This is a genomic window from Brucella sp. BE17, assembly GCF_039545455.1.
In the GTDB taxonomy this organism is placed as follows: domain Bacteria; phylum Pseudomonadota; class Alphaproteobacteria; order Rhizobiales; family Rhizobiaceae; genus Brucella.
In genome coordinates this window covers 1,792,501-1,848,639 of sequence record NZ_CP154467.1, presented here as the reverse complement: position 1 = coordinate 1,848,639, position 56,139 = coordinate 1,792,501, and the positions used below count along the sequence as shown (strand labels likewise).

Sequence of the window (56,139 nt, the reverse complement as noted above, 5' to 3'; positions counted from 1 at the left end):
CGACACCGATGCCGACGCAATGTGCGGGATGGGAAAAGATCGATCTCAAGCAAAGAACAACGCTTGCTCTCATGCGCGCTGATCCTCGGCTGGTCGTTGATATTGATGCCCATAATCTCAAGGGTCGCAATCTCGGCTGCTGGCAGTAGCCTCTTGGTTGCATAATGCATCAACGGTTTGTGGGACCGCCGTATTTCGGCGGAAATTGTATATTTTAAGGGTATAACTGGGCGAATTTAACGCGACGTTAACCATCGAGGGTAAAGGTCGATTTCATAATCGATATGACCCGCGAATGCTTTGCGCGGACACACCTTAAAGAGAAATACACCGGTGATACGCTTCGAGAATGTCGGCCTGAGATATGGAATGGGGCCTGAAATCCTGCGGGATGTCAGTTTTCATATACCGCCGCGTTCGTTCCAATTCCTGACCGGTCCATCCGGCGCAGGCAAGACCTCGCTCATGCGTCTTCTTTTTATGGCGTTGAAGCCGACGCGGGGACTGATCAACGTCTTCGGTCGCGATGTTGCACGGCTTGATCACAAGGATATTCCGTTAATGCGCCGTCGTATCGGCATCGTGTTTCAGGACTTTCGCCTGCTCGATCATATGACGACTTATGAGAATGTCGCGCTTCCGCTGCGAGTGCGCGGCAAGGAAGAGGCAACTTATCGCCATGAGGTGGAAGAGCTTTTGCACTGGGTTGGCCTCGGCGATCGTATGCGGGTTCTGCCGCCGGTTCTTTCAGGTGGTGAAAAACAGCGTGCTGCTATTGCTCGCGCGCTGATCGATCAGCCCGAGCTGCTCCTGGCTGACGAGCCGACCGGCAATGTCGATCCGCCGCTTGCCAAGCGTCTGTTGCGCCTGTTCACGGAGCTGAACCGCTCCGGCACAGCCGTCATTATCGCAACGCATGACCTTTCCCTCATGGATCAGGTCAATGCGCGGCGCATGATTCTGGAGCACGGGCGGCTCGATATCTATGACTGACCTTCGTAATCAATGGCGCAGAATTCAGGAGGATCTGAAAGTCCGTCTTGATGATTTTCAGGATATGGTTCTGGTTCGGGTTGGCAAACGCCGGCAACGCAACCGGCCAAGCTCAATCGTGCCGGATGGAAGTGTTACGGGAAGCGCGCTGGTTATCGTCATTGCGATCATGACCTTCCTTGCCTGCCTCACCATGGGTGGCGTAACGCTGGTCCGCGCCTCGGCAGATGCATGGCAAAGCCAGATTGCGCGTGAGGCAACCATCCAGATCCGCCCTGTCGATGGACAGGATATGGAGCAGGCCTTGCAGCAGGCGAGTGAGATTGCGCGCGGTTTTGCGGGCGTCAAGAGCACGAGCATTGTCGACAAGGGTGCCACGGCTCGCCTTCTGGAGCCATGGCTTGGAACTGGTCTTGATATCGACGAACTGCCGGTGCCGCGCCTGGTCCTGGTGACGATCGATGAGAATGCACCACCTGATTTCGAAACCATGCGAGCGGAACTGACACGTGCCATCGCAAGCGCGAGCTTTGATGATCACCGCACCTGGGTGGACCGTTTGGTATCGATGGCTCATACTACGGTTCTGGTGGGAACCGCTGTGCTGGCGCTGGTCATCGCGGCCACCGTGCTGACTGTCATCTTCGCCACGCGAGGAGCTATGTCGGGAAACAGCCACATAATCGAGGTTCTGCATTTTATCGGCGCAGAACCAAGGCTGGTGGCGCGCGAATTTGAATGGCATTTCTTTCGCACAGCACTTAAAGGCGCGCTCTTCGGCGGTGCCGCCGCGATGCTGGTCTTCCTTATCTTCTCGTGGTGGGCGTCCTATCATATGGCGACCCCGGAGGGCGATCAGGCGGCTGCGATGTTTGGTAATTTCTCCATCGGGGGTGATGGTTATCTGGGTGCTGCGGCAATCATCATTCTGGTCAGCGTTCTTACAATGTTGACCAGTCGGCTGACTGTTGTACGCCAGCTCGCAACCATAGATGGCCCGGGGATGGGGGATGGGATGGGACCCAAATGACTGTTTTTTTGCCCATCAAGCTTCGCGCGTTGCGTATTGTAACAGATTTTTCGAGTTCTCGCCCTAATCGTGTCTATCATGAGAACGGTAATAACGCGCGATTCGCGCGTATTATGAACCGCGGATACGGGACAGGCGATAATGGCGTGGCTGAAGAGCGGATTTTATATGGCCTGCAGGCAGGTGCCATTCGGCGCCCCCGACATGCTGTGGTCTCGCCTTCCTCAGTGTTGCTTGTACCGTGTCAATTCCTGTGGTCATTGATCATGCGTATTCTCAAACGTTTTCAACCTGTTTCAATCGTGCTCTTCGTCCTGCTGGTGACGTTTGTTGCGGGGTTCGTGGCCTTTGGAGAATGGGTTTCGCGCATGGCACCGCCAGTAAGCGATGCACCCGCAGACGCAATTGTCGTTTTGACTGGCGGTCAGGCGCGTATTCAGGCGGCAGTCGATCTGCTGAAGTTGCAGCGCGGCAAGCGTCTGCTGATCAGCGGCGTTCATCCTTCGACCAATGAAAAAATGCTGCAGCGTGCGACCCATGCCGAGCCCAGCTTGTTCGACTGTTGTGTCGATCTCGACCGTTCGGCCCTTAATACGGCCGGTAATGCCGAGGAGAGCGAGCGCTGGATACGCAGCAATGATTACAGTCGAGTGATCGTGGTGACGAACAACTATCATATTCCGCGCAGCATTCTTGAAATGTCCTATCGCATGAAGGATGTTGAATTCGTGCCCTATCCTGTGGTGAACGGCGAACGCAGGGATCAGGGCTGGGTGGCGGAAAGCGACACGCTGCGCGTTCTCTTCGTGGAGTATGTGAAATATCTGGGCGCAATCGTTCGGGTTGGCGGTGCTGAAATTTTCGGTCGCAACCTATCGCGCAACGGCGATATCTGAGCCGAGTGGGAATGCTTGCGGTGTTTTTTCAAAAAAGTATCGGGATTCATAGCATGTCTTCCCGAACCGTTTCCAACTTTTGCGAGACATGCTTTAGCTGAGAACATAGAATAGCGCTTTCGCTTCGACGGTTTTTGCCGTATTCCAACTAACAGCCATTGTGCGCTTTTGGCTTAAATGTACCAGCCGGGATTTCGCCTCACCGATGCTTCTTTATCTGCGTTCCATTCTCTTCAATGCGGCGTTTTACATCTGCACGCTTGTCCAGATGATCGTTTATACGCCATTTTATTTCCTCTTGCCGCGCAAGAAGGCGTGGATCGTGCCGAAGCTCTGGGCGAGGGTCAATCTCGGACTCCAGAAATACATCGCAGGGACAGACCATGTCATCGAGGGGCTCGAGAATATCCCCGAGGGCGCCTATATATGTGCGCCAAAACACCAGTCGGCGTGGGATACTTACGCATTCTTGCCGCATCTCGATGATCCAGTGTTGATCCTGAAACGCGAACTGATGCGCATTCCCCTGTTCGGCTGGTATATCGCAAAGATGCAGATGATACCCGTAGATCGTGGATCGCGTGCCAGTGCGCTCAATTCGATTACCAAAGGCGCGCATAAGGCGATCAGCGAAGGTCGCCAGATCCTTATATATCCTGAAGGAACGCGTCGCTCGCCCGGCGCTCCGCCGCAATATAAATACGGCATTGTCCATCTTTATGCGGCACTCGATCTTCCGGTTCTGCCGATTGCACATAATGCCGGGCTTTACTGGCCGCGCCGCAAGTTTCTGCGCTATCCGGGTACGATCCGCAGCCGTATCCTGCCGCCTATTCCGCCGGGACTGGAAAAGGAAGAATTCCTGCGCCGTCTGATTGAAACAACGGAGACAGCCTGCGACGAGCTGCTGATTGCCGCCAGCCGCGACGCCAATGCCCCCCCCCTGCCGGCGAGCGCCATTGCGCGCCTCAAAGAACTTGGTGTTGCTTACGATCCTTAAGCGCCTCGATCTCTCTTATCAGCTTTTACTCATCCATGACAATTCGCCGCGTTTTCTTCAACTTTCGTTTTTCTTGCACGCAAGCATGAAACCCGTTATCAGAGCGCGACACGAAAGGACCCATCATGAATATTGATGCCATTTCCATCGGATCCAATCCGCCTGAAGACGTCAACGTTATTATCGAAGTGCCAGTTGGCGGACAGCCGATCAAGTACGAGATGGACAAGGGTGCCGGCGCACTGATCGTCGATCGCTTCCTCTACACGCCGATGACCTATCCGGGCAATTACGGCTTTGTCCCGCATACGCTTTCGGAAGATGGCGATCCGATTGATGTGCTGGTTTGCAATACGCGTCCACTGATCCCGGGTTGCGTGATCAATGTTCGCCCGATTGGCGTTCTGGTCATGGAAGACAATTCCGGCAAGGACGAGAAGATCATTGCCGTTCCGTCACCGCATCTGACGCAGCGTTATGAAAAGGTCCATGATTATTCGGATCTTCCGGAAATCACCCTCAAGCAGATTGCGCATTTCTTCGAGCACTACAAGGATCTGGAGCCCGGCAAGTGGGTCAAGATCGGCGACTGGGGTGATGAAGATTACGCGCGCAAGTTCATCGTGGAAGCGATTGAACGCGCCAAGGGTAAGTAATCGTCTAATCGATATCGTATCAAACAAAAGCGCCCGGTGATCTGCCGGGCGCTTTTGTATTTAAAGTGCAAGTATGGATTTTTCAGAGAAAGAGCGGCAGCAGCGTCGTCCACATGAACTGGCGGATGAAGAAAATAAGCAGCAACAGAATGATCGGGGAAATATCGATGCCGCCGAGATCAGGCAACAGATTGCGGATCGGGCGCAAAACCGGCTCCGTGACCTTATAGAGAAATTCACCAACGGAGGCCACAAAACGGTTGCCAGAATTCACCACATTGAACGCATAGAGCCACGAAAAAATGGCGCTGGCAATAATGATCCACGTGTAGATATTAAGCGCCAGATCAATGGTGCGGAATAATGCGATCATAAGTAACTGTCTCCTTGCCGAATGGCCGAGATGTAAAGCTTCATTTGGACAAGAACAAGAGGCGGAAAGCCAGTTCTTGATCTCAGATTGAACCGGAAGCGGACTGGCCAGCTTTTTTGAGTATTAGTTCGCCAATATTCTCAAGCGCAAGATCGCGCACGCGCATCTGGCGCAGATGCGTCAAGGTATTGGTGACATAATCACAATTGGCACCGGCTTCGCCATGGGCCGCCGCGACGATGGATGCGGCATCCTCCGTTGTAAGCGATCCTGCGTATTGCACGTGGCGGCGGTCGGCCACATAGGTGACGGCCTTGACCTCGCGACCGTCGGCAAGGCGTAGACGCAGTTGCTTTTCATGATAGACATTCGTCGACATTTCGCGTTCCCGCAGATAGAGCATAACTTCATCCGTCATGTCGCCGGGAACCCGAAACGCCATGCCAAGGCAAGACCCACCCGCGTCGAGACCGAGCACAAGGCCAGGGCAGTCAGGCGTGCCGCGATGCACATGCGAATAAATACACAGGCTGCGTCGAAAGCCGTGCAGCCGGGCACGAACAGTCTCCACATGTGCGAAACCCGGTCGCCACATTAGGGAGCCATATCCGAAAACCCAGAAATCGTTCCTGCGCGTTTCATTTTGCTTTATGATCATAGTGTTCTTAATATTTGTCACATGCTTTTTGATTACCATTATTAATTCATAAATATCCCGCATTTTTTGACGGCACGACTTCACCAAGACACAATCTTGCCATATTGGAACTACCACTGAAGATGGGGCAGCGGGATGAAGACACTACGCTGACGTATGACTTCCCGCTATACGCATTCAATATTCTGAAATGACAAGGTTTTTTGGATGATGCAATCCGAGGCACATATTGGAGCGGGCAGCAGGAAAACCCGCCGCCGCGTCGTGTTTGCGCTTTTTCTCGTTATTTTTGCTGTAATCTACACGGTTGGCTGGTTCTACGTTGCCGGGCGGGTCGAAACCCGTGCGCGGGCCGATATGGCTAAACTGGCTGCACAGGGCATCGGTGTTCGTTGTGAGGATTTACGCACCGGAGGTTATCCGGTCCGCGTTAATGTTATTTGCGACAGCATTTCATGGCAAAGACCAAGTGCGGGCATGGCCTTTCGTGCGGGGAGGTTTACTTCCGGCGCTCCGGTTTATGCGCCCTATTCGTTGCGCAACGCCTTGACCGGACCAGCCTTTGTGGAGTTTCCGGGCCTGACGCCGCTTCAGGTTGACTGGAGCAGCTTCACTTCCAATACACGACTGGCACGACCATTTCCGAAAGAGATCGAGCTTGCCGCACATGATGTCTTGATCAGCCGCCGCACCGAACCGACGGCGAGCGAGTCTTTGGGCGGTCTTGAGCAGATGAATTTCAACATGAGTGCGGTGGGTGAAGCATTGGAATTGAGTGGCCGTTTCGCCGGATTCAAGCTTGCGCCGTCAGTAATAGGTAATGCAAAAAGCCCTGAGGTCGACGGGCTTGCCGATATTGAACTCGAAAACGCCGCAACACTTCTGGCACCGGGACCGGACAATTTTCGCGACCGGCTTCGCGGCCATCAGGGAACGATTCTTCAGGCCTTTCTGTCGTTGCCAACGGGGGCCATGGTTTCAGTTGCGGGTCCATTTTCCATCGATGAAGAGGGACAGATCGATGCTGACGTCAAGCTGACGTTGGTTAATCCGCAATCGCTTGCGCAGGCGGGTCAGATTATTTTCCCCGAGCAAGGTAGTAATATCGCTACGGTGCTTTTTGCGCTGAATGCTATGCCAAAAGACGAAAACGGCAATCCCGTGATGGAGATTGCCGTTCGAAAAGGCAAGGCCAGAGCAGGCTTTATTCCGCTAGGACGTCTGCCCGCATTGTAACTCAGATTTTTGGTTGAGTTGCTGCCTGACGCCCGAAATCCGGTGCATCCACTTCCTGGCCCGCATCTATAATGCCGCGACGGATAGCACGCGTGCGCGTGAAAAGGTCGAACAGCGCCTCACCATCACCCCAGCGGATCGAGCGTTGTAGCGACGCCAGATCTTCCGAAAAACGTCCGAGCATTTCAAGGATCGCATCCTTGTTGTGCAGACAGACATCGCGCCACATGGTTGGGTCCGATGCGGCAAGACGGGTGAAGTCACGAAAACCGGAAGCCGAATATTTGATCACTTCCGATTTCGTCACCTGTTCGAGATCGCTTGCCGTTCCGACAATATTATAGGCGATAAGGTGAGGCAGGTGCGAGACGATGGCCAGCACCAGATCGTGATGCTGCGGGTCCATCGTGTCGAGCTTTGAGCCGCAGGCCGCCCAGAAAGCGGACAGCTTTTCAAGTGCTGCTTCATCCGTATTGGGAAGTGGCGTGAGAATGCACCAGCGATTGGTGAAAAGCTCAGCAAAGCCTGAATCCGGACCCGAATATTCGGTTCCTGCCAATGGGTGGCCGGGAATGAAATGAACCGTGTCGGGCAATTCCGGCTGCATTTGTGCAATGACCGATGCCTTGGTCGAGCCGACATCGGTGACGATAGCGCCTGGTTTAAGGCTTGCTGCGATCTGTCTTGCAACAGTGCCAGATGAGCCGACCGGCACCGAGACGATGACGAGATCGGCATCCCTGACGGCTTCCGCACTGTCGGTGAAGTAGCTGTCACCGAGGTTGAGAGCTTCGGCACGTTTAAGCGTTTCAGTGCTGCGGGTGGCGATGGCGATGTGGTTTGCAAGAGCTTCGCGGCGGATGACGCGAGCCAGCGATGAGCCGATGAGGCCGATCCCGATCAGCGTGATTTTTTCAAAATGGGTCGTTGACATTGTGTTACTTCAAAAATTCGGTGAGTGCGGCGATCACGCCGCGATTGGCTTCTTCCGGTCCGACAGTCATGCGCAGCGCGTTGGGGAAACCGTATCCGCCAACGCGGCGCAAAATATAGCCGTGACTGCAAAGCCATGCATCGGCCTTGTCCGCCGAATGGACGCCATCGTCCGGGAAATGCACCAGAAGAAAATTAGTGACCGAAGGTGTGACCCTCAAACCGAGTTTGGTGAATTCTGCCGTGAGCCATGTCAGCCATTTCTCATTATAGGCGATCGATTTATCGACATGATTACGGTCGCGAATGGCAGCGGCACCAGCAGCAATTGCCGCCGAATTCATGTTGAACGGTCCGCGAATGCGATTGACCGCGTCGATCACGTGCAATGGCGCATACATCCAGCCGATTCGCAGACCCGGAAGCCCGTGAATTTTCGAGAATGTGCGCGTCATGACGACGTTTTCATTCGATGATACGAGTTCAAGACCGGCTTCGTAATCATTGCGCTTCACATATTCGGCATATGCCCCATCGAGCACCAGCAGCACATGTTTTGGCAGGCCTGCATGCAACCGCCGCACTTCCTCGAACGGCAGATAGGTGCCAGTCGGATTGGCGGGATTGGCGATGAAGACGATTTTTGTGCGCGGTGAGAGTGCTGCTAGAATGGCATCTACATCAATACGCTCGTTCGTCTCCCTGACGGTTACTGGCGTTGCACCTGCACCAAGCGTCTGGATCTTGTAAACCGCAAAGCCATGCTCGGTGATGATGGCTTCGTCAGACGGCGCAAGATAGGTCTGGCAGAGAAGACCAAGCAACTCGTCCGAACCATTGCCGCAGATGATATTGGCGTTATTCAGCCCTTGCGTTTGCGCAATGGCGTCACGCAGCGCTTCTGCCTGTCCGTCGGGATAGATAGAGAGATGGTCCGCCCAATATCGATAAGCCTCAATCGCATGGGGGCTGGGGCCGATGGGGGTTTCGTTGGAGGAGAGCTTATAGACCTTGGCAACGCCTTCCACATGTTCCTTGCCCGGCACATAGGCTGCAATCTCAAGCAGGCCTGTCTTGGGCTGGGGACGGGTAGGGGTTTGCTGATTGGTCATGATTTTGGCTCCGCCAAAAGAAAGTTGTTGCGTCATGGGTATGAAGACCCGCTTGCGACATAAACCGCTATGGCGTTGAAGTCGAGAAAAACGTTGTTTTTGCAGGGGGAGCAGCCCTGACCGTGCTTTACAATTTTTCGGACTTTGATGCTGCAACCAGGCCGTCGGATGTGCGTTTCTGTTTCGACTTGCTGAGGCTGCTCGCCGATGTGCCCTGAGGAGCCAGAACCGGGACGAAAACACGGCGTGACGCACGCCGCGCAACCGGCAGCCCTTGATAGAGACGCTTCTGCGCTTCGATCACCAGTACGCCGGAAAAAAGTGGCCACAGGCGTCGCCCCAGGCCTTCAAGCGCCAGACAGGGCCGCATCATCCAGCGGCGTGTGGCAGGCGGAAAATGCAGGGCATCGCTTACCGCATTGACCGTGAAATTGGCTTCCCGAAGCAAGGCAGTCAACTGTCCACGGCTATAGGGGCGGCCGCTGCCGAATGGTGTATGCTCGAAGCGCGCCCAGACGCCCCGGCGGTTGGGCACCACGATGACCAGCCGCCCGTTTGGGGCCAGCACACGCCATGCCTCCTTCAGCGTTTCCGGCGCATTCTCGGCATATTCCAGAGCATGTATCATCAAAATCCGGTCGATGGATGAATCGGGCAGTGGCAGTTCCTCATCGAAGACGAGCGCGGTTGCCGATTTTTCTGCCGATGGCCATGCCACGGCACCTTGTCCGGCGGGCATGAAAGCGAAAGTACGCTCGGTGTCGGCACTGAAACGGTCGAGATAGGGGAGGCAGTATCCCATGCCGACCAGCCGTTCACCGGCCACCCGCTCCCACACGGCTGAGACCGCCATGCGGATGGCGCGTTCGGTCACATGGCCGAGTGTCGTGTCGTAAAAGGAGCGCAATTCGATAATGTCTGGGTGCATGGTTGCAACGCTATATCAGATTGAGCAATCAGGGAACGGCAAGAATGGAGAACGACGCTCTGTAAGGGGGTGCAATTTCCTCAAAGCGTGGTATAGAGCGCGCTTTCACAGAATATGAGCCTCAGGAGAAGCGGCCCATGCCACAAGTCGGCGGCAAGACGATCGAAGTGCTTTTCAGCCCGCAACAGATTGCAGCGCGTAATCTCGAACTGGCTGAAGCCATCGCAGGACGTGAGTTCCACGATCTGCTGACGATTTCCATTCTCAAAGGTTCCTTTATCTTTGCGGCTGATCTTATCCGTGCCATGCACGACACCGGCATTGAGCCGGATGTCGAGTTCATCACCGTTTCAAGCTATGGAACCGGCACGACCAGCGGTGAAATCCGCCTCCTGCGCGATATCGACAGTAATGTCCGCGACCGTGACGTACTTCTGATCGACGATATTCTGGAATCAGGCAAGACGCTCAAATTCGTGCGGGAATTGATGCTGGAGCGCGGTGCCCGTTCGGTAAGCATTGCCGTATTGCTGGATAAGAGTGTTCGCCGTAAGGTCGATCTCGAAGCCGATTTCGTGGCTTTCGAGTGCCCGGATTATTTTGTGGTCGGCTACGGCATGGATGTGGCGCACGCATTCCGCCAATTGCCTTATGTCGGCCATGTAAAAGAATAAATTCTAATCAAATCGCAGGAGACGTTGCAGATATTCTTTTTCCATCTGCGGCGTCAGCGCGTTGCCAAGTTTGCGGCGGATTTCGTCGAGAATTTCGCGCGCCCGCTGAATGTCGATTTCGCCGGGGATTTTGGTGTCGTCGTCATTGCTGCCAAAGCCGGATTCGCGTCCGAGCGGATCGCGCCCGCGATTATTGCCCGGTTGACCCTGACCCTGCTGTCCCTGGCCTTGTTGGCCCATAGCTTGCTGCATTTGTTGCATCATATCACGACCAGCGCGACGTAGCGCGTCAAGCGCGTTGCCCTGATTGTCGCCGGCTTCCCCGCTTTCACTACGCTCAAGCGCATCAGCGGCGTTGCCCATGGATTTTCCGGCGTCCCCAAAATCCTTTCCGGGTTCGATGCCAGATTCTTTGAGTTCATCCATCAGCTTTTGCAAATCTGACTGAAGCTGCTGCTGCTCTTGTTGCAGCTTACGCATTTTTTCCGCCATTTCAGCTTCGCTTTGTGCGTCAGGCTGCTGTCGCTGCTGTGGCCTGCCTTCATCACCGGGGAATAGTTCCTCTTCATCTTCACCCAGGCCGTTATCGAACTGTCGCTGCATCTGCTGGTCGAGTTTGAACGTCTCGTTCATGGTTTGCTGCTGTCGACGCATCAGCTCACCGAGCTTGTTCATCTGCTGCTGCATCTGGCTTTGTTGGCCCTGTTGCCCTCTTTGTCCCTGCTGGCCGGGTTGGGCTTGGCCCATTTGCAGATTGTTCATCAGGTTCTGCAATTGCGACAAAAGCTGTTCGGCCTGTTCACGTGAACCCTGACGGGCCAGGTTTTCGATCTGGTCCATCATGCGCGATAAATCTTTTTCGCTGAGCATCCGGGCATTCGGATCGGGGGCCGTGCGGCGCGCATTGGGATTTTGTTGCTGGCGCTGGGCAAATTCACGCAGGAAATCCTGCATCGCTTTGCGCAATTCAGCCGAAAGCTTTTCGATTTCTTCCTGCGTGGCACCGTTCTGGAGAGCATTGCGCAAGGCTTCCTGTGCCTGACGCAGGCGCCTTTCGGCTGCCGAGAGATTGCCGTCCTCGATGCCGAGTGCGACCTGCCACATGTAGTCGGCGGTGTCGCGCAAAGCGTCGTCACTTCGTGCCATACGAAGCTGCGTGCGGATGGTGACGAGCCCGAGATAATGTCCGGCATTCTTGATGGTTTCCTCCGGGCGCAGCATCAAGGCAGAAAGCATGTCGAGCACATGATCGTGCTCAGTAGCATCCAGTGCGAGAATACGCCGTTGCTCGGCAACGGCCTTTGCCAGCGGGTTTGTAAAAGGTCGCTCCGGTAGCGAGAAGATCTTGGTTTCACTGCGACCAATCTGGCCTGCGGCGTCAGTGACGACAAGGGTCAGCGCCACTTTCTGGCCTGCCCATGGGTGTTCCGTCAGGTCCTTGGTTGTCGTGGCGTCTTTTGTGCCACGGCGTGGAAGCGCAAGCGGCAGTTCGGGTGCGTCATAGAGCGGTTGCGCTTCTTCATCATCATCGATTTCCAGCGGCACGATTTCAGCAAAAGCCTTGGCCGCTCCATAATCGTCGTGGATTTTATAGCTTAATTGCAAGGTGCCGTTGAGCGCGTGACCCGGCTCCTTGGTGAAGCTGATGGTCGGTGGCGTATCGGGCGTGACTGCGAATTTCCAGCGCGTATTCGGCCCTGAAAGCGCAAGCGTTTCATCCTGCTTGAGTTCATGGCGAAAGCTCTGGCTGCCTTCAACAACGCTTTCATCGGGCGCTTGCGGGTTGATATCGCGGCGCTCACCCTTTGCATCGGTCACGCTCAGACGTTGGCTACCACCACCGATAATCCGTACGCTAACAATACTGCCCTCCGGCACGGTGATCGCATTGGCGCCTTGCGCTTCGTCGCCGTCCGTCACTAGGAACACCGGCGCTCGACCGGTGTAGCGCGGCGGCGTCACCCAGGCATCAATACGGGCCACGGTTGAACCCGCACCGTCGCGGATATGAAAGGCATCAGCAATGCGCCCGCTATTGGGACTAAAGCTATAGGCGAATGCGGTCACGAAAAGAAGGACAATTGCTCCACGCAGAGCATAAGGATCACGTTCAGGCAGACGCGGGCGCGGCAGGCCGGATTGCAGATTGCGCAGCTTTTGCGCCATGCGTTTCTGGTGTTCACGCCAGAGAGCTGCGGCAAAAGGATCATCGGCGCCTGCGGCGACATGCTCCGATTGCACGGCAAGCGGTTCGTGCGCAAGTGCATTGATGCTTTCAATGCGTGCCGTCACATCGTCATCGGTTGGAAGGCGAAAGCGGAAAGGAAGATAGAGCGCGACCAGCCCGGCAAGGCCGAACAGCGCGAGTGCTGCTATATGCAGCCATCGCGGCATCTGCGCAAATAGTGCAAACCAGCTGATACTTGTAAAAAGCGCTACAAGCAGGATGAGTGGCAGAATGAGCGGCCAGAAGCGCTCGAAACTGATGGTAAAAAACGTGCGCAAACGCAGGCGGTTGAGCGGCGCATCGCTGCCTGAGACAAGATACAGAAAGGCATCCCATAGCGGGTTGCCTTTATGCTGCTTCTGGTCGTTTCGATCCGCCATCCGGGCTTTCTGATTTCTCTGCCAGCATCCAATCGGATCACAGGATAACATGCATCATGGCAAAGACGAGGCCTTGCCGTGAATTTAAAGCCAGTCCGGGATGGAATCGAGCGCCAGCAATTCCTCATAAGTCCGGCGTGGGCGGATGACATGATAGCGCTCGCCATCGACCATCACTTCCGGCACCAGAAGGCGGCTGTTGTATGTGCTCGACAAAACCGCGCCATAAGCGCCTGCGGTGAAAACGGCCAGAAGATCGCCGGCTTCAGGCTTTGCCATTTCCCGATCAAGCCCGAGATAGTCGCCGGTTTCGCAGACGGGGCCGACAATATCGGCGCGAATGCGCGGGGCATCGTCGTTGGCTTCCTTGACCGGCTTGATGTCGTGATAGGCCTCGTAAAGTGTCGGGCGGATCAGGTCATTCATCGCCGCATCGACGATGACGAAATTTTTCGCGTCGCCTTCTTTGACGAAAATCACTTCCGTCACCAGAATTCCGGCATTGCCGACGATCAGCCGTCCCGGCTCGAAAACGGTTTTGAGCCCCAGCGGCTTGATGTGCTTTGCGACGATTTCCGCATAAGCGACAGGCAGCGGCGGCGGGTTGTTGTCGAAATGATAGGGAATGCCAAGGCCACCGCCGACATCGACATGGCGGATTTTATGACCATCGGCCCGCAATTCCTCGACCAGTTGCGCCATCAGCGCAAAGGCATTGTCGAACGGTTCGAGATCAATGATCTGGCTGCCGATATGCATGTCGATGCCGATGACATCAATGCCCGGAAGTTTGGCCGCACGCGCATAGGCTTCGCGCGCCTTGACGCGTGGAATGCCGAACTTGTTCTCGGACTTGCCGGTCGAAATCTTGGCGTGGGTTTTTGCGTCGACATCCGGGTTGATGCGTAGCGAAACCGAGGCCACCTTGTTAAGCGCCACAGCACGGCTTGAGAGAATTTCCAGTTCCGGCTCGGATTCGACATTGAAGCAATAGATTCCGGTCTGAAGTGCGAAATCCATTTCGCGTGGTGTTTTGCCGACGCCGGAAAATACGATTTTAGTGGCCGGAATACCGGCAGCAAGCGCACGGCGAATTTCGCCCTCGGATACAGTATCGGCGCCCGCACCCATTTTTGCGAGCGCAGTCAGAACCGCCTGATTCGAATTGGCTTTCAGCGCATAGGTGACGAGCGTGTCCATATCCGCAAAAGCTTCGCTGAACACGCGATAATGGCGCGCCAGCGTTGCATGCGAATAGACATAGAACGGTGTTCCGACCGCCTTTGCAATTTCAGGCAGGCTGACATTTTCGGCGTGCAGAACACCGTCACGATATTCAAAATGGTTCACGGCGGGGGACCTGCGAAAGAGAATTACAACAGCTTGTCGAGAATGAAAGGTTTGTCTTCTTTGGGTTTTTCGACCGTGCGGCCCTGATCATTGGTGATCGTTGCCGCCGGCGGCGGCTCAAGCGGACCTTTACGACCACAAGCGGCAAGGCTTGCCGCTAATGCTGCGATCAGAAGGACGGAAGAAATGGCGGTGCGGCCTGTCATCAGCTTTGGTTCCCGGACTATGTCGTGTGCTTAGCTCTAACCCAAAATCGCGCAAAGTGAAATCACGCCTTGGCGATCCGCTTTTTCCAATAGCGAATCTGGCGGCGTACTTCCTGTGGTGCTGTGCCGCCAAAAGACTGACGGCTTTTTACCGATTTCTCGACGCTCAGATAGTCGAAGATGGCATCTGTAATGCCGGGATTGATCGATTGCAGGTCTTGAAGTGTCAGCTTGGAGAGGTCAACCTTCTTGCTTTCAGCAAGTGCCACTGCGCGACCCGTGACATGATGGGCCTCACGGAACGGAAGGCCCAGTTCACGGACCAGCCAGTCGGCAAGATCGGTCGCGGTCGAATAGCCGGAGCCTGCGGCTTTTTTCATGGCGCTGACATTGATGGTGAGGTCGCGCACCATGCCGCTCATGGCGGCAATGGCAAGTTCCAGATTTTCGGCAGTATCGAAAACCTGTTCCTTGTCTTCCTGCATGTCCTTGGAATAGGCGAGCGGCAGACCCTTCATGATGGTGAGAAGGGCAATGAGCGAGCCATTGATGCGACCCGTCTTGGCGCGCACCAGTTCGGCGGCATCCGGGTTTTTCTTTTGCGGCATGATGGAAGAGCCGGTCGAGAAAGCGTCGGAAAGCTTTACAAAATTGAACTGCGGCGTCGACCAGATGACGATTTCTTCAGCTAGTCGCGACAGATGACCGGCGCAGATCGCGGCCAGCGACAAAAATTCCAGCGCATAGTCGCGGTCGGAAACGCTGTCGAGTGAATTGCGGGTCGGCTCACGAAAACCCAGCGCCTTGGCGGTCATGTGGCGGTCTATGGGGAAGCCGGTTCCTGCCAAGGCAGCGGCACCTAAGGGTGATTCGTCCATGCGCTCGATGGCGTCATTCACGCGGCTAAGATCGCGGCCGAACATTTCCACATAGGCCATGCAATGATGACCGAAAGTGACCGGTTGTGCTGTCTGCAAATGGGTAAAGCCCGGCATGACGGTTGCCGCATGTTCTTCGGCGCGTTCGAGAAAGGCTTCAATCAGGTTTTTGAGCGCGCCAGCGGTTTTCTGTAACTCCTGCTTGACCCAGAGGCGGAAATCAACCGCCACCTGATCGTTGCGAGAGCGCGCCGTATGCAGACGTCCAGCCGAGGCACCGATAAGATCAGCCAGCCGCGCCTCGATATTCATGTGAATGTCTTCGAGCTTGCGCGAAAAGGTAAATGTGCCGTCCTCGATTTCTTTGAGAATGGTTTTGAGACCCTCATCGATCTTTTTATGATCCTCTGCCGCAATGATGCCCGTGTTTACGAGCATCTGGGCATGGGCAAGCGAGCCCTGAATATCCTGCGCATAGAGCTTGCGGTCGAAGCCGATCGATGCATTGATCTCTTCCATGATCGCATCGGGCCCTGAGGCAAAACGGCCGCCCCACATTTGGTTGCTTGATTTTTGTTCGCTCATGCTCGTATGCCTCGGATGCAAGACTAGGAAAGAAGTGACGCGAGATGGCAAAAGACAACGGTAAGGCAAAATCAGGAAACCGCAGGATCGTGTATCTTGCCGCCCTTGCCGGAGTTATTGCCGGTATAGGCGCGGTATACGTGATGGAGCGCCCTTCTGGCAATGCGGTTGCCAATAATGTTTCTGGTCAAAATGATGAAGCCTCCGCTCAATGCGCACTGAAGGCTGGTTCTTTGAAAGCGCTCGATGCGGCAGCAAGCGGGGGAGTGGCCGCCATGCGTGCGGCGGAAAAGCCGATCTCGGTGGCCAATATCGCCTTTACGGGCCCGGATGGCACTAAGATGACGCTCGGCGACTACAAGGGTAAGACGCTTCTGGTCAATCTCTGGGCGACGTGGTGCGCACCGTGCCGCGAGGAAATGCCTGATCTCGATAAGCTGCAAGCCAAAATGGGCGGCGATGATTTTGAGGTCGTAGCCATCAATATCGATACGGGATCGGATGAAAAGCCCAAGAGCTTTTTAAATGAGATCGGCGTCAACAACCTGACTTTGCACCGCGACGCCACCATGGCGAGCTTTAATGAGCTCAAGCGCAAAAATCTTGCTTTCGGTCTGCCGGTAACGCTGCTCGTTGATAAGGACGGTTGCCAGATTTCCGCGATGAACGGCCCCGCACCATGGGACGGGCCGGACGCGATCAAGCTGATTGAGGCCGCACAAAAACTTTAAGGCTTATACCCATCGCGTTTGAGCCGCACGATCGCGAGATCAAGTGCTGAGAGGAAAGTCGAGCGGTCCTTTGGCGAAAATGGTGCCGGGCCGCGTGTTGTTTCGCCTGCGGAACGCAAGCTATCCATCAGATTGCGCGTGGCAAGCGTATTGCCGATGGTGTTTTGCGTATGCACACGGCCATTGGGCGCAATCACCGACGCGCCTTTTTCAAGTGAGCGGCTGGCCAGCGGAATGTCGGCGGTAATCACAATCGCGCCGGGTCGTGAATTCTCGGCAATCCAGTCGTCGGCGGCATCAAGCTTGTCTGATACGATTATGCGTTCGACCTTTTCCTGATCACGGGGGATCTGAATAAAACTGTTGGCGACAATGATGACGCGTAAATCATGGCGTTCGGCAACGCGGTAGATTTCCGCTTTCACCGGGCAGGCGTCGGCATCGACAAGAATGCAGATTGTATCGGACACTTCACTCATTCGCTTTTCATAAGGGTGCGTCTGGCTTTTGGCAAATTGATCGCAGCGATCAGATTTATACAATAGGCGGCAGAGGCAGATTGGTATAAGGCGGATCGCAATCAAGAAGGTTTGCCATGTCCACCCGCCTGTTTCCTGTGATGTTTGTTCTGCTTTGGGCTACCGGCTTCATCGGGGCCGGGCTGTCCATGCCCTATGCGGAACCTTTCACCTTAATGGCAATTCGGTTTTCCATTGCAGCCGCACTCATGACGATCTGGGCGTTCGCGAGCCACAGCCTGTGGCCGAGCGGCAAAGCGCTGGTCCATACAGTCATTGCCGGAAGCCTTATTCATGGCGTGTACCTCTCAGCGCTTTTCTGGGCCGTGCATCGCGGTCTGCCCGCAGGCATGGCGGGGCTTGTTGCAGGGCTTCAGCCGATGTTCACAACATTGATAGCCGCAGCCCTTCTTGGAGAAAGGGCAAGCGGACGCCAATGGGCGGGTCTGCTGATCGGCTTTTGCGGCGTTGCATTGGTGGTGTGGCCCAAATTCTCAGCCAATAGCGGTGTCGATCCCAAAAGTCTGGCTGCGGCCTTTGCTGCTGTTTTGGCCATCAGCACCGGCACCGTCTGGCAGAAGCGGTTTGCAACGGCAGGCGATCTGAAAGCCGGAACTGCGGTGCAATATATCGCGGCTGCCTTGCTTACCATTCTTTGTGCATGGATTTTTGAAACGCGGATCGTCGACTGGTCGCCGCAGCTTGTTTTTGCGCTGATCTGGCTGACGCTTGCGCTTTCCATTGGCGCCATTCTGGCGCTGCTTGTGATGATCCGCGAAGGAGCGATGTCGAAGGTTGCGTCGCTGTTTTATCTGGTGCCGGGAACAGCTGCCATCATGGCCTGGCTGATTTTTGGTGAAACCCTTGGGCCGATCCAGATTACCGGAATGGTGGTGACGACCCTGGGTGTCGCGCTCACCACCATGAAGCGCTGATTTATTCCGTCACCAGATCGGGTTGCTGCTCGCGCTTGCGGAAAATCATGATTGCGGCATTGATTTCCGCGCCGATGATGAAAATCGCCGAGAGCATGTAGAGAAAGACGATTGCCACCATGATCGAGGCAAGGCCCGCATAGGTGGTCACGTAATTGGCGAAAGTTTCAAGATATTTGGCAAATGCAGTGGCCGCCGCCAGCCACGCAAGAAGCGTGATGACGATACCGGGTAGAAGATCGCTCAGGCGGCGTCTTCCGGCGGGCAACCATGTGTGGACCATGAAAAGTGCAAAGACCAGAACGATCACGGCAATCGTATAACGCCAGAAAGCAATGGTGCCTGTGAAGGGCGCGATATCGGGGAACCATTGTTCTGCAATACGCATGGCAAGCGGTCCCAGAACCAGCAGAAAGCTGATTGCCATCAGGCTCAGTGTGCCAACCAGCACAAAGCCCAGGCTTTGCATGCGGCAAAAGATGATCGAGCGCTGGTCGGTCACGCGATAAGCACGGTTGAGCGCGACGCGCAGCGCTTCGACGCCATTGGAAGCAAAATAGGCGGCGGCAATCACACTCAACGTCAAAAGCCCGCCGCGTTGCACGGTCAAGACATTGGTGACTTCATTGGCAATGGGAGCGGCGATATTCGACGGCCACATATCGAAAATGACATGGACCGCCGTATCGGCGAATTTCTGCGTGCCGAGAAAGCTGGCCAGTGACGTTGCGAAGATCAGGAAGGGAAACAGCGCCATCAGGCCCGACAGTGCGATGTGGCTTGCGAAAGCCCAGCCATCGTCGGAGCTGAAATGTCCGTAAACATCAAATGTGATCTGACGGAGAAAACGTCGGATTTTTCGCATGCGCAGATATGGTCCCCTCGGTTCGTCGCGTAAGATCATAAATCTAGCAAGCCTTCATGGATTGCAAGGGCTGTGGCGTTTCATACAGAGGGCGAATCAAGCAATGTATCGGGCAATGTGGGAAAAAGGCGACAGAGGATCGGACCCCTATCATGATAGAACCGCGCAGCATCATCGTGACTGGCTGTTCATCCGGCATTGGTGCTTATTGCGCTAGAGCGCTCCACAAGCGTGGTTGGCAGGTTTTCGCGACGGCGCGTAAAATGGACGATATTGCAGCGCTGGCAACACTTGGGCTCGATGCGTATTATATGGATTATGCGGAGCCGACATCGATTGAAGAGTTCATCGAACAGGTCCTTGAGAAAACCGGCGGCAGGCTCGATGCGCTGTTCAACAATGGTGCCTATGCTCAGCCGGGTGCTGTTGAGGACTTGCCCGTCGATGCGTTACGCCGGCAGTTCGAGGCCAATTTCTTCGGTTGGCATGATCTCACACAGCGTATTGTGCCGTTGATGCGCAGACAGGGGCAGGGGCGGATTGTGCATTGCTCGTCCATTCTGGGGCTGGTGCCGATGAAATGGCGCGGGGCCTATGTTGCGTCTAAATTTGCGCTCGAAGGCCTGATGCTGGCACAACGCATGGAGCTTCAAGGATCCGGGATAGAGGTTGCGATGATCGAACCGGGACCGATTGCTTCGCACTTTACTTTTAATGCGGCAAAACATGCCCGCGCCAATATTGACCTTGAAGGTTCCGTTCATCGTGACCTCTACCAGAAACAGATGCAAAAACTTGATGGCGGCGGCACGAAATCGAAGAACAAGCTTGGACCGGAAGCGGTGTTTACTGTACTGCTGCACGCTTTGGAGGCGCGGCGTCCACGCCCGCATTATGCGGTTACGCGACCGGCGAAAATGGGTATTCTAGCACGACGCCTGATGCCATCGCGCTGGCTGTATAAAATGCTGTCCGATCAGTCCTAGAGCATTTCCAGCAAAAGTGCGCAGCGGTTTTGCGTTGGATAATGCGGTTAGGCAAAAGGCAGCATTTCCAGCAAAAGTGCGCAGCGGTTTTGCGTAGGATAATGCGATAAAATAAAGATAGTGAGTTTGGGAAGGAAACAAGATGGACGTTCTGTTCAAGGGCGCGGCCATAGTCGCAATGGTGGCCGTGGCAATCGTGCTGATCATCGGTCTGCGCAATATGATGCGGGGCGGTGACGCAAATTTTTCCAACAAGATGATGCAGGCGCGCGTGTTTTTGCAGTTTATCGCGGTGGTGCTGATTGTCGGTGCCATTTATTTCGCGCGCCACACAGGCGGACAGTAAGATGGTCAGGCTCAACAAGATTTATACCCGTACCGGCGACAATGGCACGACGGGTCTGACCTCCGGGCCGCGCCGGCTTAAATCCGATCTGCGTGTCGAGGCTTATGGCACAGTGGATGAAACCAATGCATGCATCGGCATGGTGCGCATTCATATGAGCGATCATCCTGCAATCGACGCCATGCTCGCACGTATCCAGAACGATCTGTTTGATCTCGGAGCGGATCTTTCCACGCCCGATGACGGTCAGCCATTATCCTACGAGCCGTTGCGTATCGTAGCCTCCCAGGTGACGCGACTGGAGAGCGATATCGACCAGTTGAATGCCGATCTTGCACCGCTGCGCTCGTTTATCTTGCCCGGCGGGTCGGCTGCTTCGGCGGCGCTGCACATGGTGCGGACCGTTTCGCGCCGTGCCGAACGGCTGATGGTGGCGCTGTCGAAAACCGATGGCGAAGTGGTCTCGGAGGAAGCGCTGCAATATATCAACCGGCTGTCCGATTTCCTGTTCGTGGCCGCACGCGCCGTCAATGATAATGGTGCGCGGGATGTTCTTTGGGTGCCGGGACAGAATCGATAGCTAAACCCCGCGCTTGTTGCCCCAGATCAGCACATGCAATTGTGGCAGCACATGCGCCTCGAACCAGCAATCCTGCATCACCTTGTCGATCAGCCATTCCATACGGCTCATGATGCCGTCCATGTCGATGCGTGCATCGTCATCCTCGGGCGGTGGTGGCGTATGATTGCCCGGTTGCAGATAGACCGGCAAATGTGGATGGCGTGCGGATGCAGCCCGCGCAAAAGCATAATCCGCATCGTCGAATACCACGAATTTCAGCACGGTTGTGGGGCCTGAGCCTGCGGCATCGATTGAAGCTTTCAGCGCGTCCCAATCCGTATCCATGCCACTTGAAGGCGGCTTGGGGCTGAGAACCAACGTATCGAGCTGTGCAAACCAGTCCTTTGCCATCGAGCCCTGCGTTTCCAATGCAAAGCGATAGCCTTCATTGTGACCATGATCGATCAGGGGTCCCAGCGGTTGAATGGCCGGATTGCCGCCCGATAGTGACACTGTTATAGGCTTTTTTCGTGAAAGTGCCGTTACTTTGTGCCAGATCGCGTCAACGCTCATCGGCTGCCAGTCATGGCGAAAACGGCTTTCGACAGCATGCAGGCTGTCGCACCAGGAGCAGCGATAATCGCAACCGCCCGTGCGCACGAAAACGGTTGGCTCGCCGCTCAAGACGCCTTCGCCCTGAATGGTCGGGCCGAAAATCTCGCTGATGCGGATTTCGGGAGGTGTTTTCATGGCCGATACTCGGCCCATGTCTTCGGCGTTTCGCTGACCCGAACCGCTGAAACCTCTGCCCAGCGCGCATGGGACCAGTCAAAGAGATGTTTTGCGAGATATTCTGCCGTCACACCATCATGGCCGAGAACATCGTTGAGATGACGATGGTCAAGTGCTTCATCGATATAGCGTTTGAGGGGGGCCAGTTCGTGATAATCACGGACAAATCCATGCTGATCAAGCTCGGTAGCCGCAAGCTCAACTTCAACGATATAGTTATGGCCATGCAGGCGTGCGCATTGATGGTCGGCAGGCAATTGCGTCAATTGATGCGAGGCGGAGAAGTGGAATTGCTTGGTGATGCGAAACATCAAGCACTCCTCTTCTCGATTGCCGAACGCCAGAAATCGGCGTCTTCATAAAGTGTTGGATCACTGATATTTGCCAGATGAAAGGCCTCACGCCGTTCCACACAGGTGCCGCAGCGCCCGCAATGCTGTTCGCCGCCCTTGTAGCAGGACCAGGTTGCCTCAAACGGCGTCTTGTGCTTCGCACCATCGACAACAATGTCGCTTTTGGATTTGTTCACGTAAGGAGCCAGCAATTTGATGTCGGCGTAGCCGTCCAACGCATGGTTCTGCATGGTCTGGAAAGCGTCGATAAAGCCGGGGCGACAATCGGGATAGATGAAATGATCGCCGCCATGAACGGCGAGCGCGATGGCTTCAGCCTTTTGTGCCGCCGCCACACCAAATACAATTGCCAGCATGATGGCATTGCGATTGGGTACGACGGTGATTTTCATGGTTTCTTCGGCATAATGACCGTCTGGCACATCGATGTCGTCGGTCAGGGCCGAACCGGTGAGGCTCGCCCCGATGGTGCGGATATCGATGATCTGGTGGGGAACATTGAGCCGCTTTGCGCAGTCTGCCGCAAAGTCGAGTTCCTTTTTGTGTCGCTGGCCGTAATCAAAAGAAACGAGGCCAGTAAGCTGATGTTCCGCTGCGATTTTGTGCGCAAGCGAAACGGAGTCCAATCCGCCGGAGCAGATGACAAGCGTTTTCATCGTTTTCAGTCCTTGTTTTGACCGGGTAGGCTGCGACCGGATTATTAACGCCGCCCTCCTAACGCATGCGGGCGCGCTTGTAAACGCCACGAAATTGGCAGGCCGAGCTCGCAGACTGCGGCATGTTGAAAAATTGCAATCAGTATCTGTCAGAATAAATTCATTTAAATCGATAATGCGTGCCTTCCCTGATTGACGCGTCCGACAACCCTCTTTAGGTTTCAGGCGGTTCCGGGCAGAGCGGCAAAGTGCCGCTGTTGGTGGCGCGTCTGTCAGCAAAGTTTCATGTCGGATTCTGACATGCGGATGGAAATTCATGGCGGCATAGTCGTGTCGCAAAGTCTATGAAGAGGTGATCGCGGATGAAAGTCCTTGTCGCAGTGAAACGGGTTGTCGATTACAATGTTAAGATCCGTGTCAAGGGAGACGGATCAGGCGTTGAGCTTGCCAACGTCAAGATGTCGATGAATCCTTTTGACGAAATCGCGGTTGAAGAAGCGATCCGTCTGAAAGAAGCGGGCAAGGTCACGGAAATCGTTGCGGTTTCGGTTGGCCCGGCACAGGCGCAGGAAACCTTGCGCACGGCGCTTGCCATGGGTGCGGACCGCGCCATCCTTGTGAAGACCGACGAGGCCGTCGAGCCACTCGGCGTGGCCAAGGTTTTGAAAGGTGTGGTCGAGGCTGAACAGCCGGACCTCGTTTTCCTCGGCAAACAGGCCATTGATGACGATGCCAACCAGACTGGCCAGATGCTTTCGGCATTGCTTGGCTGGAGCCAGGCAACTTTTGCATCCAAGGTTGATCTGAGCGATGGTTCTGCCAAGGTCACGCGCGAAGTCGATGGCGGTCTTCAGACCATCGATGTCAAACTTCCCGCAATTGTGACGGTCGATCTTCGTTTGAACCAACCGCGCTATGCATCGCTGCCCAATATCATGAAAGCCAAGAAGAAGCCGCTGGATGAAAAAGCACCTGCCGATTTCGGTGCTGACATTGCCCCGCGCCTCAAGGTTTTGAAGACCGAAGAGCCGAGTGGCCGCAAGGCTGGCGTGAAGGTCGGCTCCGTCGGAGAGCTGGTTGAGAAGCTCAAAGCCGACGGCGTATTGTAAGAATTCGGAAGGGACAAACACATGGCTATTCTTCTTGTTGCAGAACATGACAATGCAAGTCTTTCCGATCAGACGGCGAAGGCATTAACCGCTGCTGCACAAATTGGCGGCGATATCGATATTCTGGTTGCAGGCAAGGGTGCGAAAGCGGCCGCCGATGCGGCAGCGAAACTCGACGGCGTGCGCAAGGTACTGCTCGCTGAAAGCGATGCGCTCGAAAACCGTCTGGCCGAGCCAGTGGCTGCAGCCATCGTTGAACTTGCAGGAAACTACGACACGATCATCGCAGCAGCCACCACCTCGGCCAAGAATGTGCTTCCACGCGTGGCAGCACTGCTTGATGTGATGCAGCTGTCGGAAATCATGGAGGTTGTGTCCGCTGACACCTTCAAGCGTCCGATCTATGCAGGCAATGCGATCCAGACCGTGCAGTCTGCCGATGCCAAGAAGGTCATCACGGTACGCACAGCTTCTTTCTCGGCGACGGGCGAGGGCGGTTCGGCTTCGGTTGAAAGCATTAATGCTGCCGCTGATCCGGCACTGTCGAGCTTTGTTGAAAATACCCTGTCGGATTCGGATCGCCCGGAACTGACCTCGGCCAAGATCATCATTTCGGGCGGACGTGCACTGGGTTCTTCGGAAAAGTTCGAGGAAGTCATCCTTCCGGTCGCTGACAAGCTTGGTGCTGCCGTTGGTGCATCGCGTGCAGCTGTTGATGCGGGCTATGCGCCCAATGACTGGCAGGTTGGCCAGACCGGCAAGGTGGTTGCACCGGATCTTTACATCGCAGTCGGTATTTCGGGTGCGATCCAGCACCTCGCGGGCATGAAAGACAGCCGCGTGATCGTGGCGATTAACAAGGACGAGGAAGCGCCGATCTTCCAGGTGGCCGATTACGGTCTTGTCGGCGATCTGTTCACCGTTCTGCCGGAGCTGGAAAAAGCACTGTAATTTATGGTCGATTGCAGCGGGCTTCATCCGCTGTTTTTTCAACCCGTTCCCGTCAAAGGCTTTGTCCCGCGATGGGGCGGGTTTTGTTTTTGCAGCTTTTCAAAACGAATGGGCAGGCTTTAAAGCAAGAAACCCAAAAAATATGGATTGCAATTTTCACTGGTAATCTATCATCTGGGACAGGAAGCTTGGGCATTCAGAGCCAAATATTATGCCTGATAGTCTGAATGTGTCGATGACGAATGAAGGAGTGACGACTGTGGCAATCAAAACGGTGGGTGTGGTCGGCGCAGGTCAGATGGGCAGCGGCATTGCTCATGTCTGTGCCCTGGCAGGCTATAAGGTGTTTTTGCACGACGCGGCATCGGACCTGCTGGAAAAAAGCATCGCCACCATCAACGGCAACATGGCGCGTCAGGTCGCTTCAGGAAAATTGCAGGAAAGCGAGCGCGAAGCGGCTATGAAGCTGATCGCGCCTGCAAATTCCATGGAAGATCTGGCGGCTGTCGATTTGGCAATCGAGGCTGCGACGGAAGACGAAACCGTCAAGCGCAAGATTTTTGCCCAGATTTGCCCGATCCTTAATCCCGAAGCCATTCTGGCCACCAACACGTCCTCAATCTCCATCACCCGGCTTGCATCAACAACGGATCGCCCGGAACGTTTCATCGGTATTCATTTCATGAATCCTGTGCCGGTGATGAAACTGGTGGAACTGGTGCGCGGTATTGCGACAGAAGAGGACACATTCCGCAAATCCAATGATTTTGTTGCAGCCCTTGGCAAGACGGTGACGGTGGCGGAAGATTTTCCAGCCTTTATCGTCAACCGCATTCTGCTGCCGATGATCAATGAGGCGATTTATACGCTTTATGAAGGTGTGGGCAGCGTTGAAGCCATCGATACAGCCATGAAGCTTGGCGCCAACCATCCGATGGGGCCGTTGCAGCTTGCCGATTTCATCGGGCTCGACACCTGCCTGTCGATCATGCAGGTGCTGCATGACGGTCTGGCGGATTCAAAATATCGCCCTTGTCCGTTGCTGGTCAAATATGTCGAAGCGGGCTGGCTGGGCCGCAAGACAGGACGCGGTTTTTACGATTACCGTGGCGAAGAGCCGGTCCCGACGCGGTAACTTTGGCTTCATTCCGATTGCATGGGCTCACAGTGCTGTGGAAAACAGGTTTATCGTTACCATTTACTTATCATTAACGATGCGGATTTAGGGCTTGTTCATCTTTAATTGTTAAAGTTTTCATTAAGATGTTCGGAATTCCGGACAGTATGTTTCGATGAAGGTGAAAACGATGAGCATCCTTGTTCAGCTACGTGACAGCGTAAATGTCATCCGCGAGTTCGTTGCACCGAGCTACAGGCCCGAGCGCCATTATATGCGCGGGCCGGGCCCGGCTTGCGCTCAGCGGATGAGCCACTGATATTTTCGGATTATACTCGCAGCATAAAAAAGCCGGAGCGCATGACGCCCCGGCTTTTGTGTTTTCAATGCGATATTTCTATTCAAGACCTTCAAAAAGGGCTGTCGAAAGATAGCGCTCTGCGAAGGATGGAATAATGATAACGATGTTCTTGCCGGCGTTTTCTGGGCGCTTGCCGACTTCAATGGCTGCAGCCAATGCGGCACCGGATGAAATGCCGACCGGAATGCCTTCGATGCGGGCGATCAGGCGCGCATTGGCAAAGGCATCGTCATTGGAAATCTGAACGACCTCATCGTAAACATTGGTGTCGAGCGTCTTTGGTGCGAAGCCGGCACCGATGCCCTGAATCTTGTGCGGACCGGGTGTGCCGCCAGAGAGAACGGGCGAATCCTTCGGCTCCACCGCCACCACCTTGAAGGATGGCTTACGCTCCTTGATCACCTGACCGACACCGGTGATCGTGCCGCCGGTGCCAATGCCGGAGATCAGAATATCGGCTTCACCATTGGTATCGTTCCAGATTTCTTCCGCCGTGGTGCGACGATGAATGTCCGGGTTGGCAGGGTTCTCGAACTGCTGCGGGATCACGGCATCGGGATTGTCCTGTGCGATTTCCTCAGCCTTGGCAATCGCGCCTTTCATGCCCTTGGCACCTTCGGTCAGCACCAGTTCGGCGCCCAGAAGCTTGAGAAGCTTGCGGCGTTCGATCGACATGGTTTCGGGCATGGTCAGCATAAGACGATAGCCTTTGGCGGCGGCTGCAAAAGCCAGCGCGATGCCGGTATTACCGGATGTGGGTTCCACAAAAACAGTTTTGCCGGGAACAGCCTTGCCCTGTTCCTCAAGGGATTCAATCAGTGCCAGGCCGATACGATCCTTGACGCTTGCCAATGGATTGAAGAATTCAAGCTTCACCAGAAGATTGGCGACGACGCCATTTTCCTTGGCGAATTTATCAATGCGAACCAGCGGTGTATTGCCGATTGTCTCCAGAATGGAACCGTAAACGTGTCCGCGACCGACTTTTCTGTCGGCTTTTGTGCCAAGTGTTTTGTTCATGGCTGAAACTCCCTTTGTGTTGCGCAAAGTTTAAGAGGAAATAGAGCAAAAGCCTAGGCGATTGCATGCAATTACCGACATGAATTTAGAAAAATATTCTTTTTGATTGTCATTTTTGAAATATGGTTTCGCGGAAAACTGGCGTGTCCGTATTAGGCTGATGGGATCCCGATTGATCCACGTCAATGTGTCAGGATGGGTGATGCATTTAGAATGAATTCATAATCAGGCAACGAGGAAATCATGTGATGTATAGGAATATTCTGATTGCGACTGACGGGTCGGAACTGGCTGAAAAGGGCGTGGAGCAGGGTGTGGCACTGGCCAAGGGCGTTGGCGCGCAGGTCACCTTCGTTTCCGTGACTGAACTTTTGCCATCCTATGGTATCGTTGTTGCTGCGGAATGGGCGTCCAGTCCTGCGGCCTTTCAGGAGTATCGCGAGGCGATCACCAAGGCCGCGGGTGAAATTCTGACGAAAGCCAAGACGATCGCTGAAGCGGCAGGTGTTGCTGCGCAAGCGGTCCATGTCGAAAACCAGTCTCCGGCCCAGGGCATTGTCGAAGCCGCCAAGACCAGAGGCTGCGACCTGATCGTCATTGCCTCTCACGGGCGGCGCGGCGTCAACAAGCTCCTTCTCGGCAGTCAGGCGGCAGAAGTGTTGTCGCTGAGTTCCGTGCCTGTGCTGATCATCAAGTAGGCGCATTATTCCTTTTGCGCTTTGTTGCTTGGCAGCGATTTCCTTTGAGGGATAAACAACGAAAGAAGATTCCTGACGCTGTCTGCTAAACTTCTTTCGTTCGGGCGATGAGCGCGGACGAAGGAGTTCTGCTTTTCAGGAGGCTTTTATGACCGCGCCGCGACCGTACAGAACCGCTCTGGGTAATCATCTATTGCATCCAGAAACGCAGATGTTGAATTACGGCTATGACCCCGAGCTTTCGGAAGGGGCCGTCAAGCCGCCGGTCTTTTTGACCTCGACCTTCGTTTTCAAGACCGCCGAAGATGGCCGCGATTTCTTCGATTTCGTATCCGGTCGCAGGGAGCCGCCGGAGGGGGTAGGCGCAGGATTGGTCTATTCCCGCTTCAATCATCCCAATAGTGAGATCGTCGAAGACCGTCTCGCGGTCTATGAAGGGACGGAAAGTGCGGCACTGTTCTCATCGGGCATGTCGGCAATCGCCACGACCTTATTCGCCTTTGTGCGTCCCGGCGATGTGATCCTGCATTCGCAGCCACTCTATGGTGGTACAGAAACGCTTCTGGCAAAAACCTTTGTGAATTTTGGTGTTGAAGCGGTCGCCTTTGCCGATGGTGTGCATGAAGGGTCGATTGAAAAGGCTGCGGCGGACGCGCTCGGCAAAGGGCGGGTTTCGGTTATTCTTGTCGAAACGCCAGCCAATCCGACCAATAGTCTGGTCGATATTGCAGCGATTCGCCGTGTTGCCGACAGGTTAGAATCACGGCAAGGGCACCGCCCGATTATCGCCTGCGATAACACGCTTCTTGGCCCGGTGTTCCAGAAGCCGCTCGATCATGGTGCCGATTTGTCGCTTTATTCGCTAACCAAATATGTCGGTGGTCATTCCGATCTTATTGCTGGTGCGGTGCTGGGTGCAAAATCTCTGGTCAAGCAGGTTAAGGCGCTGCGTGGAGCGATTGGCACGCAACTCGATCCGCATTCGTGCTGGATGCTGGGGCGATCGCTTGAAACCTTGGGGCTGCGCATGGAGCGGGCCAATAACAATGCCCACGCAATTGCTGAATTCCTACGTGGTCATCCAAAGGTGGAAAAGCTGCATTATCTGCCTTTTGCCGATGAGGATTCGGATGTGGGCACTTTGTTCAAGCGCCAGTGCATCGGTGCTGGTTCGACTTTCTCTTTCGATATTGCAGGGGGGCAGGAAGCGGCGTTCCGTTTTCTCAATGCATTGCAGATATTGAAGCTTGCGGTCAGTCTGGGCGGAACAGAGTCGCTTGCCAGCCATCCCGCGACGATGACGCATTCCGGTGTTCCGGTGGCCGTGCGCGAACGCATTGGTGTGCTGCAATCGACCATCCGTCTTTCCATCGGTATCGAGCCCCCCGATGATCTGATAGCCGATTTGGGACTAGCGCTGGAGACCGCATGAACATGTTTCATCCCTCTCTATGAAAACACGGAGTTGGATGCGCCCTTATTGGGGGATTTGCCGCCAGTCTCCGGCGCGTCGCGTCCAGCCCTTGATCAGCCAGCGTGCGATTGGACGGCAACGCCTTTGGTATATCAACCAGTATTGCTGCTAGCTATGCTCGATAGGGAAGGGCGAAATCATATCGCCACCACTTTGATAGGATAGATGTGATGAGCGTTGCGCTGTCTTCAGATTGAAGATGGTGCGGGTGGTCGGAATCGAACCGACACTCCTTTCGGAACCGGATTTTGAGTCCGGCGCGTCTACCAGTTCCACCACACCCGCACGTTTCTGCCACAGCAGAATGAATATGGTCCAAAGCGGACAACGGGTGGGATATACCGGCTAAAAGAAACCAGGTCAATTACCCCTGATACAGCTTTTCAATCTGTAGTGATCAAACCTTCCAGCAAGCTGCTGTCGGCAAAATGCCGCTCATGAAATGGAAACTCTATCCGAGGCCCACTTCAATCGGTAGCACCTTAACTGATGTGCAATGAATTGTTATCGTCGCATACTATGCTCAACAACATTCCACAGCACGATGACCGCAATGAAGCCGATCAAAATGAAATCGAGCGTTTTGATATAGTGCAGATATTCCATAGCGCATCTCCTTCCCTGGGAGGGCGCAACGGTGTTTGTGCAGCAGGTGGTTTTGGGTTTTTATTGTTCGCAGAGTACTCTGTAGCCTTCTCCAAGGCTGAAAACGCACTTCTGCGAATTTCTTATCCACCCATCATTCGCTCTCCCTTGCGAGATGATAGCACAGTCAAAAAATATTCACAAATTGTTGAACTTGCGAGCTGCTTATTTGATTTGAAAGAAGTTTTTCTTAGGGAAATTACCCGTTGGGTTAAATATCGGTTCGAGAAAAAAACCGGCGCTCATGGCGCCGGTTTCTTATCATTCAAAAGCACCGTGACAGTGCTTGTATTTCTTGCCCGAACCGCACGGGCAGGCTTCGTTGCGGCTGATTTTGCCCCAGGTTGACGGATCACTCGGATCGCGTTCCGCCGACGCTATGGTGCGGTTGTCGTGCTGATGCTGCTCCCATGCGCCTTCGTCGAAATCATTTTCGCCAGTGGTGCCGTCGATGTGATGGCCGGTCATTGGGGGCAATTCCGGTTCTGGCGGGGCTTCGCGCACGATTTCCACGCGCATCAACTGCGAGATGACGACTTCGCGAAGACTGGCCAGCATCGATTGAAACAGCTCAAAACCTTCGGACTTGTATTCATTGAGCGGATCGCGCTGGGCATAGCCACGGAAACCGACCACGGAGCGCAGATGGTCGAGATTGACCAGATGTTCACGCCAAAGATTATCAAGCGACTGCATGATCACGGATTTCTCGACATAGGTCATGACCTGTGGGCCGAAACGTTCGGCCTTCTCCGCAGCAGCCTTGTCGGCGGCATCCTTGATGCGCGTCTCGAATTCCTCTTCCGCGATGCCTTCTTCCTTGGCCCAGTCTTCAACCGGCAGGTCAAGATTGAGTTTTTCGATCACGTCTTGCTTGAGGCCAGCAATATTCCACTTTTCCGCATAGGCATCTTTGGGAATATGCAGTGCGACCATGTCCTCGATGACCTCATGGCGCATTCCGGTCACGGTTTCGGTAAGATCTTCCTCATCCATCATTTCAAGCCGCTGCTCGAAGATCACCTTGCGCTGATCGTTCATGACGTCGTCATATTTGAGCAGGTTCTTGCGGATTTCGAAGTTGCGGGCTTCAACCTTGGTCTGGGCTTTTTCCAGTGCCTTGTTGATCCATGGATGAACGATTGCCTCGTCTTCCTTCAGCCCCAGCTTTTGCAGCATGCCGTCCATGCGGTTGGAGCCGAAAATGCGCATCAGGTCATCCTGAAGCGACAGGTAGAATTTTGAACGGCCCGGATCGCCCTGACGACCGGAACGACCGCGCAGCTGGTTATCGATGCGGCGGCTTTCATGGCGCTCGGTGGCAAGAACATAAAGACCGCCGGCAGCCAGTGCCTTTTCCTTCAGGCGTGCGATATCGGCCTTGATCTCGGTGATCTTGGCATCGCGTTCCGGGCCTTCGGGCACATCCGTCAGTTCCTCACGCACGCGCATTTCCAGATTGCCGCCCAGCTGGATATCAGTACCGCGACCGGCCATGTTGGTGGCAATCGTCACTGCACCCGGTACACCGGCCTGCGCGATGATAAAAGCTTCCTGTTCGTGGTAGCGGGCATTGAGAACCTGAAAATCCTTGACCCCTTCCTGACGCAGACGCTCGGCCAGAATCTCGGATTTTTCAATCGAGGTCGTGCCGACGAGGACCGGCTGGCCCTTTTCATGCGAGGCGCGGATATCCTTGACAATGGCGCGGTATTTTTCTTCAACGGTGCGATAGACTTCATCGTCTTCGTCGATGCGCAGCACCGGCAGATTGGTCGGAATTTCCAGAACGTCGAGGCCGTAAATATTGCCGAATTCTTCAGCTTCCGTTGCAGCCGTTCCGGTCATGCCCGAAAGCTTGGTATACATGCGGAAATAATTCTGGAAGGTGATCGAGGCCAGTGTCTGGTTTTCCGGCTGGATCGTAACATGTTCCTTGGCTTCGAGCGCCTGATGCAGGCCTTCGGAATACCGGCGACCGGGCATCATGCGACCGGTGAATTCGTCGATGATGACGATTTCATCGTTACGGACAATATAATCCTTGTCGCGCTGGAACAGCTTGTGCGCACGAAGCGCATTGTTGAGGTGATGGACGACCGAGACATTCTCGATGTCGTAAAGGCTTTCGCCCTTGAGGTGACCGGCGGCTTCGAGAAGCTGTTCAACCTTTTCGGTGCCGATCTCGGTGAAGATCGCAGTCTTCTGCTTTTCGTCGATTTCGAAGTCTTCCGGCTCAAGGGCCGGAATGAAGGTGTCGATAAGATTGTAGAAATCCGAGCGATCTTCCAGCGGGCCAGAAATGATCAGCGGTGTACGCGCTTCATCGATGAGGATCGAGTCCACTTCATCGACGATGGCATAGTTATGGCCGCGCTGTACCATCTGCGCGCGTTCATATTTCATATTGTCGCGCAGATAATCGAAACCAAGCTCGTTATTGGTCGCATAGGTAATGTCGCAGGCGTATGCTGCCTTGCGCTCGTCATCGTCAAGGCCGTGCTTGATGACACCGACGGTCAGACCGAGGAAGTTGTAAAGAACGCCCATGGTTTCGGCGTCGCGTGTCGCAAGATAGTCGTTGACGGTGACAACGTGAACGCCCTTGCCTTCCAGTGCATTGAGGTAAACCGGCAATGTCGCCATCAGCGTCTTGCCTTCACCGGTGCGCATTTCAGCGATGCCGCGTTCGTGCAGGACCATGCCGCCGACCAACTGCACATCGAAAGGACGCATGCCCAGCACGCGCTTGGCGGCTTCGCGTGCGGTTGCGAAAGCGTCAGGCAGCAAGGAATCGACGCTCTTTCCCGCGGCGAGGCTCGCGCGAAATTCCGCAGTCTTGGCCTGAAGCTGTTCATTGCTGAGCGTTTCGTAATTCTTTTCAAGCGCAGTAATCTGCTCTGCCCGCTGACGAAGGGTCTTTACGCGGCGGTCATTGGATGAACCGAATATCTTGCGGGCGAAGCCGCCAAAGCTGACCATCTCTGGTCCTTTCCTGTCCGTTCAGCCGGAAGCGCTTCCGGCAATGTCGAATGCTTTATTCACGCCTATTCAAACAAATGCAAGAAAAGCACTGAGCGAAAGCCGCCTTTTCAGGCGCTGTTGCGGTGCAATGCCCACCCGCCGCTTACAGAAAGCATCTAAAACTTCAAAATATCGACGTTTCTGTTGTCTGCCTCCAGCGCATTTCCGGATGCTAAAACCTGCCAGAAGCGGGCTTTTGCGCGGTAAATGTTCTGGACGCAAGGTCGAAGGACAGATAAGTGGGGCGTCAAGCGATGTCAACGTTGCTTGGAACGGCGCGAAAATTCGACATTTTCTGCCCGTCCGGCTCAATATGGTCGTGGCCGGGCCAAATTCTGCCGCATTCATCATGCCGGTAAATGGCCTCGAAGGAGTGAATCTTATATGAAATCCATCCTCAAACTATCTTCCCGCAAGGCCGTTGCCATTCTTGCCACGTCTGTTGCGCTTGCCGGTTTTTCAGGCACTGCCACTTTTGCCCAGGACGCGGCCCAGCCAGCGGATGCGGCACAAACCGCGGCCCAGCCTGCGGAAAAGGAAGATCCGTCCAAGGTTCTGGCGACCGTCAATGGCACGGATGTGACCGTTGGTGAAGTCGATCAGGCCGCTGGCGACCTTGATCCGCAATTCGCACGCCTGCCAGTTGAGCAGCGCCGTCTGGCAGCCCTTGCAGCCCTCATCGACATCAAGGTGTTGGCTGCGGAAGCACAAAAGGACAAGCTTGATCAGACGGACGAATTCAAGAAACGTCTGGAATTCTTGCGTGAACGCGCGTTGCATAATGAATATTTCAAGGACGTCATCGTCGACAAGATCAGCGATGACGAAGTCCGTACCCGTTATGACAAGGAAATCGCCGCAATTCCGCCGCAGGTCGAAGTGCGTGCCCGTCACATTCTGGTGAAGGACAAGGAAGAAGCCGCCGCGATTATCAAGAAGCTCGAAGGCGGTGCCAAGTTCGAGGACCTTGCCAAGGAAAGCTCGACCGATGGTTCGGCTGCAAATGGTGGCGATCTCGGCTATTTCAGCGAAGGCCAGATGGTCCCGGAATTCGAGAAAGCAGCACTTGCATTGAAACCCGGCGAATATACCAAGGAGCCGGTACAGACGCAGTTTGGTTTTCATGTCATCCAGCTTGAAGACCGTCGCACCAAGCAGCCGCCTTCGTTCGATGAAGTCAAGGAACAGATTCGTTCCATCGTCATGCGTGAGCGTTATGTCGCGACCGTCAAGGAACTGCGTGACGGTATGAAGATCGATTATAAGGATCCAGCCATCGACAAGGCGATGAAGGAAGCTGCTGCCGCACAGGACGAGGCTGCCAAGGGCGAAACGCCGGCAACCGAAACGCCAAAGCAGTAAATTTCTGCGAATGATCAAACGCCCCGGTCAAGCCTTGACGCTTTCCGGGGCGTTTTTGTTTTCAACGCGGTTTCCGCTTGATTTTGCGCTGTAAATCTTTCCAATGCGAGAGAATCACGCTTCCTGTTTTCGTCCCGGATTTACCCGATTTCCTTGAGGCCATCATGTCTGCGTCCGTATCGCCGCTTGCCCCCAAACATTACCCCACAATGCCCGCCATTCACGGTGTTCGCATCGCCACCGCCGAGGCGGGCATCAAATATAAGGGGCGAACCGATGTGATGCTGATGGTGTTTGATCAGCCTGCGGAAGTGGCTGGCGTTTTCACACGTTCACTGTGTCCGTCCGCGCCGGTCGATTTCTGCCGCCAGAGTCTCAAGCATGGCAAGGCGCGTGTAGTTGTGGTGAATTCCGGCAATGCCAATGCCTTTACCGGGAAAAAAGGTGCACAAGCCACCAAGGCCACAGCGGAAGCGGCGGCCAAGGCGATTGGCTGCAAGACGAGCGATGTGTTTTTGGCCTCGACCGGCGTGATTGGCGAACCGCTCGATGCATCGAAATTTTCGCATCTTTTGGGTAATATGGCGAAAGATGCGCGCGGCGATGCATGGCTTGATGCCGCCAAGGCGATCATGACTACCGACACCTATCCCAAAATCGTCACAGAAACTGTTTTGCTTGGACAGGTTCCCGTGACGATCAACGGTATCGCCAAGGGGGCGGGCATGATCGCGCCGGATATGGCGACCATGCTGTCCTTTATCGTTACCGACGCGCCGATTAAATCGGACGTGTTGCAAAGCCTGCTCTCGAAAGGTGCGGACAAGAGTTTCAATGCGGTGACGGTGGATAGCGATACCTCTACGTCTGACACCCTGATGCTGTTTGCAACGGGCAGTGCTGCCGAGCGCGGAGCGCCAAAGGTCACCGATAAGGACGACAAGCGACTGACCGAATTCAAAAAAGCGCTCAGGCGCATTTTGAAATCGCTGGCCCTTCAGGTCGTGCGCGATGGTGAAGGCGCACGCAAGATGGTGGAAGTTGAAGTCACGGGCGCAAAATCCGCGGTTTCTGCCAAGAAGATTGCACTTTCGATCGCCAATTCGCCGCTGGTGAAAACGGCAGTGGCGGGAGAGGACGCCAATTGGGGCCGTGTGGTCATGGCAGTTGGCAAGGCGGGGGAGCCCGCAGATCGCGACCTTCTGGCGATCTGGTTCGGCGATATTCGCGTGGCGCATCAAGGCGAACGTGATCCCGCCTATTCCGAAGATGCGACGTCCGATTACATGAAGGGCGAAGATATCCGTATTCGCGTTGATCTTGGTATCGGTCGCGGTAAGGCTACGGTATGGACCTGTGACCTGACCAAGGAGTATGTGGCGATCAACGGCGATTATCGTAGCTGACGGCCTAGGGACACAAGGATATGCCCAATCTCGCCGTTGTCCGCCAACTGGAAGCTGTGGGCTTTCGCGCATGGCCTGCCGGTTCAGTCCACTACGACGGCACATGGGCCATACGTTTGACACCGGCGCACCCATCCAAGCGACTTAACTCGGTCAATCCGCTTGATCCGGGCGATATACGCGATATTGCCAACCGTGTGGGAAGAGCGGTCGAACAGTTTCGAGCAGCTGGAAGGGCGCCGTGTTTCCGGCTCTCGCCACTTGCGCCGCACGCACTTGACGCGCATCTCGAAGCCCTTGGCTGGACGCGAAAGGAAGAAACCATCGTCATGACGGTCAATCTTACCAATGGCGAACTTTCCGATGCTTTCGATCTGGATCCGATTGCGGATATCCAGCGCTTCGCCGATACATCCGTTGCGATCCATGGCCATGCAGATACACTGCGCGCTGGTATTGTGGCGGTTCTCGATAGCATCCGTCTGAACAAGGGTATGTTTGTTCTTCAACAGGAAGGACGCTCGGTCGCAAGCACGATTTGCGTGCAGGATGGCGCGATGGCTGCGCTGTTTGATGTTGCGACCTTGCCTGATGAGCGGCGCAAGGGTTTTGGCAATAAAATTGTTGGTTCCGCGCTCAAATGGGCGGCTAATTGTGGTGCCAGAACCGCATGGCTGCAAATCGGTGCCGATAATGTGGCGGGCCTCAAAATTTATGAGCGGTTTGGTTTTAAGGAAGCCTATCGCTATTTCTACCGGGAGAGCAATGACAAATGAATGATCTGAAATCGCGCCCGATTATTCTGGTTGGTGCCGTTGCGCTGGTGGATTCTGATGGCCGGGTTTTGCTGGCCCAGCGCCCGGAAGGCAAGCAACTTGCAGGCCTGTGGGAGTTTCCCGGCGGCAAAGTTGAAGCAGGTGAAACACCCGAAGAAACGGTCATTCGCGAATTACAGGAAGAAATCGGTATCAAGACGAAGGTTGACTGTCTCGCACCGCTGACTTTCGCAAGCCACACCTATGAAAGCTTTCATCTTTTGATGCCGCTTTATATCTGTCGTCGATATGAAGGTATACCGCGCGGCCTTGAAGGGCAGGCACTGAAATGGGTGCGGCCAAAGGATATGCGTGATTATCCCATGCCGCCAGCCGATGAGCCGCTGATTCCGTTTCTGATCGATCTGCTTTAAGAAAGTTCCGGCACTTAATTGCGATTCTTTCCAATGCGTTAATCGATGATTCACTCCCTTGCGCCATGGTTCAAAAATAAGTGCGCTGGAGTGGGTCTATGAGTCTCGACAACAATTATTTCAGTCGATCCGTGAATGAAAATACGCCGGGACCGCTGTCGAAAGTGGGACGCGGTATGTTGCGCGTCGTTTTGTTGTTCGGCTCCGCCGCTTTTGCTCTTGCGCTGATCATTATCCCGATCCTCAGCGAGCAGGCCAACCGCAAGGCGGCGCAATCGGTCTTGCCGGATAATGTCGATCGCGTCATGACCGGATCGATCAAGCGCGATGGTCCACCGTGTGTCATTGCGACCAATGGCCTTCCAGCTGACACTTGTAACTAGTTTTCTTCTGCTTTTTTCAGAGCCTCGGCCAGTGATGTTTTGGCGGAACCCGGTTTCAGCGGTTTTTGCTGCGACTGGTGCGGTGCCCAACCGGAAAGCCAGATGGTAGAAAAGGTGGCGCGGATGCGGCCATCGGAATCGCTAAATCGTTCGGCATAAATTTCAGCGGCACGCAGGAAAAGGCGCTTTGAGACGGGCTTGCGCGAACGATCCCATAGCACATTTTGCATGCCCATGGCACGCAGATCGGCCATCAGGTTGAAGAGCGAATCATAGCGCACGGTTGCGTTTTCGACATCTGTCACCGGCAGGGCAAAACCTGCCCGCTGCAAAAGTCCACCGACATCGCGCACATCGGCGAAGGGAAAGACGCGCGGCGATGCGCCGCCGGTCAGTTCCACTTCGGCCTGAAGCAGGCTTTCACGTAATTCGCCAAGCGTCCCATTGCCGCTCAAGGCTCCCAGAAACAATCCATCCGGTTTTAAGGCGCGGGCGATCTGCAACATGACACCCGGCGTGTCATTGGTGGCGTGCATCGACATCAGCGAGACAATGAGATCAGCACTTGCGGGCTTGAGCGGCAGCGCTTCTTCGTCGCCGACAATACCCGCAAATGGGTCTGCCAGAAAAGCTTTGTCCTTCTCGATGCGAACGACTGTGTCTGCCTTGCCCGAACGCGCAATGGCGCTGGCTGCGAGACCCGTATGGCCGGCAAGATCGACCGCTACTTCAAAATGCCGCTCGACGGCATCAAGACGTTCTTCCAGATCGTCGGCTGCGCGGCGCAGAAGAAAATCCGCGTCGGTTATTCCACGTCTGAAAGCGCGGCGGCGAAAGGCGAGCAGAAGATCGCGGTCAAAAATTGCGCTTTCGGAAGCAGGCTTTTCATAGGCAGACTTTTCTTGGGCAGACATTGAAATCCACTTTTCTTTCTGACCATAATCGATAATCTCGTTTTGGGGATAAATGCATTCGGAAGGGGGCGAATGCAATGGCGGAACGGGGCATAGATCATCAAACCTTTTTGCGAAGGCTTTATTCTGCCGTGCGTGTTCCGCTAGGCAGGGTGGGGTGGGAGGCTGCCAATCTGCTTTTTCCTGCCGCCTGCATTGGTTGCCGCACGCATGTCTCGCAGCCCGGAACGCTCTGCCCGGATTGCTGGTCGGATTTACGGTTTATTGAGAAGCCCTATTGCCCGGTCTTCGGTACGCCATTCGCTTATGATTTCGGTGATGGTTTCAAGAGTGCCGAGGCGATTGCCGATCCACCACCGTTTCGCCGCCTGCGCTCGGCTGTGGTGCATAAAGGGGCCGCGCAGCGCATGGCCGTGGCGCTGAAATTTCATGACCGCACTGATCTGGCACCTTGGATGGCACGATGGATGCAGCGTGCAGGCCGCGAGCTGCTCGATGATTGTGATGTAATCCTGCCGGTGCCGCTGCATCGCTGGCGATTCTTACAACGTCGTTTCAACCAGTCGGCGGAGCTGGCGCGCGCTTTGTCGCAACTGGAGGCCAGACCCTTTGTGCCACAAGCTTTAAAGCGCATCAGGCGTACAGAGCGCCAGATCGGGCTTGGCATGAAAGAGCGCAAACGCAATGTCGATGGCGCGTTTCGTGCTCCCAAAGCGCACGAAATCCATGTGCGGGGACGTCGGGTCCTGCTGATCGATGATGTTTACACGACGGGTGCCACCGTCAAGGCTGCGACCCGCGCCCTTTTGCGCGGCGGTGCAAAAACCGTCGATGTTCTCACCTTCAGCCGCGTTCTGCCAGACTTGTGAGACCGGCAGGCCTTCCAGACAGGCATGTTTCTCATTATATAGGGTGCAACGAATGGAGTTTTTCATGGTTGATGTCACCATCTATACGCGTCCCGGCTGCCCTTATTGCACGCGCGCCGTCAATCTTTTGACCCGCAAAAATGTGGCATTCAAGGAGATCAGTGCGCTCGCACCGGACCTGCGTGCGGAGATGCAAGAGCGCTCGGGCCGCAATACATTTCCGCAGATATTTGTCGGCTCCGTACATGTCGGCGGATGCGATGATCTTTTTGAACTTGAATATGATCACAAGCTGGATCATCTGCTTGAAACTGGCGAATTGAAATAAGGATTTTTGGGAATGAGCATTTTCCGCGCCGCAGCCATTCAGATGCGTTCGGGCGTCGATATTGGACGCAATATCGAGGTGCTGGAAAAACAGGTTGCTGAAGCTGCCACCAAAGGTGCGCATTACGTGCAGACGCCCGAAATGACCGGAGCCTTGATGCGCGACCGCGAAGCTTTCAAGGCGACATTGCGCGATGAAGCCAATGATCCGGTGTTTGCGGCAGCTATGATCTTCGCCAAAAGGCACGGCATTTTCCTGCATATCGGCTCCACCGCGATTGCGAGAGCAGACGGAAAAATTGCCAATCGTGGCGCGATCTTCACGCCGAGCGGTGAAAAGCTGGTTACTTACGATAAGATCCACATGTTCGATGTCGATCTCGACAATGGCGAAAGCTGGCGCGAATCGGCCACCTACGAGCCGGGTCGGGAAACAGTTGTAGCTTCACTGCCTTTTGCCAATCTTGGCATGGCGATCTGCTACGATATTCGCTTTCCGCAGCTTTTCCGGGCACAGGCGCTGGCGGGAGCCAACGTGATTACGGGGCCTGCTGCATTTACAAAACAGACAGGCGAGGCGCACTGGCACGTTTTGCAGCGTGCGCGGGCCATTGAAAATGGTGCCTTCCTGATTTCTGCCGCGCAGGGCGGTGTGCATGAGGATGGCCGCGAAACCTATGGTCATTCGCTGATCGTGTCACCATGGGGAAAGATTTTGGCTGAGGCCGATCATAGTGAGCCGGATGTGATCCTTGCCGATATCGATGTGAGTGAAAGTGCGGCGGCACGGGTAAAGGTACCGAATTTGAAAAATGCGCGTGAGTTCACGCTGAAATCGGTTGCCGCAAAACAAACAGAGAGTGCGTAAATCTATGATCCGCTTTTCGCTTCACTGCGATCACGGCCATGATTTTGAAGGCTGGTTTCGCGACAATGCGGATTTTGACCGGCAGTCGGAACGCCAGCTTGTCGCCTGTCCGGTCTGCAACTCGCAAAATGTGCAGAAATCGCTTATGGCGCCTGCCGTATCGACCAACCGGCAGAAAGAAAAAATCGCGATTGCGTTGGGCGAAGCGCAGAAAAAAGTCCTCAATGAGATGCGCGATCTCAGCCGAAAGGTGCGCGAAAATGCGGATTATGTCGGCGATAAATTCGCCGAAGAAGCGCGAAAAATTCATTTTGGCGAAGCGGAAACACGCGGCATCTATGGCGAAGCCAGCCACGAGGACGTGCATTCATTGCTTGAGGATGGGGTGGACGTCTTGCCACTTCCGGTTTTTCCGGAAGACCAGAACTAACGCATTTGTGGTGACGGATTCAGATGTTTCCGGTTTGAAATTCTTATTGTAGCCGTTCAGCCAGCATCATGTAGTTTACATCCAGGTCGCGTGAGCGGCTCCAGCTGTCAGTCAGCGGATTATAGCTCACGCCGAGCTTGTCGATGATGGTGAGGCCGGATTTTGCAAGTGCGGTTTCCAGTTCCTGCGGACGCACCAGCTTGTCATATTGGTGTGTGCCGCGCGGCAACCAGCGCAACACATATTCAGCACCCAGGATCGCCAGCCCATAGGCCTTGAGCGTGCGGTTGATGGTGGCGACGAACATCAGCCCGCCGGGTTTCACCATCTCGCTGGTCGCCGACATGAAAAGATCGATGTCGGAGACGTGCTCGACCACTTCCATATTGAGCACGATATCGAATTTTTCTCCTGCCTCAGCCAGCGCTTCTGCGGTGGTGGCGCGGTAATCAACCTCGACGCCGCTTTGCGCGGCATGGATTTTGGCCACTTCAATATTGGTTTCAGACGCATCGGCGCCAATAACGGTTGCTCCCAGGCGTGCCATCGGTTCGCATAAAAGACCGCCGCCGCAGCCGATATCGAGTAGCCGCAAGCCTTCAAAAGGTTTTGGACTTTTGGGATCGCGACCGAATTTTTCGCAAATTTTTTCCTTGATATAGGCAAGCCGCGTCGGATTGAACTTGTGCAGCGGACGGAATTTACCCTGCGGGTTCCACCATTCAGCGGCAATGCGCGAAAAATGTTCGATCTCGGAAGCGTCGATTGTGGTGCGGGCGGTTTCGGTCATCATGTTCTCCTGACGGCGCTGCAACGTCTGTGCCGTGTTCTGCCTTCCAAGGTAGCGCCTTAAAGCGCATCCCGAAAAGTGCAAAGCGGTTTTCGAATAAGATGCGCGTTAAAACCAACCTTTAGAGCACCGATCTGATTTAATCACATCGAAACGCGCTCTAAAGTCAAGGAGCAAATCAATTTGCCGCTTTCATGGCTCAATCATACGAAGATGCGCAACACGGTCTTGCGGAGCCGCGACATTTTAGCTATGTGACCCCGGGTTTACCTGTCGCAAGATTATAATGTTTGAGCAGGTAAGAGTGTAATTTTCCAAACAGCGGGACCTCTCCTTCAATGGCGCGCATCGTGATGAAATTCGGCGGCACTTCGGTGGCCGATCTGGAACGCATCTATAATGTGGCGCGCCACGTCAAACGTGAGGTCGATGCAGGCAATCAGGTTGCCGTCGTTGTTTCTGCAATGTCCGGCAAGACCAATGAACTGGTCAACTGGGTGCAGAGCATGCCAAAAGTGTGCGGCGCAAGCTCGCCATTTTACGATGCCCGCGAGTATGACGCCATTGTCGCTTCCGGTGAATTGGTGACGAGCGGGCTTCTGGCAATCGCGCTGCAATCGATCGGCGTCGATGCGCGTTCATGGCAAGGCTGGCAGGTTCCGATCAGGACTGACAATGCGCATGGTGCTGCGCGCATTCAGGAAATCGACGGATCGGAAATGATCCGCCGCATGGAGATGGGGCAGGTTGCAGTTGTCGCCGGTTTTCAGGGCATCGGCCCGGATAATCGCGTTGCCACACTGGGACGCGGGGGCTCGGATACGTCCGCTGTGGCGATTGCCGCCGGTGTGAAGGCTGATCGCTGCGATATCTATACCGATGTGGATGGCGTTTATACCACCGATCCGCGCATCGAACCCAAGGCAAAGCGCCTGCCAAAGATTTCCTTTGAGGAAATGCTGGAATTGGCCTCGCTGGGTGCCAAGGTTCTGCAGGTTCGCTCGGTTGAACTTGCCATGGTGCACAAGGTGCGAACCTTTGTGCGCTCAAGCTTTACGGACCCCGATGCGCCGGGCATGGGTGATCCGATCAATCCGCCCGGAACGCTTATTTGCGACGAGGATGAAATCGTGGAACAGCAGGTCGTCACAGGTATTGCCTTTGCAAAGGATGAAGCGCAGATTTCGCTGCGGCGCGTGGCCGACAGGCCGGGCATTTCCGCAGCCATTTTCGGTCCGCTCGCCGAAGATCATATCAATGTCGATATGATCGTGCAGAACGTGTCGGAAGACGGTTCAAAGACCGATATGACGTTTACGGTTCCGACCGGCGACGTTGATAAGGCGCTTAAGGCTCTCGACAAGGTCAAGAACGAGATCGGTTTTGACAATATCCAGTCCGAAGGCGGCCTGGCCAAGATTTCGGTTATCGGCATCGGTATGCGCAGCCATACCGGCGTTGCCGCAACGGCCTTCAAGGCGCTTGCTGAAAAAGGCATCAATATCCGCGCGATCACCACATCGGAAATCAAGATTTCCATTCTGATCGACGGCCCTTATGCGGAATTGGCGGTGCGCACGCTTCACGCCGTCTATGGTCTCGATAAGTAGGGATGCGCTGTAGCGTTCCAAAACGGATTATTTCCGCCGATGAATTGTGATTGTGCCGCGCTTTATAACGAAGCGCGGCACTGCAACATTTCGAGAGGCGATATAATTTATGCTCAAAGCTCTGGACGCGGGTGTCAAAAATGCTCACAAAGGAATCAGCATAATGCTTCGTGAGCCGATAATGAGATTGGTTTATGAAAGCAGTTCGGACATCTGAAAGGAAACCCCGACGGTCATGCGTGATTTGACAACCGGTCCCCGCGTATTGCTCCGGCGATTGCGCGAATTGATGGCGGAGCCGCTTGAACCGCAGGATCGCCTCGACCGGATCGTTCGCGAAATCGCACAAAACATGGTGGCCGAGGTTTGCTCTTTCTATATTCTGCGTGCCGACGGCATGCTAGAGCTTTACGCAACCGAAGGTCTTAATCCGCAATCCGTGCATCTGGCGCAATTGCGGCTGGGAGAAGGTCTGGTCGGCACGATTGCTGCAAGTGCGCGTCCCTTGAACCTCACCGACGCACAAAGCCATCCCGCTTTTGCCTACCTGCCGGAAACCGGCGAAGAAGCCTATAATTCATTCCTCGGCGTTCCTGTTTTGCGTGCTGGCCGCACTTTGGGCGTTCTTGTCGTCCAGAACCAGACCAAGCGGGCATATCGCGAAGACGAGGTTGAAGCGCTTGAAACAACGGCGATGGTTCTGGCCGAAATTATTGCGTCCGGTGACGGGTTGCGCCTCTCGCGCCCGGGCATTGAGCTGGACCTCGGTCGCCCGATGAGTGTGACTGGCTATGCCTTTAATGACGGCATCGGACTCGGTCATGTCGTGCTGCATGAGCCACGCATCGTCGTGACCAATCTTTTCAACGAGGATAGTCAGGCCGAACTCGAGCGGCTCGCAGAAGCGCTTGGTTTCTTGCGCATTTCCATCGATGACATGCTGTCGCGCCGCGACGTTGCAGCGGAAGGCGAACACCGTGAAGTGCTCGAGGCCTATCGCATGTTTGCGCATGATCGCGGCTGGGTGCGGCGTCTGGAAGAAGCGATCCATAACGGGCTTACCGCTGAAGCTGCGGTTGAAAAGGTGCAGAGCGATACCCGCGCACGCATGGTGCACCTGACGGACCCCTATATGCGCGAGCGCTTGTCTGATTTCGACGATCTTGCCAATCGCCTGCTCAGGCAATTGATGGGCCGTGACGTCAAGACGATGGGTGAAACGCTTCTCAAGGATGCGATCATCGTGGCCCGCTCCATGGGCGCTGCCGAATTGCTTGATTATCCGCGTGAACGTCTGCGCGGAGTTGTTCTGGAAGATGGTGCCGCCACCAGCCATGTGGTGATCGTGGCGCGCGCGATGGGCATTCCGGTCGTAGGGCAGGCCAAGGGCGTGGTGTCCATGGCCGAAAACAACGATGCTGTCATTATCGATGGCGATGAGGGCATGGTGCATCTGCGCCCCCAGGCCGATCTCGAATCGGCTTACGCGGAAAAGGTGCGTTTCCGTGCGCGGCGTCAGGCGCATTATCGCGAATTGCGCGACAAACCGGCAATGACCGTGGACGGTGCAGAAGTTGCACTGATGATGAATGCGGGGCTGCTGGTAGACTTGCCGCAGCTCGCCGAATCGGGTGCGTCCGGTATTGGTCTGTTTCGTACAGAACTGCAATTCATGGTCGCATCGACTTTTCCGCGTGCCGAGCAGCAGGAGCGACTTTATCGCTCGGTGATCGAAGCGGCAAACGGCAAGCCAGTCACTTTTCGTACGCTCGATATCGGCGGCGACAAGGTATTGCCCTATTTCAGTGCCGCAGCCCATGAGGAAAACCCCGCCCTTGGTTGGCGGGCCATTCGCCTGACGCTTGACCGTCCGGGTCTGTTGCGCACGCAGTTGCGGGCACTCCTGAAAGCTTCGGGTGGCGGCGAGTTGCGCCTCATGCTGCCGATGGTGACGGAAGTCAGTGAGGTGAAGGCGGCACGCGAGATCATCGAGCGCGAAGTGCGACATCTTTCGAAATTTGCCCACAGCCTGCCCACGCGCATGAAGCTTGGGGCCATGGTCGAGGTGCCGGCATTGCTTTGGCAGCTCGATGAATTGATGACGATCGTCGATTTTGTGTCGATCGGCTCCAATGACCTTTTCCAGTTTCTGATGGCGGTCGATCGTGGCAATTCGCTGATTTCAAGCCGTTTCGATCAATTGTCTCCGGCCTTCCTGCGGGCGCTGCGCCATATTCTCGATGCAGGTGCGCGCAACAACACACCCGTCACGCTTTGCGGTGAAATGGCCGGTCGGCCATTGACCGCTATGGCGTTGATTGGCCTTGGCTTCCGCTCCATTTCCATGTCGGCGGCGGCAATCGGTCCAGTCAAGGCGATGCTGGCGTCCCTTGACGCGGGCAAGCTCAATGCGCTCTTGACCGAGAAACTGGACAAGCCGAACACTGCACATTCCCTGCGCGAGCTTTTGCTGCAATTTGCTGAAGACAACGATATTCCGTTATAGCGAAGCGCCTGGTTATTCTTGAGCGCATGCGCATTTTACGCGCTGCAGCCATTCTCCATACTAGCACGACGTTTCCCAGAATTTTTAGGACATGACATGATAGCCTTGCCGCAGGAGCGGATGGACCAGCTTTTGAAGCGGTTCTCGATGATTGAAAGCCAGATGGCCAACAATCCCGATTCCGATACCTATGTAAAACTTGCTTCCGAATATTCCGAATTGCAGGACGTCGTCGGTAAAATTCGTGATCTGAGCAACGCGCGCAAGGAAGCGAAAGATCTTGCCGCGATGCGCGATGATGCCTCAAGCGATGCCGAAATGCGCGCCTTGGCAACCGAGGAATTGCCCACGGTCGAAAAGCGCATCGAGGCGCTCGAGCAGGAAGTGCAGATTTTGCTGCTGCCGAAAGATGCCGCGGATGAGAAGAACGCCATTCTTGAAATCCGTGCTGGCACGGGCGGGCTGGAAGCGGCCCTTTTCGCCGGTGATCTGTTTCGTATGTATGAGCGTTATGCGGCTGAAAAAGGCTGGCGTGTCGAAATGGTGTCGGCGAGCGAAGGCGACGCGGGCGGCTATAAGGAAATTATCGCAACGGTTTCGGGCAAGGGCGTTTTCTCAAAGCTGAAATTTGAATCGGGCGTGCATCGCGTACAGCGCGTGCCCGAAACCGAGGGTGGCGGGCGTATCCATACCTCTGCCGCAACTGTCGCCGTGCTGCCCGAAGCCGAAGACATTGATATCGAAGTTCGCAATGAAGACATTCGTATCGACACCATGCGTGCGTCCGGTGCAGGCGGGCAGCACGTCAACACGACCGATTCGGCTGTGCGTATCACTCACATTCCAACCGGTATCATGGTTGTGCAGGCGGAAAAATCGCAGCACCAGAATCGCGCCCGCGCGATGCAGATTTTGCGCGCCCGGCTTTATGATATGGAACGCCAGAAAGCCGATAGTGAACGATCAGAATCGCGCCGCAGCCAGGTCGGTTCCGGCGACCGTTCGGAGCGTATTCGAACTTATAACTTTCCGCAGGGGCGTGTTACCGATCATCGCATCAATCTTACCCTCTACAAGCTCGACCGCGTGATGGTTGGCGAGTTGGACGAATTGATCGATGCGCTGATTTCCGATCATCAGACGGCGCTTCTTAGCGAGCTGGATGCATAATGGCTCAACGCCTCGATGCGCTGATGGCTGATACCCGCATGCGATTGCGGCAATCATCGAGTGAGACTCCCGATCTCGATGCACGGTTGCTCCTTGAATGGGCAACGGGTGCAACGCGGCTTGATCTTATTTCTACGCCGGAGATGCAGATTGAAGCGCATGCTTTAGCGCGTCTGCGCGAGGCCGTTGAGCGGCGCGTTGCTGGTGAGCCGGTGCATCGAATCCTTGGGGCCCGCGAATTTTATGGCCTGCCGTTTCAGCTTTCGCCCGCAACGCTGGAGCCGCGTGCCGATACGGAAGCGCTGGTGGAGCTTGTCATTCCAGGCCTTGAAACCTTGCTGAAAAAGCATCAACGTGTCGAATTGCTCGATATGGGAACAGGCACGGGCGCAATCGTGATTTCTCTTCTGCATCGTTTTGAGGCGCTGCACGGCGTGGGTGTGGATGTTGCGCAAGGCGCATTGGAAACGGCGCGAATCAATGCGTCAGCCAATGGGGTGAGCGAGCGCTTTGCAGCGCTTGAGAGCGACTGGTTTGGAAATGTGAGTGGGCGTTTTCATATGATCGTCTCAAACCCGCCCTATATTCCACATCAAGAGATTGCAGTTTTGTCACGCGAGGTGCGCGAGCACGATCCGCTTGCAGCCCTTGATGGCGGCGCAGATGGGCTTGATTTTTATCGCGCCCTTGCAGAACATGCAGGTGCATACCTATATGAAGGTGGTATGGTTGCCGTAGAGATCGGTGCCGGGCAATTTCAGGATGTCAAAGTGCTGTTTGAACAAGCGGATTTTTTGCTTGTGAGCCAAGGGTGTGATCTTGGTGGTCATCGCAGAGCACTGCTTTTTACACAAAACTGCGCATGTTGATTTTGATGTTTTCCAATTTGACAAAGCAGTGTGAAAAAAACACTTGGAATTTGCGGCGAAGCCGTTTAGTTTCCGGCCACCGTATATAGCCAGAATGGTTTTGCCCGCTTACGGGCGGTGGCGGAAATGCTCCATGATGTTTTAATATCATGCTCTCCCGGGGTTTTATTCTTTGGAGATGGCTCGTACGGAAGGTCACGACTTTCAGGCATGGTCCCGAAGAGCAATGCTTTTCGAGAATGACCTTGCATAGTGTAACCGCGCGGTTTCGGGCGTCCTTTTGGCCGTGCGGAGCTTAGGAACAGTCGATGCGCAGGAAGTTTCAGGGCGTGCTTCCTCCTAGGCTAAATAGCAAGAAACCAGTGGATTATTTGTCCCGGTGTTTTTACGTCCTTTAATCTGAAAAGAGATGAATATGAGGCCAGCACAGCAGAACAGGCGCATGCGCGGACGGGGGAATAACAACAATAATAATAACAACCGCAAGGGCCCCAATCCTCTGTCACGCAATTATGAGAGCAATGGACCCGACGTAAAGATTCGCGGCAATGCGCAACATATTGCAGAAAAATATACGACACTTGCCCGTGATGCTCAGGCGTCCGGTGACCGTGTCATTGCTGAGAACTATCTTCAGCACGCGGAACATTACAACCGCATCATTATGGCTGCGATGGCGCAGAATCCCGCGCCGATACAGCAGCGCGAAGAAAGTTTTGACGATTACGACGATGACGACAACGGTTTTGCGCCTGCGGTCGCTCAAGAGCCTCGTCCTGTCAACGGTTCCGGCCCGCAGCCGGTGATCGAAGGCACCCCTGCCGAAGTCGTCTATGGCGAAGAGGCTGGGTCCAGCGAAGGACGCGGCACCCGTGATCGTGAGAATCGTCGTCCCGGTCGTGGTCGTCGTCCACAGCGTGAACGCTTCAATTCCGACGATCAGCCGCGCCAGACCGCTGAACCTCAGCCCGCAGGCGAAGCTGTTGCCGCGCAGGAGGCAGCGCCTGTCGTAGCAGAAGCAGCGCCTGCAGTAACAGAAGCTGCTCCGGTCAAAGAGAGTGTTGAGGCACCCGTCGTTGCACCTGTGGAAGTGCCTGTCGCAGCTCCAGTCAAGGCCAGAGCTGCAGCTAAGGCTAAAGAGGAAGTCAAGGCTAAAGAGGAAGTCAAGACTGACGAGGAAGCAACGGCTACACCGCGCCGTGTTACGCGTCGTCCGGGGCGTCCGCGCCGCGTTGCCAAGGACGAGGATACGGCCAAGGAAGCGCCTGCTCCGGAAGCTGCTGCTTCCGACGCCTGAGAACGTCTCTTTGGACGCAATAAATGGATTGGAAATGGCGCGGTTTTCCGCGCCATTTTTATTTGTCCGATCGCGCCCTCTGTGCTCTTGCCGAACAACATTTATAATCCCATATCCAATGCGTAACCGGACCTGCTTTCCTTGAGGAGGTCGGCCCGGGTAGATGAGAAGCTCGCCCAAGCGGGGGCTTCGTCACCCAACATCTTTCGGTGCCTTTAAGGGCCGAAGGGCAAAGGAGACATGATGAATATCGAAAAATACAGCGAACGCGTTCGTGGTTTTATCCAGTCGGCGCAGGGGTTCGCCCTTTCTTCAGGTAATCAGCAATTTACGCCCGAACATGTGCTGAAAGTTCTCGTCGATGACGATGAAGGACTTGCGGCATCTCTGATCGAACGCGCAGGCGGGCGAATGGCCGATGTGCGTCTGGCCTTGCAGAGCGCGCTTGAAAAGCTACCAAAAGTATCGGGCGGCAACGACCAGCTTTATCTGTCGCAGCCGCTAGCCAAAGTGTTTACGCTTGCCGAAGAACTGGCAACCAAGGCGGGCGATAGTTTTGTGACCGTTGAACGGCTTTTGACCGCTCTGGCAATCGAAAAATCTGCAAAAACCTCTGACATTCTTTCTGCCGCTGGCGTCACTGCGACGGCGCTGAACAAGGTTATCAATGATATGCGTAAAGGTCGTACCGCCGATTCCGCTTCCGCCGAAAGCAATTATGATGCGCTGAAGAAATATGCGCGCGATCTGACGGAAGATGCACGTGCGGGCAAGCTTGATCCGGTCATTGGCCGCGATGAGGAAATCCGTCGCACGATTCAGGTTCTTTCACGCCGCACCAAGAACAATCCGGTGCTGATCGGTGAGCCTGGTGTCGGTAAAACCGCCATTGCCGAAGGTCTGGCGCTGCGCATCGTCAATGGTGATGTGCCCGAATCGCTCAAAGACAAGCAGTTGATGGCGCTCGACATGGGCGCGCTGATTGCCGGTGCGAAATATCGCGGCGAATTCGAGGAACGCCTCAAGGCCGTTCTTTCCGAAGTCCAGACGGCAGCGGGTCAGATCATTCTTTTCATCGATGAGATGCACACGCTGGTGGGTGCCGGCAAGACTGATGGCGCGATGGATGCATCAAACCTGCTCAAGCCTGCGCTTGCACGTGGTGAATTGCACTGCGTTGGTGCGACGACGCTCGAAGAATACCGCAAATATGTCGAAAAGGATGCAGCCCTTGCCCGCCGCTTCCAGCCGGTCTTCGTCGATGAGCCGACGGTGGAGGATACGATTTCGATCCTGCGCGGTCTGAAAGAGAAATACGAGCAGCATCATAAGGTTCGCGTTTCCGACTCAGCACTGGTTTCGGCTGCCACCCTGTCTAACCGCTATATCACCGACCGCTTTCTTCCCGACAAAGCTATCGACCTTGTCGATGAAGCGGCATCGCGTCTGCGCATGCAGGTCGATTCCAAGCCCGAGGAGCTCGACGAGATCGACCGTCGTGTCATGCAGTTGAAAATCGAGCGTGAAGCGCTGAAGGTGGAAACCGATACGGCGTCAAAAGATCGTTTGCAGCGACTGGAAAAGGAACTGACAGACCTCGAAGAGGAGTCGGCGGAACTGACCGCCAAATGGCAGGCGGAAAAGCAGAAGCTCGGCCTTGCTGCAGATCTCAAGCGTCAGCTCGAGGAAGCGCGCAATGCACTTGCCACAGCGCAGCGCAATGGTGAATTCCAGAAGGCGGGTGAACTGGCCTATGGCACTATCCCGCAGCTCGAAAAGCAGCTGGTCGATGCTGAAAGCAGCGAGAATAAAGGTTCTTTGCTGGAAGAAACCGTGACACCTGATCATGTGGCGCAGATCATTTCGCGCTGGACAGGCATTCCTGTGGACCGGATGCTCGAAGGCGAACGCGAAAAACTCCTTAGAATGGAAGACGAACTCGCCAAGCGGGTTATCGGGCAGGGCGAGGCGGTGCAGGCGGTTTCCAAGGCGGTGCGTCGTGCGCGTGCCGGTCTTCAGGACCCGAACAGGCCAATCGGTTCGTTCATTTTTCTTGGCCCAACGGGTGTCGGCAAGACGGAACTAACCAAAGCGCTTGCCTCATTTCTGTTTCAGGACGACACGGCTATGGTTCGTATCGATATGTCGGAATTCATGGAAAAGCATTCCGTGAGCCGTCTGATCGGTGCACCTCCCGGCTATGTCGGCTATGAGGAGGGCGGAACCCTGACGGAAGCCGTGCGTCGCAGGCCTTATCAGGTGGTCCTGTTCGACGAGATCGAAAAGGCGCATCCTGACGTCTTCAACGTGCTTTTACAGGTGCTCGATGATGGGCGACTGACCGACGGGCAGGGGCGAACGGTCGATTTCCGCAACACCGTCATCATTATGACCTCCAATCTCGGCGCTGAATATCTGGTCAATCTCGGTGAGAATGACGCGGTGGAAAGTGTTCGTGATGAGGTTATGGGTGTGGTGCGCGCTGCGTTCCGCCCGGAATTTTTGAACCGTGTCGACGAGATCATCCTGTTTCACCGGCTGCGCCGTCAGGATATGGGGGCGATTGTCGATATTCAGGTTGAGCGTTTGCAGACGCTTCTTACAGATCGCAAGATTGAACTTGAACTTGAAGGCGATGCTCGTGAATGGCTTGCGAACAAGGGCTATGATCCAGCCTATGGTGCGCGTCCCTTGAAGCGCGTGATTCAGAAAGAGGTTCAGGATCCGCTTGCAGAGCGCATTCTGCTTGGTGATGTTCTCGACGGTTCCATCGTCAAGATCACAGCAGGATCCGACAGGCTCAATTTCCGTCCGATACGTGATACTCTCGACCCCGATCTACAGGATGAAAGTATCGACGCCTGACATTTGACTGCTTTTGTTTGAAGAGCGCCGCATCCTGCAGGATGCGGCGTTTTTCTTCATAATAGTTGGTAGTCGACGCTCGTGAACCAATTCGATTTTTGGAAGTTTCATAAAATTGGTCGTTATGTGGCCATTTTCACGTCCAGTTCATCTGGCATCTGTTTAATCTTGGATAATGGGTTGTTAACTATATTAACGGCATCCATGGTCCAATGATCATCTGGGATTCCTTCATGACGCATTCGGTTCGCTTGTTTCGTTTTGTTCTGCTGGCTTTCGCCACCTTGCCGTTTGGTGCCACGGCTGTTTTTGCTCAAGAAGAGGACGCAGGTCTTTTCAGCAAAACCTCTGTGCAACTGGCGCAGCTTTATGATCCGGGTGAGGAAGTTTACCACGACCGACGCGTGCGTGTTTATATTGATGAGTATGGGCGCCGTGTGACGATGGACCGTCGTGGACGCATCAAATTGGTCGTTATGTGGCCATTTTCACGTCCAGTTCATCTGGCATCTGTTTAATCTTGGATAATGGGTTGTTAACTATTATTAACGGCATCCATGGTCCAATGATCATCTGGGATTCCTTCATGACGCATTCGGTTCGCTTGTTTCGTTTTGTTCTGCTGGCTTTCGCCACCTTGCCGTTTGGTGCCACGGCTGTTTTTGCTCAAGAAGAGGACGCAGGTCTTTTCAGCAAAACCTCTGTGCAACTGGCGCAGCTTTATGATCCGGGTGAGGAAGTTTACCACGACCGACGCGTGCGTGTTTATATTGATGAGTATGGGCGCCGTGTGACGATGGACCGTCGTGGACGCATCCTGAATGTCGAGGATGCCAATACATACGACCGCAGCAGCAATAATGATCCGTATTACGGGCGCGCTCCCGTTGAAGGTGACATGAATGGTCCAGTGGGTGGTGGCGCACCGTATGACGGTTTCGGTGATGTACCGGAAGACCCGAATTATTATCCCGACGCGCCGTCTGCACCGCCTTATGGCGGAAACCGCGATGGTCAGGTGCAGCGCTCGGAACTTCCGCCGTCAGGCGGCGATTATCAAAATCCTGATTCCGCCAGCGTCGACCCCAATTATGGGCGCCGTCCAGATTATGAACAGTCGCGCGCCACGCCCCACCCCGATGATATGACACCAGCTATTGAAATGCCGAAGGGTGAGGGGGCCAAGGCGAAGATCGCAGCCTTCCAAATCCTGCTCGACCGAGCAGGCGCTTCACCCGGTGTTATCGACGGGCGTTCGGGCAGCAATGTCGACAAGGCTGCGGCGGCCTATGGCGAGATGACCGGGAGGGTCATCAATCCAGGCGACGAGGCTGCAGTCAATGCGGAGCTTGAGGCGACGGGCGGCGCGGCCTTCAGCGAGTATACGATTACCAACGAGGATGTGGGGCGGCAATATGTGGCGTCGATCCCGGACGATTACGCGCACAAGGCACAGCTTCCCGCAATGGCTTATACGTCGGTTACGGAGATGCTCGGTGAGAAGTTCCACATCGATGTCGCTTATCTCAAGGAACTCAATCCGGGCGTGAATTTCAATCAGCCGGGATCGATCATAAAGGTACCCAATCTCGGTAAACCGGTTCGTGCAAAAGTGGCGAGGATCATTGCCGATAAGGCACGCAAACAGGTTCGCGGTTATGACGAGAACGGTAAGCTCGTTGTCGCTTATCCTTCGACCATCGGATCGTCAGACACACCTTCGCCATCCGGCATCGTGGAAGTAACGCGCATCGCGATCAATCCAAACTACACCTATAATCCGAAGCTGAACTTCAAGCAGGGCAACAATGACAAGGTGCTGACCATCCCTCCGGGGCCGAACGGGCCGGTGGGAACGGTATGGATCGCGCTTTCCAAGCCAACCTATGGAATTCACGGAACGCCCGAACCCTCAAGGATTGGCAAGACCTCCAGCCATGGGTGTGTCCGTTTGACCAACTGGGACGCCGAAGAGCTTGCCAAGCTTGTCAAGGCTGGTGTGACTGTGGAGTTCAGCGAATAAATCATTGGGTCAAAAGGAAGCCTTATGCCCGAAGATACTAACTTCGGTTAAAGATCAGCTTCTCGCCGATGCATTGGCGGCAACTTTTGTACCGTTCTCGTCACTGTTGAGCAAAGCGTCAATGCGATTGCGTTCCTGTTTGAAGACCTGCAATTCTTTGCCCTTCAAGGCTTTGTTGTCAGGCAGACGAATGCGAAGCGGATCAACCTTCGTACCGTTAACGATCAGCTCATAATGAAGATGAGGTCCTGTCGAAAGCCCGGTGGAGCCGACATAACCGATAACCTGCCCCTGACGCACGCGCGCACCGGCGCTTACGCCGCGAGCGATTGCGTTCTGGTGATTATAGCTGGTGACATATCCATTGGCGTGTCTGATCAATGTCTGGTAGCCATAGCCATTGGTCCATCCCGCTTTCTCTACAGTGCCGTTACCCGTAGCAATGATCGGTGTGCCGCGAGGCGCTGCCCAGTCAACACCACTGTGCATGCGGCTATAGCCCAGAATCGGGTGTCGACGCATGCCGAAGGGAGAGCGGAATACGCCGTTGGGAACCGGGTTGCGTAGCAGAAACTGCTTTGCGCTCTTACCGTTCTGGTCGAAATAATCGACGCTGCCGTCCGATCCCTGATAACGGTAGAATTTGCGCGTGGTGCCGCCAAAGGTTGCCGCAACGTAGAGAAGCTGCGAATCGCTGTCCGCCTTGCCTTCATTGGACGCGTCGTCTGGCAGTGAGAAAAACGCATCAATATTATCGTTTGGAGCCAATTGTGCCTGAAGATCGACATCACTGGCCAACATTTTGACGAGCTGCTCACGCATTGTTTCCGTCATGCCATAGGCAAGGGCGGCGCGGCTGATGCCATCATAGGCGGTCGGTAGTTTGCCGCGAATAGCCGCTGGTAGCGCATTGCCATCAAAGGCAGTTTGCAAAAGCGGTGTCGCTTCGGGCTCGTCGGAAGGCACATATTGCTGACGATCATTAAGCGCAACCGTGACGAGATGTGTGGTGCCATTATATATGCTCGCCCGCACGATGTGATCTGCACCCTTACCGGTTTCTGTCCCAATACGCAGGATGCTACCCTGTTTCAGGCGGGGTGAATTCATCAGCCTCGTTAGCGCGTCGACAATTTGTGCAGTGTTTTCCCCATTATAACCCGCATCTTCTAGCGTCTGCGCAATCGCTGCCGTACGCCGGAAAGGAATGAGTTCCTCAGAAAAACCATCGCTGGTTTCTTCATCATTAACACGGGGCGTAACGCTTACGTTTTCCTGTGTAATCTTCACGCCGAGCGGGGGGCTTAGTGTAAAAGACGAATCGCTGCCGCCAAAGCGAGCCGGGTCTACATAATGCAAGGAGGCTACCTGAACATCACCATCGGTGAGCAGGCTACCCGTATCGCGGACGACCGTTTCGACTTCATCGACGGAAAGATTGCTGGAAGCATCAAAGGCCGCGCTGTTCAGCGGAAAATCGACCATCTGCAGGCTGACTTCACTTTCAACTTTGGCACCGTATATTTGCCCGGCGTCGGTTGGTTGCGGTGCTGCCGGGCCTTCTGAAAAAACGGTCAATGCGTTGAATGGCGGATATTTACGATTGATTGGATAATCGACCGCCAAGGTCATACTGACCAGTTCAAAGGGTCGCGTGCGAATAACCTCACGTTCGCCGACTTTCTGCATGGTCGAAAGATCAAAGCGGCGGCGGTCACGCGGTTGTTGGGTGGAAACTGCGCTGACAAGGCGTCCGCCCTTAGTGACTGGATTTCCACCAGTTGCGCCCGGCATATCGTCCCGCACCAGAATTTCAGGAGGCGTCGCCAATTGTTCTCGCCCATCAAGAGCCGCAAAAAGCGCAACGCCGATCAGCATACAGGACGTTACGCCCGTCAAAAATGTTCCGGCAAGCCATCGCGCCGATACTTCGCGACGATCAGGCGGTCGACGTCGACCGCCAGCATTGAGCGGGGGCTCGTCACCCGGATCGAGATTGTTCG

Annotated in this window: 56 protein-coding genes, 1 tRNA gene and 1 pseudogene (2 of these 58 cut by a window edge); 38 read left to right on the top strand and 20 right to left on the bottom strand. The window is 54.9% G+C overall.

Annotated elements, in window-relative coordinates:
* The 6 genes from AAIB41_RS08985 to ppa form a co-directional block, all read left to right on the top strand.
* Positions 1-149, top strand: the 3' portion of a protein-coding gene (locus AAIB41_RS08985) for a hypothetical protein (RefSeq protein ID WP_343312962.1). Its footprint begins 124 nt before the window's first position; the window shows 149 of its 273 coding nt (coding positions 125-273); its start codon lies off the left edge, out of view; it ends in the stop codon at positions 147-149.
* Positions 150-369: 220 nt separating this feature from the next.
* The gene (gene ftsE, locus AAIB41_RS08980) at positions 370-993 is read left to right on the top strand and encodes a cell division ATP-binding protein FtsE (protein WP_343314720.1); all 624 of its coding nucleotides are present in this window, start codon (positions 370-372) and stop codon (positions 991-993) included.
* Positions 986-2,023 carry an ABC transporter permease gene (locus AAIB41_RS08975; protein WP_343312961.1) on the top strand — a complete coding sequence of 346 codons (1,038 nt, stop codon included), beginning with the start codon at positions 986-988 and terminating at the stop codon, positions 2,021-2,023. Before ftsE ends, AAIB41_RS08975 begins: the two co-directional genes overlap by 8 nt.
* On the top strand, positions 2,020-2,919 hold the full coding sequence (locus AAIB41_RS08970; RefSeq protein ID WP_343312960.1) for a YdcF family protein: 900 nt from the start codon (positions 2,020-2,022) through the stop codon (positions 2,917-2,919). Before AAIB41_RS08975 ends, AAIB41_RS08970 begins: the two co-directional genes overlap by 4 nt.
* Positions 2,920-3,124: 205 nt before the next feature.
* Complete coding sequence (locus tag AAIB41_RS08965; protein ID WP_343312959.1) at positions 3,125-3,919, top strand: 1-acyl-sn-glycerol-3-phosphate acyltransferase; 795 nt, start codon at positions 3,125-3,127, stop codon at positions 3,917-3,919.
* A 125-nt stretch (positions 3,920-4,044) separates the two neighbouring features.
* Positions 4,045-4,575: an inorganic diphosphatase gene (ppa, locus tag AAIB41_RS08960; RefSeq protein ID WP_343312958.1), complete on the top strand. Its 531-nt coding sequence runs from the start codon at positions 4,045-4,047 to the stop codon at positions 4,573-4,575.
* Positions 4,576-4,657: 82 nt separating this feature from the next.
* Here the strand turns inward: ppa and AAIB41_RS08955 are convergent, their stop codons facing one another.
* Entirely contained in the window at positions 4,658-4,948 is a 291-nt protein-coding gene (locus AAIB41_RS08955) for a YggT family protein (protein WP_343312957.1), read from the bottom strand.
* Positions 4,949-5,030: 82 nt separating this feature from the next.
* A complete protein-coding gene (locus AAIB41_RS08950) occupies positions 5,031-5,606 on the bottom strand; it encodes a gamma-glutamylcyclotransferase (RefSeq protein ID WP_343312955.1) in 576 nt (191 codons plus the stop codon).
* 207 nt (positions 5,607-5,813) lie between these two features.
* Between AAIB41_RS08950 and AAIB41_RS08945 the strand changes: the two genes are divergently transcribed.
* The gene (locus AAIB41_RS08945) at positions 5,814-6,842 is read left to right on the top strand and encodes a DUF2125 domain-containing protein (protein WP_343312954.1); all 1,029 of its coding nucleotides are present in this window, start codon (positions 5,814-5,816) and stop codon (positions 6,840-6,842) included.
* A 1-nt stretch (position 6,843) separates the two neighbouring features.
* Here the strand turns inward: AAIB41_RS08945 and AAIB41_RS08940 are convergent, their stop codons facing one another.
* From AAIB41_RS08940 to AAIB41_RS08930, 3 genes are all read right to left on the bottom strand, one after another.
* Complete coding sequence (locus AAIB41_RS08940; RefSeq protein ID WP_343312953.1) at positions 6,844-7,776, bottom strand: prephenate/arogenate dehydrogenase family protein; 933 nt, start codon at positions 7,774-7,776, stop codon at positions 6,844-6,846.
* Positions 7,777-7,780: 4 nt separating this feature from the next.
* On the bottom strand, positions 7,781-8,887 hold the full coding sequence (locus tag AAIB41_RS08935; protein ID WP_343312952.1) for a histidinol-phosphate transaminase: 1,107 nt from the start codon (positions 8,885-8,887) through the stop codon (positions 7,781-7,783).
* 127 nt (positions 8,888-9,014) lie between these two features.
* On the bottom strand, positions 9,015-9,815 hold the full coding sequence (locus tag AAIB41_RS08930) for a class I SAM-dependent methyltransferase (protein WP_343312951.1): 801 nt from the start codon (positions 9,813-9,815) through the stop codon (positions 9,015-9,017).
* Between the two features lie 137 nt (positions 9,816-9,952).
* On the opposite strand from AAIB41_RS08930, the gene hpt reads away from it, so the two are divergent.
* The gene (gene hpt / locus AAIB41_RS08925; RefSeq protein ID WP_343312950.1) at positions 9,953-10,489 is read left to right on the top strand and encodes a hypoxanthine phosphoribosyltransferase; all 537 of its coding nucleotides are present in this window, start codon (positions 9,953-9,955) and stop codon (positions 10,487-10,489) included.
* A 3-nt stretch (positions 10,490-10,492) separates the two neighbouring features.
* Here hpt and AAIB41_RS08920 read toward each other — a convergent pair whose 3' ends face one another.
* From AAIB41_RS08920 to argH, 4 genes are all read right to left on the bottom strand, one after another.
* The gene (locus AAIB41_RS08920; RefSeq protein WP_343312949.1) at positions 10,493-13,096 is read right to left on the bottom strand and encodes a TIGR02302 family protein; all 2,604 of its coding nucleotides are present in this window, start codon (positions 13,094-13,096) and stop codon (positions 10,493-10,495) included.
* A gap of 84 nt (positions 13,097-13,180) precedes the next feature.
* The gene (gene lysA / locus AAIB41_RS08915; protein WP_343312948.1) at positions 13,181-14,446 is read right to left on the bottom strand and encodes a diaminopimelate decarboxylase; all 1,266 of its coding nucleotides are present in this window, start codon (positions 14,444-14,446) and stop codon (positions 13,181-13,183) included.
* 23 nt (positions 14,447-14,469) lie between these two features.
* The gene (locus tag AAIB41_RS08910) at positions 14,470-14,652 is read right to left on the bottom strand and encodes a lipoprotein (protein ID WP_343312947.1); all 183 of its coding nucleotides are present in this window, start codon (positions 14,650-14,652) and stop codon (positions 14,470-14,472) included.
* Between the two features lie 62 nt (positions 14,653-14,714).
* A complete protein-coding gene (gene argH, locus AAIB41_RS08905) occupies positions 14,715-16,115 on the bottom strand; it encodes an argininosuccinate lyase (RefSeq protein ID WP_343312946.1) in 1,401 nt (466 codons plus the stop codon).
* A 44-nt stretch (positions 16,116-16,159) separates the two neighbouring features.
* On the opposite strand from argH, the gene AAIB41_RS08900 reads away from it, so the two are divergent.
* Complete coding sequence (locus AAIB41_RS08900; RefSeq protein ID WP_343312945.1) at positions 16,160-16,846, top strand: TlpA disulfide reductase family protein; 687 nt, start codon at positions 16,160-16,162, stop codon at positions 16,844-16,846.
* Here the strand turns inward: AAIB41_RS08900 and AAIB41_RS08895 are convergent.
* Positions 16,843-17,325 carry a YaiI/YqxD family protein gene (locus AAIB41_RS08895; protein WP_343312944.1) on the bottom strand — a complete coding sequence of 161 codons (483 nt, stop codon included), beginning with the start codon at positions 17,323-17,325 and terminating at the stop codon, positions 16,843-16,845. The two genes, AAIB41_RS08900 and AAIB41_RS08895, sit on opposite strands and share 4 nt — an antisense overlap.
* Positions 17,326-17,441: 116 nt before the next feature.
* Between AAIB41_RS08895 and AAIB41_RS08890 the strand changes: the two genes are divergently transcribed.
* Positions 17,442-18,299, top strand: coding sequence for a DMT family transporter (locus tag AAIB41_RS08890; protein ID WP_343312942.1), 858 nt, complete (start codon positions 17,442-17,444; stop codon positions 18,297-18,299).
* 1 nt (position 18,300) lies between these two features.
* Here the strand turns inward: AAIB41_RS08890 and AAIB41_RS08885 are convergent, their stop codons facing one another.
* Positions 18,301-19,164 (bottom strand): YihY/virulence factor BrkB family protein, encoded by an 864-nt coding sequence (locus AAIB41_RS08885; protein WP_343312941.1) that lies wholly within the window; start codon positions 19,162-19,164, stop codon positions 18,301-18,303.
* A gap of 152 nt (positions 19,165-19,316) precedes the next feature.
* Here AAIB41_RS08885 and AAIB41_RS08880 point away from each other — a divergent pair, with 152 nt between their 5' ends.
* The 3 genes from AAIB41_RS08880 to AAIB41_RS08870 all read left to right on the top strand — a co-directional run bounded on the left by AAIB41_RS08880 (position 19,317) and on the right by AAIB41_RS08870 (position 21,076).
* Positions 19,317-20,150 (top strand): SDR family oxidoreductase, encoded by an 834-nt coding sequence (locus AAIB41_RS08880; protein WP_343312940.1) that lies wholly within the window; start codon positions 19,317-19,319, stop codon positions 20,148-20,150.
* Between the two features lie 142 nt (positions 20,151-20,292).
* Positions 20,293-20,496, top strand: a complete 204-nt coding sequence (locus tag AAIB41_RS08875; protein ID WP_343312939.1) for a twin transmembrane helix small protein — start codon at positions 20,293-20,295, stop codon at positions 20,494-20,496.
* 1 nt (position 20,497) lies between these two features.
* Positions 20,498-21,076, top strand: a complete 579-nt coding sequence (locus AAIB41_RS08870; RefSeq protein WP_343312938.1) for a cob(I)yrinic acid a,c-diamide adenosyltransferase — start codon at positions 20,498-20,500, stop codon at positions 21,074-21,076.
* Here AAIB41_RS08870 and queE read toward each other — a convergent pair whose 3' ends face one another.
* From queE to queC, 3 genes are read right to left on the bottom strand one after another with little or no spacing between them, the layout of a single operon-like run.
* The gene (gene queE, locus AAIB41_RS08865) at positions 21,077-21,808 is read right to left on the bottom strand and encodes a 7-carboxy-7-deazaguanine synthase QueE (RefSeq protein ID WP_343312937.1); all 732 of its coding nucleotides are present in this window, start codon (positions 21,806-21,808) and stop codon (positions 21,077-21,079) included.
* The gene (gene queD / locus AAIB41_RS08860) at positions 21,805-22,161 is read right to left on the bottom strand and encodes a 6-carboxytetrahydropterin synthase QueD (protein WP_343312936.1); all 357 of its coding nucleotides are present in this window, start codon (positions 22,159-22,161) and stop codon (positions 21,805-21,807) included. The genes queE and queD overlap by 4 nt, the downstream gene beginning before the upstream one ends.
* Positions 22,161-22,859: a 7-cyano-7-deazaguanine synthase QueC gene (gene queC, locus AAIB41_RS08855; protein WP_343312935.1), complete on the bottom strand. Its 699-nt coding sequence runs from the start codon at positions 22,857-22,859 to the stop codon at positions 22,161-22,163. The genes queD and queC overlap by 1 nt, the downstream gene beginning before the upstream one ends.
* A gap of 362 nt (positions 22,860-23,221) precedes the next feature.
* Between queC and AAIB41_RS08850 the strand changes: the two genes are divergently transcribed.
* The 4 genes from AAIB41_RS08850 to AAIB41_RS08835 all read left to right on the top strand — a co-directional run bounded on the left by AAIB41_RS08850 (position 23,222) and on the right by AAIB41_RS08835 (position 26,355).
* A complete protein-coding gene (locus AAIB41_RS08850) occupies positions 23,222-23,968 on the top strand; it encodes an electron transfer flavoprotein subunit beta/FixA family protein (protein ID WP_343312934.1) in 747 nt (248 codons plus the stop codon).
* A gap of 21 nt (positions 23,969-23,989) precedes the next feature.
* On the top strand, positions 23,990-24,919 hold the full coding sequence (locus AAIB41_RS08845) for an electron transfer flavoprotein subunit alpha/FixB family protein (RefSeq protein WP_343312932.1): 930 nt from the start codon (positions 23,990-23,992) through the stop codon (positions 24,917-24,919).
* 259 nt (positions 24,920-25,178) lie between these two features.
* Complete coding sequence (locus AAIB41_RS08840; protein WP_343312931.1) at positions 25,179-26,054, top strand: 3-hydroxybutyryl-CoA dehydrogenase; 876 nt, start codon at positions 25,179-25,181, stop codon at positions 26,052-26,054.
* Between the two features lie 172 nt (positions 26,055-26,226).
* A complete protein-coding gene (locus tag AAIB41_RS08835) occupies positions 26,227-26,355 on the top strand; it encodes a hypothetical protein (protein WP_343312930.1) in 129 nt (42 codons plus the stop codon).
* Positions 26,356-26,433: 78 nt separating this feature from the next.
* On the opposite strand, the gene cysK is transcribed toward AAIB41_RS08835, so the two are convergent.
* Entirely contained in the window at positions 26,434-27,417 is a 984-nt protein-coding gene (gene cysK / locus AAIB41_RS08830) for a cysteine synthase A (RefSeq protein ID WP_343312929.1), read from the bottom strand.
* A gap of 248 nt (positions 27,418-27,665) precedes the next feature.
* On the opposite strand from cysK, the gene AAIB41_RS08825 reads away from it, so the two are divergent.
* Both AAIB41_RS08825 and AAIB41_RS08820 read left to right on the top strand, forming a co-directional pair.
* On the top strand, positions 27,666-28,115 hold the full coding sequence (locus AAIB41_RS08825; RefSeq protein WP_343312928.1) for a universal stress protein: 450 nt from the start codon (positions 27,666-27,668) through the stop codon (positions 28,113-28,115).
* 148 nt (positions 28,116-28,263) lie between these two features.
* Positions 28,264-29,547 (top strand): cystathionine gamma-synthase family protein, encoded by a 1,284-nt coding sequence (locus AAIB41_RS08820; protein WP_343312927.1) that lies wholly within the window; start codon positions 28,264-28,266, stop codon positions 29,545-29,547.
* A 242-nt stretch (positions 29,548-29,789) separates the two neighbouring features.
* On the opposite strand, the gene AAIB41_RS08815 is transcribed toward AAIB41_RS08820, so the two are convergent.
* Positions 29,790-29,874: transfer RNA gene (locus AAIB41_RS08815), tRNA-Leu, on the bottom strand.
* A 234-nt stretch (positions 29,875-30,108) separates the two neighbouring features.
* Here AAIB41_RS08815 and AAIB41_RS08810 point away from each other — a divergent pair.
* Positions 30,109-30,582 carry a hypothetical protein gene (locus AAIB41_RS08810; RefSeq protein WP_343312926.1) on the top strand — a complete coding sequence of 158 codons (474 nt, stop codon included), beginning with the start codon at positions 30,109-30,111 and terminating at the stop codon, positions 30,580-30,582.
* Here the strand turns inward: AAIB41_RS08810 and secA are convergent.
* The gene (secA, locus tag AAIB41_RS08805) at positions 30,496-33,216 is read right to left on the bottom strand and encodes a preprotein translocase subunit SecA (protein ID WP_343312925.1); all 2,721 of its coding nucleotides are present in this window, start codon (positions 33,214-33,216) and stop codon (positions 30,496-30,498) included. The genes AAIB41_RS08810 and secA overlap by 87 nt on opposite strands.
* Positions 33,217-33,259: 43 nt before the next feature.
* On the opposite strand from secA, the gene AAIB41_RS08800 reads away from it, so the two are divergent.
* From AAIB41_RS08800 to AAIB41_RS08775, 6 genes are all read left to right on the top strand, one after another.
* Positions 33,260-33,646: a hypothetical protein gene (locus AAIB41_RS08800; protein ID WP_343312924.1), complete on the top strand. Its 387-nt coding sequence runs from the start codon at positions 33,260-33,262 to the stop codon at positions 33,644-33,646.
* Positions 33,643-34,620, top strand: a complete 978-nt coding sequence (locus tag AAIB41_RS08795; RefSeq protein WP_343312923.1) for a peptidylprolyl isomerase — start codon at positions 33,643-33,645, stop codon at positions 34,618-34,620. Before AAIB41_RS08800 ends, AAIB41_RS08795 begins: the two co-directional genes overlap by 4 nt.
* A 164-nt stretch (positions 34,621-34,784) precedes the next feature.
* On the top strand, positions 34,785-36,026 hold the full coding sequence (gene argJ, locus AAIB41_RS08790) for a bifunctional glutamate N-acetyltransferase/amino-acid acetyltransferase ArgJ (RefSeq protein WP_343312922.1): 1,242 nt from the start codon (positions 34,785-34,787) through the stop codon (positions 36,024-36,026).
* 20 nt (positions 36,027-36,046) lie between these two features.
* A complete protein-coding gene (locus AAIB41_RS08785) occupies positions 36,047-36,802 on the top strand; it encodes a GNAT family N-acetyltransferase (RefSeq protein ID WP_343312921.1) in 756 nt (251 codons plus the stop codon).
* Positions 36,799-37,215, top strand: coding sequence for an 8-oxo-dGTP diphosphatase MutT (gene mutT / locus AAIB41_RS08780; RefSeq protein ID WP_343312920.1), 417 nt, complete (start codon positions 36,799-36,801; stop codon positions 37,213-37,215). Before AAIB41_RS08785 ends, mutT begins: the two co-directional genes overlap by 4 nt.
* Positions 37,216-37,313: 98 nt before the next feature.
* Positions 37,314-37,598, top strand: coding sequence for a hypothetical protein (locus AAIB41_RS08775; RefSeq protein WP_343312919.1), 285 nt, complete (start codon positions 37,314-37,316; stop codon positions 37,596-37,598).
* Here the strand turns inward: AAIB41_RS08775 and AAIB41_RS08770 are convergent.
* Positions 37,595-38,512, bottom strand: a complete 918-nt coding sequence (locus AAIB41_RS08770) for a methyltransferase domain-containing protein (protein WP_343312918.1) — start codon at positions 38,510-38,512, stop codon at positions 37,595-37,597. The two genes, AAIB41_RS08775 and AAIB41_RS08770, sit on opposite strands and share 4 nt — an antisense overlap.
* A gap of 77 nt (positions 38,513-38,589) precedes the next feature.
* Between AAIB41_RS08770 and AAIB41_RS08765 the strand changes: the two genes are divergently transcribed.
* From AAIB41_RS08765 to AAIB41_RS08750, 4 genes are all read left to right on the top strand, one after another.
* On the top strand, positions 38,590-39,381 hold the full coding sequence (locus tag AAIB41_RS08765) for a ComF family protein (protein WP_343312916.1): 792 nt from the start codon (positions 38,590-38,592) through the stop codon (positions 39,379-39,381).
* Between the two features lie 64 nt (positions 39,382-39,445).
* The gene (gene grxC / locus AAIB41_RS08760) at positions 39,446-39,709 is read left to right on the top strand and encodes a glutaredoxin 3 (RefSeq protein WP_343312915.1); all 264 of its coding nucleotides are present in this window, start codon (positions 39,446-39,448) and stop codon (positions 39,707-39,709) included.
* Between the two features lie 12 nt (positions 39,710-39,721).
* Positions 39,722-40,576: a carbon-nitrogen hydrolase family protein gene (locus AAIB41_RS08755; protein WP_343312914.1), complete on the top strand. Its 855-nt coding sequence runs from the start codon at positions 39,722-39,724 to the stop codon at positions 40,574-40,576.
* A gap of 4 nt (positions 40,577-40,580) precedes the next feature.
* Positions 40,581-41,006 (top strand): DUF1178 family protein, encoded by a 426-nt coding sequence (locus tag AAIB41_RS08750; RefSeq protein WP_343312913.1) that lies wholly within the window; start codon positions 40,581-40,583, stop codon positions 41,004-41,006.
* Between the two features lie 43 nt (positions 41,007-41,049).
* On the opposite strand, the gene ubiG is transcribed toward AAIB41_RS08750, so the two are convergent.
* Entirely contained in the window at positions 41,050-41,796 is a 747-nt protein-coding gene (gene ubiG / locus AAIB41_RS08745; protein ID WP_343314719.1) for a bifunctional 2-polyprenyl-6-hydroxyphenol methylase/3-demethylubiquinol 3-O-methyltransferase UbiG, read from the bottom strand.
* Between the two features lie 338 nt (positions 41,797-42,134).
* On the opposite strand from ubiG, the gene AAIB41_RS08740 reads away from it, so the two are divergent.
* The 8 genes and pseudogenes from AAIB41_RS08740 to AAIB41_RS08705 all read left to right on the top strand — a co-directional run bounded on the left by AAIB41_RS08740 (position 42,135) and on the right by AAIB41_RS08705 (position 54,136).
* The gene (locus AAIB41_RS08740) at positions 42,135-43,406 is read left to right on the top strand and encodes an aspartate kinase (RefSeq protein WP_343312912.1); all 1,272 of its coding nucleotides are present in this window, start codon (positions 42,135-42,137) and stop codon (positions 43,404-43,406) included.
* A 235-nt stretch (positions 43,407-43,641) separates the two neighbouring features.
* Positions 43,642-45,912 carry a phosphoenolpyruvate--protein phosphotransferase gene (gene ptsP / locus AAIB41_RS08735; protein WP_343312911.1) on the top strand — a complete coding sequence of 757 codons (2,271 nt, stop codon included), beginning with the start codon at positions 43,642-43,644 and terminating at the stop codon, positions 45,910-45,912.
* Positions 45,913-46,008: 96 nt separating this feature from the next.
* Positions 46,009-47,082, top strand: a complete 1,074-nt coding sequence (gene prfA, locus AAIB41_RS08730; RefSeq protein ID WP_343312910.1) for a peptide chain release factor 1 — start codon at positions 46,009-46,011, stop codon at positions 47,080-47,082.
* Positions 47,082-47,951 (top strand): peptide chain release factor N(5)-glutamine methyltransferase, encoded by an 870-nt coding sequence (gene prmC, locus AAIB41_RS08725; RefSeq protein WP_343312909.1) that lies wholly within the window; start codon positions 47,082-47,084, stop codon positions 47,949-47,951. The genes prfA and prmC overlap by 1 nt, the downstream gene beginning before the upstream one ends.
* A 415-nt stretch (positions 47,952-48,366) precedes the next feature.
* A complete protein-coding gene (locus AAIB41_RS08720) occupies positions 48,367-49,248 on the top strand; it encodes a DUF4167 domain-containing protein (RefSeq protein WP_343312908.1) in 882 nt (293 codons plus the stop codon).
* A 243-nt stretch (positions 49,249-49,491) separates the two neighbouring features.
* Entirely contained in the window at positions 49,492-52,113 is a 2,622-nt protein-coding gene (gene clpB / locus AAIB41_RS08715) for an ATP-dependent chaperone ClpB (protein WP_343314718.1), read from the top strand.
* A 251-nt stretch (positions 52,114-52,364) separates the two neighbouring features.
* A pseudogene (locus tag AAIB41_RS08710) lies at positions 52,365-52,577 on the top strand (L,D-transpeptidase); the annotation flags it as partial.
* Positions 52,578-52,699: 122 nt separating this feature from the next.
* Positions 52,700-54,136 carry a L,D-transpeptidase gene (locus AAIB41_RS08705; protein ID WP_343312907.1) on the top strand — a complete coding sequence of 479 codons (1,437 nt, stop codon included), beginning with the start codon at positions 52,700-52,702 and terminating at the stop codon, positions 54,134-54,136.
* A gap of 54 nt (positions 54,137-54,190) precedes the next feature.
* Here AAIB41_RS08705 and AAIB41_RS08700 read toward each other — a convergent pair whose 3' ends face one another.
* A protein-coding gene (locus AAIB41_RS08700) for a M23 family metallopeptidase (RefSeq protein WP_343312906.1) crosses the window boundary here: on the bottom strand, positions 54,191-56,139 show its 3' portion. The gene runs 16 nt beyond the window's last position; 1,949 of the gene's 1,965 nt are visible here — the last part of the coding sequence; the start codon falls outside the window, past its right edge; its stop codon occupies positions 54,191-54,193.

Coding starts and splice junctions, on each gene's coding strand:
- ftsE (WP_343314720.1), top strand. CDS start 370: ATGGGGCCTGAAATCCTGCGGGATGTCAGTTTTCATATACCGCCGCGT.
- AAIB41_RS08975 (WP_343312961.1), top strand. CDS start 986: ATGACTGACCTTCGTAATCAATGGCGCAGAATTCAGGAGGATCTGAAA.
- AAIB41_RS08970 (WP_343312960.1), top strand. CDS start 2,020: ATGACTGTTTTTTTGCCCATCAAGCTTCGCGCGTTGCGTATTGTAACA.
- AAIB41_RS08965 (WP_343312959.1), top strand. CDS start 3,125: ATGCTTCTTTATCTGCGTTCCATTCTCTTCAATGCGGCGTTTTACATC.
- ppa (WP_343312958.1), top strand. CDS start 4,045: ATGAATATTGATGCCATTTCCATCGGATCCAATCCGCCTGAAGACGTC.
- AAIB41_RS08955 (WP_343312957.1), bottom strand. CDS start 4,948: ATGATCGCATTATTCCGCACCATTGATCTGGCGCTTAATATCTACACG.
- AAIB41_RS08950 (WP_343312955.1), bottom strand. CDS start 5,606: ATGATCATAAAGCAAAATGAAACGCGCAGGAACGATTTCTGGGTTTTC.
- AAIB41_RS08945 (WP_343312954.1), top strand. CDS start 5,814: ATGATGCAATCCGAGGCACATATTGGAGCGGGCAGCAGGAAAACCCGC.
- AAIB41_RS08940 (WP_343312953.1), bottom strand. CDS start 7,776: ATGTCAACGACCCATTTTGAAAAAATCACGCTGATCGGGATCGGCCTC.
- AAIB41_RS08935 (WP_343312952.1), bottom strand. CDS start 8,887: ATGACCAATCAGCAAACCCCTACCCGTCCCCAGCCCAAGACAGGCCTG.
- AAIB41_RS08930 (WP_343312951.1), bottom strand. CDS start 9,815: ATGCACCCAGACATTATCGAATTGCGCTCCTTTTACGACACGACACTC.
- hpt (WP_343312950.1), top strand. CDS start 9,953: ATGCCACAAGTCGGCGGCAAGACGATCGAAGTGCTTTTCAGCCCGCAA.
- AAIB41_RS08920 (WP_343312949.1), bottom strand. CDS start 13,096: ATGGCGGATCGAAACGACCAGAAGCAGCATAAAGGCAACCCGCTATGG.
- AAIB41_RS08910 (WP_343312947.1), bottom strand. CDS start 14,652: ATGACAGGCCGCACCGCCATTTCTTCCGTCCTTCTGATCGCAGCATTA.
- argH (WP_343312946.1), bottom strand. CDS start 16,115: ATGAGCGAACAAAAATCAAGCAACCAAATGTGGGGCGGCCGTTTTGCC.
- AAIB41_RS08900 (WP_343312945.1), top strand. CDS start 16,160: ATGGCAAAAGACAACGGTAAGGCAAAATCAGGAAACCGCAGGATCGTG.
- AAIB41_RS08895 (WP_343312944.1), bottom strand. CDS start 17,325: ATGAGTGAAGTGTCCGATACAATCTGCATTCTTGTCGATGCCGACGCC.
- AAIB41_RS08890 (WP_343312942.1), top strand. CDS start 17,442: ATGTCCACCCGCCTGTTTCCTGTGATGTTTGTTCTGCTTTGGGCTACC.
- AAIB41_RS08885 (WP_343312941.1), bottom strand. CDS start 19,164: ATGCGAAAAATCCGACGTTTTCTCCGTCAGATCACATTTGATGTTTAC.
- AAIB41_RS08880 (WP_343312940.1), top strand. CDS start 19,317: ATGATAGAACCGCGCAGCATCATCGTGACTGGCTGTTCATCCGGCATT.
- AAIB41_RS08875 (WP_343312939.1), top strand. CDS start 20,293: ATGGACGTTCTGTTCAAGGGCGCGGCCATAGTCGCAATGGTGGCCGTG.
- AAIB41_RS08870 (WP_343312938.1), top strand. CDS start 20,498: ATGGTCAGGCTCAACAAGATTTATACCCGTACCGGCGACAATGGCACG.
- queE (WP_343312937.1), bottom strand. CDS start 21,808: ATGAAAACACCTCCCGAAATCCGCATCAGCGAGATTTTCGGCCCGACC.
- queD (WP_343312936.1), bottom strand. CDS start 22,161: ATGTTTCGCATCACCAAGCAATTCCACTTCTCCGCCTCGCATCAATTG.
- queC (WP_343312935.1), bottom strand. CDS start 22,859: ATGAAAACGCTTGTCATCTGCTCCGGCGGATTGGACTCCGTTTCGCTT.
- AAIB41_RS08850 (WP_343312934.1), top strand. CDS start 23,222: ATGAAAGTCCTTGTCGCAGTGAAACGGGTTGTCGATTACAATGTTAAG.
- AAIB41_RS08845 (WP_343312932.1), top strand. CDS start 23,990: ATGGCTATTCTTCTTGTTGCAGAACATGACAATGCAAGTCTTTCCGAT.
- AAIB41_RS08835 (WP_343312930.1), top strand. CDS start 26,227: ATGAGCATCCTTGTTCAGCTACGTGACAGCGTAAATGTCATCCGCGAG.
- cysK (WP_343312929.1), bottom strand. CDS start 27,417: ATGAACAAAACACTTGGCACAAAAGCCGACAGAAAAGTCGGTCGCGGA.
- AAIB41_RS08825 (WP_343312928.1), top strand. CDS start 27,666: ATGTATAGGAATATTCTGATTGCGACTGACGGGTCGGAACTGGCTGAA.
- AAIB41_RS08820 (WP_343312927.1), top strand. CDS start 28,264: ATGACCGCGCCGCGACCGTACAGAACCGCTCTGGGTAATCATCTATTG.
- AAIB41_RS08810 (WP_343312926.1), top strand. CDS start 30,109: ATGCTCAACAACATTCCACAGCACGATGACCGCAATGAAGCCGATCAA.
- secA (WP_343312925.1), bottom strand. CDS start 33,216: ATGGTCAGCTTTGGCGGCTTCGCCCGCAAGATATTCGGTTCATCCAAT.
- AAIB41_RS08800 (WP_343312924.1), top strand. CDS start 33,260: ATGTCGAATGCTTTATTCACGCCTATTCAAACAAATGCAAGAAAAGCA.
- AAIB41_RS08795 (WP_343312923.1), top strand. CDS start 33,643: ATGAAATCCATCCTCAAACTATCTTCCCGCAAGGCCGTTGCCATTCTT.
- argJ (WP_343312922.1), top strand. CDS start 34,785: ATGTCTGCGTCCGTATCGCCGCTTGCCCCCAAACATTACCCCACAATG.
- AAIB41_RS08785 (WP_343312921.1), top strand. CDS start 36,047: ATGCCCAATCTCGCCGTTGTCCGCCAACTGGAAGCTGTGGGCTTTCGC.
- mutT (WP_343312920.1), top strand. CDS start 36,799: ATGAATGATCTGAAATCGCGCCCGATTATTCTGGTTGGTGCCGTTGCG.
- AAIB41_RS08775 (WP_343312919.1), top strand. CDS start 37,314: ATGAGTCTCGACAACAATTATTTCAGTCGATCCGTGAATGAAAATACG.
- AAIB41_RS08770 (WP_343312918.1), bottom strand. CDS start 38,512: ATGTCTGCCCAAGAAAAGTCTGCCTATGAAAAGCCTGCTTCCGAAAGC.
- AAIB41_RS08765 (WP_343312916.1), top strand. CDS start 38,590: ATGGCGGAACGGGGCATAGATCATCAAACCTTTTTGCGAAGGCTTTAT.
- grxC (WP_343312915.1), top strand. CDS start 39,446: ATGGTTGATGTCACCATCTATACGCGTCCCGGCTGCCCTTATTGCACG.
- AAIB41_RS08755 (WP_343312914.1), top strand. CDS start 39,722: ATGAGCATTTTCCGCGCCGCAGCCATTCAGATGCGTTCGGGCGTCGAT.
- AAIB41_RS08750 (WP_343312913.1), top strand. CDS start 40,581: ATGATCCGCTTTTCGCTTCACTGCGATCACGGCCATGATTTTGAAGGC.
- ubiG (WP_343314719.1), bottom strand. CDS start 41,796: ATGACCGAAACCGCCCGCACCACAATCGACGCTTCCGAGATCGAACAT.
- AAIB41_RS08740 (WP_343312912.1), top strand. CDS start 42,135: ATGGCGCGCATCGTGATGAAATTCGGCGGCACTTCGGTGGCCGATCTG.
- ptsP (WP_343312911.1), top strand. CDS start 43,642: ATGCGTGATTTGACAACCGGTCCCCGCGTATTGCTCCGGCGATTGCGC.
- prfA (WP_343312910.1), top strand. CDS start 46,009: ATGATAGCCTTGCCGCAGGAGCGGATGGACCAGCTTTTGAAGCGGTTC.
- prmC (WP_343312909.1), top strand. CDS start 47,082: ATGGCTCAACGCCTCGATGCGCTGATGGCTGATACCCGCATGCGATTG.
- AAIB41_RS08720 (WP_343312908.1), top strand. CDS start 48,367: ATGAGGCCAGCACAGCAGAACAGGCGCATGCGCGGACGGGGGAATAAC.
- clpB (WP_343314718.1), top strand. CDS start 49,492: ATGAATATCGAAAAATACAGCGAACGCGTTCGTGGTTTTATCCAGTCG.
- AAIB41_RS08705 (WP_343312907.1), top strand. CDS start 52,700: ATGACGCATTCGGTTCGCTTGTTTCGTTTTGTTCTGCTGGCTTTCGCC.